Raw genomic sequence first — 57,148 nt, forward strand, 5'->3', positions numbered from 1 at the left:
AATCCCGCTCCGGCACAGCCCGGTCCTGCACGGCACAGCCCGGTCCTGCACGGCACTGCCCGGTCCCTCCGCGGGGGACCGGGCAGTGCCGTGCCGGGCCTGCGGCGGGCCGGGGAAACGTGTTCCGCATGACAGGAAACAAAGCTGCACCCCGCGGCGTTATAAAGTCGATAGAGAAGAAGTCTGTCAGGAAGGGAGCAAGGTGCCCCAGGTCAATCGCGTGGCCATGCTCTCCCTCCATACCTCCCCGCTTGAACAGCCAGGCTCCGGCGACGCCGGGGGCATGAACGTCTACGTGCGCTCCGTGGCACTTGAACTTGCCCGCGCCGGGACCGAGGTTGAGATCTTCACCCGGGCCACGAACCCGCGGCTGACAGGGAACGTGGAACTGGCACCCGGAGTCACCGTCCGCCATGTCACGGCGGGTCCGGTCCGGAAAGTACCCAAGGAACAACTGCCTTATCTGGATCTGGCCCATGCGGTGGCTGACGCGCAGCCGTTCCTGCTGGACGGTGGGTTTGACGTGGTGCACTCGCACTACTGGGTATCCGGTACCGCAGGGCTGTCCGTCGCGCAGCAGTGGGACCTTCCTCTGGTCCACACCATGCACACCATGGCCCGCGTCAAGAACCTCCAGGTCCAGCCCGGCGAAGCCGCGGAGCCGCAGGTCCGGATCGACGGAGAACAGCAGGTGGTCCGCGGGGCCACCCGCCTGATTGCCAATACCAGCACCGAAGCAGCCGAACTGGAAACGCTTTACGGCGCCGATCCTGCCGCCGTGGACGTGGTGGCGCCGGGCGTGGACCTGAATGTGTTTTCCCCCCGGGGCAGGACCGCGGTGCAGGCCGGGACGGGTTTCCCCCGCGGCGTTTTCCACGTGGTCTTCGCCGGGCGGATCCAGCGGCTGAAAGGCCCCCAGGTGCTGGTCGAGGCGGCCGCGGAACTGCGCAGGCGCCGTCCGGACATTCCCCTGCGGGTGAGCATCCTCGGCGCCGGCAGCGGCTCTTCCGTCCTGGACCTTGCCCCGCTGATCCGCAGGCTGGGCCTGCAGGACACTGTGTTCCTGCGCCCGCCCGTGGGGTCCCACCAGCTGGCCGACTGGTTCCGCGCAGCAGACGTTGTTGCCGTGCCGTCCTTCAGCGAATCGTTTGGCCTGGTTGCCCTCGAGGCCCAGGCCTGCGGTACCCCCGTCCTAGCCGCGAATGTGGGCGGGCTGCCCAAGGCCGTGCATCACGGCCGAAGCGGCGTCCTGGTGGACGGACACGCTCCCGGCCGGTGGGCCGCGGAACTGGAGGCACTCTACGAAGGCCCCGAACGCCGTCGGGCGCTGGGGGAAGGTGCGGCTGCGCACGCCCAGGCGTTCGGCTGGCGCCGGACGGCCATGCTGACGGCGGAAAGCTACCGGGAGGCCGCGGACCAGTTCGCCAGCCGCTCCGTCCGCAAATAGGCCAAACCGGCCCCGGCGTCCCGGCACTGCTGATAGCTTGGCTTCCATCCAAAGACCAGCAGCCGTCGAGTGACATCCGTTGACGGCACAGCGGAAGGAACGCAGACCCATGCGTATCAGTGCCGAGATGCCCTCCGACCTGGAAATCTCCCGGGCGGCCCGCCTGCTGCCCATCACCGAGGTTGCCCGAGCCGCGTCGATTCCCGACGCCGCACTGGAATCCTACGGACGGTACAAGGCGAAGATCGACCCGGCCCTCCTCCGGGAGGATTCGGCCCGCGGCCGGGTGGTTCTGGTCACTGCCATGAGTCCCACGCCTGCCGGCGAAGGCAAATCAACTGTCACGGTGGGACTGGCGGACTCCCTGCACCGGGCAGGCCAAAACGTGATGATCGCCCTTCGCGAGCCGTCCATGGGGCCGGTTCTCGGCATGAAGGGCGGCGCCACGGGCGGCGGTTATTCACAGGTGGTGCCCATGGAAGACATCAACCTGCATTTCACCGGCGATTTCCACGCCATTACCTCAGCCAACAACGCGCTTGCCGCGCTGCTGGACAATCACATCTACCAGGGCAACCAACTGGGCCTGGATCCGCGCCGCATCACTATTAAACGTGTCCTGGACATGAATGACCGCGCACTGCGCGACGTCGTCATCGGCCTGGGCGGCCCGGCCCAGGGCGTGCCGCGCCAGGACGGCTTCGACATCACCGTGGCCTCGGAAGTGATGGCGGTTTTCTGCCTGGCCCGGAACCTTACGGACCTCACGGACCGCCTGTCCCGTATCACCGTGGGCTACACCTACGACCGCCGGCCCGTCACCGTAGCCGATCTCGGAGCCCAGGGCGCCATGACGCTGCTGCTGCGTGACGCACTGAAACCGAACCTGGTGCAGACCCTGGCCGGCACCCCGGCGCTGGTCCACGGGGGACCGTTCGCCAATATTGCGCACGGCTGCAATTCGGTGATTGCCACTTCCGCGGCGCTGCGCCTGGCTGATGTGGTGGTGACCGAAGCCGGGTTCGGGGCTGACCTCGGGGCGGAGAAGTATCTGGACATCAAGTCCCGGGTGGCGGATGTTGCCCCGGACGCCGTGGTGGTCGTGGCGACCGTCCGTGCGTTGAAAATGCACGGAGGCGTGTCCAGGAACAGCCTGGCGGCGGAAAACCTTCCGGCGCTGCAGGCCGGCGTCGTCAACCTGCACCGGCATCTGGACAATGTCCGCCGGTTCGGGATCAACCCCGTGGTGGCGGTCAACCGCTTCACCACGGATACGGACGCCGAACTGGGCTGGCTCATGAACTGGTGCGCCGAACAGGGCGTCAGTGCCGCGGTGGCCGAAGTATGGGAGAACGGCGGCGGCGGGCCGGGCGGTGACGACCTGGCGGCGGCCGTGCTCCGGGCCCTGGAACGGCCGGCGGACTTCCGGTTCCTCTACCCGGACGAGATGCCGGTGGCAGAGAAGATCCGTACCGTGGCCCGGCAGATCTACGGTGCCGCAGACGTCGAATTTGCTCCGCCCGCACTGCGCCGCCTGGAGGAGATCGCCGCGCGCGGACTGGAGCACCTGCCGGTCTGCATGGCCAAGACGCCCTATTCCTTCTCCGACGATCCGGCCGTGCCGGGCGCACCGTCGGGCTTCACCCTGCATGTGCGGGATCTGTCCATCAAGACCGGGGCAGGTTTCGTGGTGGCATTGACCGGCGCGGTCATGACCATGCCGGGACTGCCCAAGGAACCGGCGGCGCTGCGCATGGGCGTGGCCGCGGACGGAACGCCGAGCGGCCTCATCTAGGGTTCCATCCGCTGACACGGCAAGGCCCCCGGCTCCGGAACGTTCCGGAGCCGGGGGCCTGATGCTGCCGGGGGTTTAGCGTTCAACCTCGCCGCGGATGAACTGCTCCACTTTTTCCTTGGCGATGTCGTCGTTGTACTGCTCCGGCGGAGACTTCATGAAGTAGCTCGAAGCCGAAAGGATCGGTCCGCCGATGCCCCGGTCCAGGGCAATCTTGGCGGCGCGCACGGCGTCGATGATGACGCCGGCGGAGTTGGGGGAGTCCCAGACCTCCAGCTTGTATTCCAGGGACACCGGAGCGTCGCCGAAGTTGCGGCCCTCGAGGCGCACGAAGGCCCACTTGCGGTCATCCAGCCAGGCAACGTAGTCCGACGGGCCAATGTGGACGTCGTCGGCCTTCAGGTCGGCGGACGTGTTGGAGGTGACGGCCTGGGTCTTGGAGATCTTCTTGGACTCCAGGCGCTCACGCTCAAGCATGTTCTTGAAGTCCATGTTGCCGCCGACGTTCAGCTGGTACGTGCGGTCCAGGACCACGCCGCGGTCCTCGAACAGTTTGGCCATCACGCGGTGGGTAATGGTGGCGCCGATCTGGCTCTTGATGTCATCGCCGATAATCGGGACGCCGGCAGCGGTGAACTTGTCCGCCCACTCCTTGGTGCCGGCAATGAAAACGGGCAGTGCATTCACGAAGGCAACGCCGGCGTCGATGGCGCACTGCGCGTAGAACTTTGCAGCCTGCTCGGAGCCCACGGGCAGGTAGCAGACCATGACGTCCACGGCGTTGTCCCGCAGGGCAGCGACAATGTCCACCGGCGAGGCATCGGATTCGGTGATGGTTTCCCGGTAGTACTTGCCCAGCCCGTCCAGCGTGTGCCCGCGCTGCACCGTGATGCCGGTCTGCGGAACGTCGGCAATCTTGATGGTGTTGTTTTCGCTTGCACCGATTGCGTCAGCCAGGTCGAGGCCGACCTTCTTGCTGTCGACGTCGAAGGCTGCGACGAACTGGACGTCATTGACGTGGTAGTCGCCGAACTTGACGTGCATCAGGCCAGGGACGGTTTCGTTGGGGTCGGCACTGCGGTAGTACTGGACACCCTGCACCAGCGAAGCTGCACAGTTTCCAACACCGACAATTGCCACCCGAATGGGGTTCTCGGACACAGTTCTCCTTTGAAGAAAATGTTGAACGCCCGCCGCGGGCGCAGACAACCCCCACAGTCTACGTGCAACGGATCACATCCGAGGTTTAGCCAGGCCCGGCCGGGTCCCGCAGCCCGCGGCACCCGGCGTCGAAGCCGCGCCGGAGGCCGCGGCCGTCTGATGGATACTTGACCCATGCAGCCCAACTCCCGGCGCGGTCCGCAGCGCATTGCGGCGCCGTCCCGCAATGACCCGTTCCTGCGGAAGTTCTCGGAGGGCATCGGCGGCCCGCTCGGCCGGCATGCCGCCCCGGGCATCGTGTCGCCGGGATTCTTCACCGTGGAACGGGTGCTGATCCTGTTCACCACTGCAGCCGCGCTGCTGGCCGTCCTGGTCAAAACCCCCTGCCGGGCCGGCGGGTGGGGCACCTCCGAGCAGTTTTATGCCGCCTGCTATTCGGACTGGCCGGAGCTCTTCCGCACCCGGGGGCTGGGGGACGGAGTTTTTCCCTTCTTCACGGAGGGCGCGTTTTTTGAGTACCCGGTCCTCCTGGGGCTCCTGGCCGGTGCCGCCGCCCTGTTGGTGCCCGGTGACGGCGCAACGGCGCTGAGGTCCCTGCAGTTCTTCGACGTGAACGCGGTGCTGGCCACGGGCGCGTGGATCGCCACGGTCATCGCCACCATGCGCCTGGCCGGGCGCCGGCCCTGGGATGCCGCCATGGTGGCCGTGGCCCCGGCGGCGGTCCTGTCCATGTTCATCAACTGGGACATCTTTGCCGTGATGCTTGCCACGCTGGGCATGCTGGCGTTCGCCCGGAACCGGCCGGTGGCGGCGGGGGTGCTGATAGGGCTGGGGACCGCGTTGAAGCTCTACCCGGTGTTGATCCTCGGCGCCGTGCTTGTGCTCGCACTGCGGACCCCGCGCCCGCGCCCGGCGGTCCTGGCCTTTGCCGCCGCGGCGGTCACCTGGCTGGCGGTGAACCTTCCCTTCCTGCTCCGGGACTACGAGTCCTGGCGCTTCTTCCTGACCTTCACCGCGGACCGACCGGCCGGCTACTCCTCCGTCTGGTTCGCCTGGAACCTGACGGTGGAACAGGCCGGCGGAACCGGCGTCGGCGCGGAGTTCATCAATGTCTGGGCCTACCTGCTTTTCGCGCTTGCATGCGGAGGAATCGCCGTGCTGGCGCTTCGGGCCCGGCGCCGGCCGCGTATGGCGCAGCTGGTTTTCCTGATCGTGGCGGCGTTCATCCTGACCAACAAGGTGTACTCCCCGCAGTTTGTCCTCTGGCTCCTTCCGCTGGCCGCCCTCGCCCGGCCCAGATGGCTCGACTTCCTGATCTGGCAGTTCTTCGAAGTGATGCACTGGTGGGCCATCTGGCTGTACCTCGCCAAGGAAACGTCCGGCGGCGCGGCGCAGAACAACCTCGATTCGCCCTATTACGTGCTGGCCGTCATGGGCCATGTGCTGGCCACCGGCTACCTGATGGTCCGCGTGGTTTCCGACATCCTGGAGCCCGACGGCGACCCGGTGCGCCGCTCCGGCGTCGATGATCCCCAGGGCGGGCCCTTTGACGGTGCCCCGGACCGCTGGGTGCTGCGCAGGCGAAGGCCGGTATCCTTGGAAACGCATGCGGCCCCGGCGAAAGAAGCACAGTGACCCCCGTTCCATACCGTTCCGAGCAGCTCAGCAACGAGGAGTTCGAGGCGCTCGCCGCCGCGCACCCCGATGTGGTGATTCCGCTGGAGCAGACCCCGTACTGGGCGGATTTTGAGCGGAAACTCGGCCGCAGCCCGTACGGCATCTGGGCCTATTACGACGGCGGCACGCTGGTTGCCACCGCGAGCTACCTCCGCTCCGAACGGCGGCTGCGTCCGTCGCTGGTAGTGGTCAACGGTCCCGTCTGGTTCGCCAAGCGCACGCACAACGCCGAAGCGCGGCTGGTCTCCACGGTGCAGGAACAGTTCCGGGCAGATCCCGCCGTGGACCCCCTGTATATCCGCATGCAGATTGAGCATCCGCAGCCTCCGGTCACCGGGCCGCTGGAACACGGCTGGTACGAACGCGAAATCGTGGTTGACCTCACCCCGGACACGGATCAGATCTTCGCGTCCTTCCGTTCCAATGCGCGGAACCTGATCCGCAAGGCCGAGAAGCTGGGCGTTAAGGTCCAGACCATTGAGCAAAGCCGGTGGGCCGAGGTGTTCCGCACGGAGCTCTTCCCGATCATGCAGGAAACCGCTTCGCGGGACGGCTTCTCCAGCTTCGAATCCACCTTCTACGAAACCCTGCTCACCGAACTCGGCGACCATCTGCGCCTCATGGTGGCGTACATGGACGGGCAGGCCGTGTCCTGGCTGATCACCACCGAGTACCGCGGGTACTCCGTCTACTATTTCGCGGCCAGCTCGCACAGTGCCCGGAAGACCAACGCGCCCTACCTGCTGCTCTGGGAGGCCTTCAAGGTGCTCAAGGAGGCGGGAAACACGGCGTGCGGCCTGACCGGCATTGTCAGTGACAACTATCCGAGCCTGATCAACGTCACCACGTTCAAACGGAACTTCTCCAAGACCGTGGTCAGCATTCCCACCACCTATGACATTCCCCTGCATCCGCTGCGGTACGCTCTGGTGGCAAACGCCCTGAAGGTGCGGCGCGAGGCGCCCGCGAAGCTGCGCAGCCTCCCGGCATCCGCCAAGGGGCTCGCGGGCCGGATCACCGGACGGAAGGGCGGCGGGGAAGCCTAAATGAGTGATGTCAGTGTAGTCGGGGCCGGTCCCAACGGACTCGCGGCCGCGGTCATCATGGCCCGCGCCGGCCTCACTGTCCGGGTGTTCGAAACAGGGTCCACGGTGGGCGGCGGCAGCCGTACCAAGGAACTTCTGGAACCCGGCCACCTGCACGACATCTGCTCCGCGGTACACCCCATGGCCCTGGCCTCCCCGTTCTTTCGGAGCTTTGAACTCCAGAAGCGGATAGACCTGGTTGTTCCGGAGATTTCCTATGCCTCACCGCTCGACGGCGGACGGGCGGCACTGGCGTATCGGGACCTGGACCGGACCGTGGCCGGGCTGGGACGCGACGGTGCTGCCTACCGGCGCCTGATGGAGCCGCTGGTGAAGCGCAGCGAAGCCGTCACCGAACTGCTGATGGGCTCGCTGCTGAGCGTTCCCCGGGATCCGATTGCACTGGCGGGCTTCGGCCTGGCTGCCCTGGACCAGGGCACCCCCCTGTGGAACCGGCGGTTCGTGGAGGACGCCGCTCCGGCCCTGCTCTCCGGAGTCGCGGCACACCCCGTGGGCAGAATGCCCTCGCTGCCTTCCGCGGGCGGCGGCCTGATGCTGGGCACCCTGGCCCACTCGGTCGGCTGGCCCCTCCCGGTGGGCGGTTCGCAGGCGATCGCCGAGGCAATGGCCGATGACCTGCGGGCCCACGGCGGCACGATTTCCACCGGCCACCGGATCACCTCCCTGGACGAGGTGGCGGATTCCCGCGCGGTCATCCTGGACGTCTCCCCGTCGGTACTGCTGGAGCTGGGCGGGGACCGGCTGCCGCCGCGCTACGCCAGGGCCCTGGAACGGTTCCGCTACGGGAACGCTGCATGCAAGGTGGACTTCATCCTCTCCGGCCCGGTGCCGTGGACCAATCCGGAGATGGCGCACACGGGAACCGCCCATCTGGCCGGCACCCGGGCGGAACTGGCGGCGGCCGAGGATGACGTCGCCTCCGGACGGCATCCGCGCCGCCCTTACGTGCTGCTCTCCCAGCCCAGCGGCTTCGACCCCACCCGCGCCCCCGCAGGCCGCCACATCCTCTGGTCCTACTGCCATGTGCCGGCCGGTTCCACGGTGGACATGACCGAAGCGGTCACGGCCCAGATTGAGCGTTTCGCCCCCGGTTTCCGTGACGTGATTGTCCGGTCGCAGGTCACGACGGCGGCGGATCTGGCGCAGTACAACGCCAACTACGTGGGCGGCGACTTCGGCGGCGGAGCCGTAACGCTGGCCCAGATGCTGATCCGGCCGGTCCTGTCGCCGAAACCGTGGCGTACCCGGGTTCCCGGCGTTTACCTCAGTTCCGCCTCCACCCCGCCGGGACCCGGAGTGCACGGGATGGGCGGCCTGCACTCAGCCCGGCTGGCGCTCAAGGATGTGTTCGGCCTGCCGGTGCCCTCACTGGCCCCCTAGGGCGGCGTCCACGCACGCCGGACCCGGTGTGGACGGCCCGGCGGAACCCCTGATCCGCATGGTCGGGGGAGATTGTGGGCCATGCCGCAAAACCTTGTAAGTTATCGGGTACCGGCGCCGCAGCGGTACCGAAACAGGGAAAACGTCATGGGGGACAGACAGATGGACAGGAACGGACCGACAGCTGACGCACAGGGATACCAGGGGACACCGCCGCCCGGCGCCGGTGCCCATGGACCAGCCCGGGAACAGTCGCCCTATGCGGTTCCGCCGGGCTACGGGCAGCACGGCGCTCCGGCGCCGGCGCCGAAAAAGGCAAATCCGAAGCTGCGCAAACGCCTGATCATTGCGGGCAGCATTGTCGCCGGGCTGTTGGTGCTTCTGGTGGTGGGAGGTTTCTTCGGCTACAAGCAGCTGAGCGAGAAATACAACCCCAAGCTGCAGGTGGAGGACTATCTCCAGGCAGTTGTCGACGGAGACATCGAAGGGGCCATGGACATGGTCACGGCCTATGACGAGATGGGCTATTACCAGGCGCAGGACTATTCCCTGATGACCAATGAGATCTATTCGAAGGCCGCCAACCGGATCAGCGGATTCGAGATAACCGATGTGGAGGCCTCCGGGATCTTCGCTGAAGTGACCGCGGACGTCAAACAGGGCGACAAGACCACATCCGTGACCTTTGACCTGACCTCCGCAGGGGATGCGGCGCTGTTCTTCGAGAAATGGGAACTCACCTCGCCGTTGAACGAAACGGAGATTGCGTACCGGGTGGATGCGGGCGCCTCGGAGCTGGCGGTGAACGGTGTCGGCATCGACACGTTCGAGGAATCCAAGTACTTCGCGGTCTTTCCCGGTGACTACACGTTCAATACGCCTACCGGTTCCGACTACATCGGTTACAGCGGCGAAGAGAAGGTGAGCGTGGAGGTGCGCACCGGTGACGAGATCGGGGAGCCGGTGGATGTCACCTACCGGGCAGAACTCACCGATGCGGCCCGCGAGGAGATCAAGGCCCAGACGAAGGCCCACCTTGCCGCGTGCGTGAAGGCAACGGAACTGCAGCCTCAGGGCTGCCCCAATAAGGCGGACGGTGAGGACCCCAAGAACTTCCGCAACATCAAGTGGAGCATGACCAAGGAGCCTACGTACGAGTCGATCGAAGGCAGCCCGGCCTCTCCGTTCCCGCTCACCGCGAAGAACGGACAATTCACCCTGGAAGCAGAGGAGAAGCAGGGCGACTCCTGGGGGCCGATCAAGGGAACGGTTGAGCTCTACTCGATGCCGGCCATGGTGGATGTCCAGCCGGACAAGATCAACATCGCGTTCGGGGACTAGCCGCAGGCCGAACGCCGGGGTCTCACGAACAGGCGCCGGTCATGGGGAACCGGATATCAGCAGGTTTCCCATGACCGGGCACCGGAACATAGTCCTACTCGACGGTGAGTTCACCCATCCGGGACCACTCTTCGCCGTCAATGACGGTATTGATGATCTTCGGGGTTTCCACCAGTGCCTGGACCATGTCCTTCATGGCCTGCTGGAAGTGCTCGCTCTGGACGTGGGCCGCCGCGGCGTCGTCCTTGAAGGCTTCGACGAGCACAAACTCGTTCGGGTTTTCCAGGCTGCGGGACCAGTCGAACCAGAGGTTGCCCGGCTCCGCCCGGGTGGCTGCGGTGAAATCGGCGGTCAGCTCCGGGAAGCGTTCGGTCCATTCGGGCTTGACGAGGAATTTGACGGTAATAAAAATCATGGATTCATCGTATGCCCCGGACGGGCGCCCCTGAACGGCGGAGGGCGCGCCGGGGCGGGTTCGGTGGAGATGCGAGTATGGATACGTGGCGCATCTCGACGTATCCAACATTGACTATTTCCTCTCCGACGGCCGGCAGCTGCTCAACGGTGTCAGCTTCAAGGTCGGCGACGGGCATAAAACCGCCCTGATCGGCCCCAACGGCACCGGGAAAACCACACTCCTGCGCATTATTGCCGGTGACCTGCAGCCGGACGAGGGCACGGTTTCACGGTCCGGCAACATGGGCATCATGCGCCAGTTCGTCGGCCAGGTCCGCGATGACAGCACCGTCCGTGACCTGCTGGTCTCCGCCGCCCCGCCGGCCCTCGCCGCTGCGGCCCGGGAAGTGGACGCCGCCGAGCTGGCCATGATGGAGCACGACGACGAACCCACCCAGATGCGGTACGCCATCGCCATCACCGACTGGGGCGACGTCGGCGGCTACGAGCAGGAGACCGTCTGGGACGAGGTGACCATGGCCGCGCTGGGCCTGCCCTTTGACCGGGCCCAGTACCGCAGGGCCGCTTCCCTCTCCGGCGGTGAACAGAAGCGCCTGGTCCTGGAGGCGCTCTTCGCCGGGCCGGATGAGCTGCTGCTGCTGGACGAACCGGACAACTACCTGGACGTTCCGGGCAAGCGCTGGCTGGAGGACAAGCTGGCGCAGTCCAAAAAGTCCGTGCTGTTCGTCAGCCACGACCGGGAGCTGCTGGACAACGCCGCCACCCGCATCGTGACCCTGGAGCCGGGGATCAACGGTGCCTCCGCCTGGATCCACGGCGGCGCCTTCAGCAGCTACGTCAAGGCACGCGAAGACCGCAATGCCCGGTTCGAGGAACTGCGCCGGCGCTGGGACGAGGAGCACCTCAAGCTCAAGGAACTCGTCAACATGTACAAGAACAAGGCGGCGTTCCGTTCCGATATGGCCAACCGCTACCAGGCGGCGCAGACGCGGCTGGCGAAGTTCCTCGAGGCCGGACCGCCCGAAGCGCTGCCGATCGAGCAGAACGTCAAGATGCGGCTGCGCGGCGGGCGTACCGCCAAGCGTGCCGTGGTGGCGCAGAAGCTGGAGCTGACGGGGCTGATGAAGCCCTTCAGCACCGAGATCTGGTTCGGGGACCGGGTGGGGGTGCTGGGCTCCAACGGCTCCGGAAAGTCCCACTTCCTGCGCCTGCTGGCCCTGGGCGGCAGCGACCCGGACCGGGAACACCAGCCCGTTTCGGAAGTGGAGATCGCGGCGGTGCCGCACGAGGGTTCCGTGAAGCTCGGTGCGCGCATCCGGCCGGGGTTTTTTGCACAGACCATGATGCGCCCCGACCTGGCGGACCGGACGCTGCTGGACATCCTGCACCGCGGTGACGAGCACCGGTCCGGGCTCGGCCGCGAAGCCGCGGCCGGCGCGCTGGACCGCTACGGTCTGGCGTCCTCCTCGGAGCAGAAGTTCGAGTCCCTGTCCGGCGGCCAGCAGGCGCGGATGCAGATCCTGCTCCTGGAGCTCTCCGGCGCCACCCTGCTGCTGCTGGACGAGCCCACCGACAACCTGGACCTGCACTCGGCCGAAGCCCTGGAGAAAGCCATCGATGCCTTCGAAGGGACGGTCCTGGCGGTCACCCACGACCGCTGGTTTGCCCGCAGCTTCGACCGGTTCCTCGTCTTCGGCTCCGACGGCCGGGTCTATGAGTCCGAGGCGCCGGTCTGGGACGAGAAACGGGTGGACCGCGTCCGGTAGGGGAGAATACTTGCGTGAACTCCGTCAGTGATACCGCCCTGAACAAAGCCCTCATCGCCGTCTTCACGGTTTTTGGCCTCAACGGCCTGGTTTTCGCCAGCTGGGCGGCGCGCATTCCCGCCGCCGCTGAGGACCTTGGAGTGGGCGCGGCCGGCGTGGGTCTGCTGCTGCTGTTCTCGGCAATCGGCTCCGTGGCGGCGCTGCCGCTGGCCGGTTCCGTGGCGCAGCGCATCGGAACCGCCGGCACGGTAAGGGCCGGCGGCATCACGACGTCGGCCGCCTCCCTGGTTATTGCCGCCGGACTGCATCTGGGTTCGATTCCGCTGGCCGGTGCCGGCCTGCTGGTGTTCGGGGTGGGCATTGCCGGCTGGGACGTGGCCATGAACCTCGAGGGCGCCGACGTCGAACGCCGGCTGGGGCGGAACATCATGCCGCGGTTCCATGCCGCGTTCAGCGCCGGATCGTTCATCGGCGCCCTCATCGGCGCGGCGCTCTCCTTCGCGGGAGTCCCGCTGTCCCTGCATTTGTTGGGGATCCTGACCGTGGTCTGCGTTGTGGTGCTGATCGTGCCGCGGAATTTCCTGCAGCTGCCGCACCCCGCCCAGGCACCGGCGGAAGGGGACGCTCCTGCCGCAGTGTCCAGGTTCGGGGCCTGGCGCGAGGGACGCACGCTGCTGATCGGCGTCGTCGTCCTGGGCGCTGCCCTGACCGAAGGGGCGGCCAATGACTGGGTCGCCAAAGCCACCGTGGACGGCCTGGGCACCAGCGAGTCCGCGGGCGCCATGATGTTCGCTGTGTTTGTAGCGGCCATGACCCTGACCCGATGGTTCGGTGCCAAGCTGATCGACCGGATGGGACGGGTGCCCGCCCTGCGGATATGCATGTCTGCCTCCCTGGCCGGACTGCTGCTCTTTGTGTTCGCCCCGAACGTCGGACTCGCCGCCGCGGGTGCCGTGCTCTGGGGGATCGGCGCGGCCCTGGGGTTCCCGATGGGCATGTCCGCCGCCGGAGAGGACCCGGTGCATGCAGCCGGACGGGTATCGGTGGTCTCCACCATCGGGTACATGGCCTTCTTTGTCGGTCCGCCGGTCCTGGGATTCCTCGGCGAGCACTGGGGTGTGCGTAATGCCCTGCTGGTGGTGGGTGCGGCCATGCTGGTCTCGGTGGTGTTCGCCCCCGCAGCCGCTGAACAGAAAGCCGTACCGAAACCGGCCTGAGTCTGCGGACCGATCCTGTCCGCATTACCCGGGCGCGCCGGGGCCGTCCGGCCCTACCCTCGACGCATGTCCTTTTCCCCAGAGTCCGCGCCGTTGATCTCGGCCGAGGGGCTGACCAAGGTCTATTCCTCCAAATCCGGCCCGGTCCATGCCCTGGACGGCCTGGATATCGCAGTTCCCGAAGGGACGGTCACCGCCCTGCTGGGCCCTAACGGGGCCGGGAAAACCACCGCCGTCAAGGTGCTCACCACCCTGATCAGGCCGGACGCCGGCACCGCCGTCATTGACGGCATCGACGTGGCCGGCGATCCCAAGGCCGTGCGCCGCGTCATCGGTGTGTCCGGCCAGTATTCGGCCGTGGATGAGAACCTCACCGGGCTGGAGAACCTGGTGATGGTGGGACGCCTGTACCACCTGTCCGGCCCGCGGGCGAAGGAACGGGCGGCCGAGCTGATCGACATGTTTGAACTTACCGACGCGGGAAACCGGCCGGTGAAGGGTTACTCCGGCGGCATGCGCCGCCGGCTGGACCTCGCGGGGGCACTGGTCAACCAGCCCCGGGTGCTGTTCCTCGACGAACCCACCACGGGCCTGGATCCGCGGTCCAGGATTGCGCTCTGGGGCGTCATCACCGATCTTGTGTCCCGGGGCACCACCCTGCTGCTGACCACCCAGTACCTGGAGGAAGCAGACCAGCTGGCAGACAAGGTGGCGGTCATCGACGAGGGGAAAATCATTGCCGAGGGCACCTCGGATGAGCTGAAGGCGCAGATCGGGGGACACCGGGTGGCCGTGGCGCTGCTTCGCCCGTCCGATGCCGAGGCGTCCATGTCCATCCTCGGCCGGCACGGCTCCGGCGAGCCGCACGTGTCCGGCGACGGCCGGACGCTGGAGGTCGCCGTCGTCGACGGGCCCGCAGCCCTGCAGCGCATCCTGTCCGAACTGGAGGCCGGCGGCATCGAACTGCACGACGCCGGCATCCGCCGCCCCACCCTGGATGACGTGTTCCTGCAGCTCACGGGCAAACCGGCCGAAGAGGAAGAGGAACTGAAAGAGGAGGCACGCCGATGAGCGCGGCAGTGCCGGCAACCGGGGTCCGGACCGGCGCCTCCAGTCTTCCGGCCCGCTGGGCCGGTGACGGCTGGACCGTGACCAAGCGGAACCTGATCAAAATCAAGCGCTCGCCGGACATGATTATTTTCGCCGTCCTGCAGCCGATCATGTTCGTCCTGCTGTTCAGCCAGGTCTACGGAGGGTCCATCGCCGTGGCCGGCACCGACTACACCCAGTTCCTCATGGCCGGCATCTTCGCCCAGACGGTGGTGTTCGGGTCCACGTTCTCCGGCTCCGCCATGGCGCAGGACCTGAAGGAGGGCATCATTGACCGGTTCCGGACCCTGCCCATGAGTCCGTCCGCGGTGCTGATCGGCAGGACCAACGCAGACCTGGTGCTCAATGCCATTTCCATGCTCATCATGATGGGGACGGGCCTGCTGGTCGGCTGGCGGGTAAACACCACACCTAGCCGGTTCCTGGCCGCCATCGCCCTGCTGCTGCTGTTCTCCTACGCGTTCAGCTGGGTCATGGCCCTGCTCGGAATGTCCGTACGCTCGCCGGAGACAATCAACAACGCGTCCTTCATGATCCTCTTTCCCATCACCTTCATTTCCAATGCGTTTGTCCAGAGTTCCAACCTCCCCGGACCGCTGCAGACGTTCGCGGACTGGAATCCGGTCTCGGCGCTGGTGCAGGCTGTTCGGGAGCTGTTCGGAAACCTCGGCAGCACTCCCGTACCGGACACCTGGCCGATGCAGAACGCGGTGGTCACCGTGCTGATCGGCGCGGCCGTGATGCTCGTGGTCTTTGTTCCGCTGGCCGTGCGCAAGTTCGAATCAATCAGCTCCCGGTAAAGGGCTCCGAAGAGGGAACGAGGTACCAGCGTGATTGAAGCCCGGGGCTTAGCGAAGCGCTACGGCGCCAAAACCGCCGTCGACGGCATCACCTTCGATGTGCAGCCGGGCAAGGTCACCGGCTTCCTCGGACCCAACGGCGCCGGCAAATCCACGACCATGCGGATGATCCTGGGACTGGACCGCCCCACCGCGGGGTCCGTGACAGTCAACGGTGCTCCGTATGCCAACCACAAGGCGCCGCTGCGCGAAGTGGGCGCCCTGCTGGAGGCCAAGGCCTTCCATCCCCGCCGGACTGCCTACAACCACCTGCGGGCGCTCGCCGCCACGCACAGCATCCCCAAGGCGCGCATCAACGAAGTCATCGAGCTGACGGGACTCGGACCCGTAGCCCGGAAACGCGTGGGCGGCTTCTCCATGGGCATGGGCCAGCGGTTCGGGATTGCCGCGGCCTTGTTGGGAAATCCGCAGACCCTGATCCTGGATGAACCGGTCAACGGCCTGGACCCCGAAGGCGTGCAGTGGGTCCGGCATCTGGCCAGGGGACTCGCCGCGGAGGGGCGCACGGTGTTCATCTCCTCGCATCTGATGAGCGAGATGGCGCTGACCGCCGACCACCTGATCGTGATCGGCAGGGGCAGGATCCTGGCGGACGCGCCGATGGATGAGGTCCTTGCCGGCAGCAGCCGGGAACGCACCCTGGTGCGCACCGATGATGCTGAGGCCCTGGCAGCTGCACTGGGCTCCGGCTCCGGTCCGGTGGAGGTGCGCCGGCCGGCTCCGGGCCGGCTGGAAGTCCTCGGAGTGTCTGCGCGGGGCATAGCCGAGGCCGCGCTTTCGCGGCGGATCCTGATCACTGAACTGACACCGCAGCAGGCATCCCTGGAGGACGCCTATATGGACCTGACCCGGGGTGAGGCCGAATATCAGTCCCTGACCACGGACCACCGGGAAACCCCTGGTCATCCCTAAGGGGGACCCCTGAATCATCCCTTGGACCGGTCCCGTTGCGGTGCTGGACGCCTATGGTGGAGGTAGACCCCCCAGCTTTAGCTTCCCAACGTGAGGATCACCCATGATCGAGGCATCCGGCCTCTCTAAGCGTTACGGCGACAAAACCGCCGTCAACAACATTTCCTTTACTGTCCAGCCCGGCAAGGTCACCGGTTTCCTAGGTCCCAACGGGGCCGGTAAATCGACCACCATGCGCATGATTGTGGGTCTGGACCGTCCGACCTCGGGGCGGGTGCTGGTCAACGGCAAACCCTATGCCCGGCACAAGGCACCGCTGCGCGAGGTCGGTGCCCTGCTCGACGCGAAAGCCGTCCACACCAAGCGCAGCGCATACAACCACCTGCGGGCCATGGCGGCTACCCACGGCATTTCCGCCAAGCGGGTCAACGAAGTCATTGAGCTCACCGGCCTGGGCCCGGTGGCCAAGAAGCGGGTAGGCGGCTTCTCCCTGGGTATGGGGCAGCGGCTTGGTATCGCCTCCGCACTGCTGGGAGACCCGCACACGGTCATCCTGGACGAGCCGGTCAACGGACTCGATCCGGAAGGCGTCCTCTGGGTCCGCCACCTGGCCCGGGGGCTGGCCGCGGAAGGCCGCACCGTGTTCCTCTCCTCCCACCTGATGAGCGAAATGGCGCAGACGGCGGACCACTTGATTGTGATTGGCCGCGGCCAGATCATTGCCGACGCGCCCATCGCCGAGATCATTGCCGGCCAGAACAAGGTACGCGTCCTCGTCCGTACGGACAGCCCGCGCGAACTGCTGGAAGCGCTGACCGGACCGGGGGTCTCCGGCGTGGAGAAGGAATCCGGGCTGCTGGAGGTCACGGGGGCGGAACCGCGTACCATCGCCGAGGCCGCACTGGACCGCCGGATCCTGGTGTACGAACTGACGCCCCTGCAGGTTTCCCTTGAGGACGCCTACATGGAGCTGACCCGAGATGACGTTGAATACCGGTCCCAGGACCTGCCGCCGGAGCTAACCGCCGCGGGAACTGCCTCCGGGAAGGGGAAATAGAACCGTGAGTACCGCTACAACATCCAAGAATCCCGCGTCATCGCCGGCGTCCTCCTCCGGTTCCGGGCTGAGCTTCCTCCGGGTCCTGAAATCCGAGTGGATCAAGATCACCACGGTCCCTTCCACGGTGATCCTCCTGGCCATCACCGTGGTGGTGATGGTCGGCCTGGCAGCTCTCGCTGCCTGGGGCACAGCCCAGATTGTCACTGAATTCGGCGGCGGTGCCGGCAGCCCGGAAGCAGCGCAGGCCGGGCCGCCTGCGGCCGACAGCCTGGTTCCGGAGATCCCCGCCAGCGGACTCTTCTTCGGCCAGTTGCTCATCGCTTCCCTCGCGGTGGTGCTCATCGCCTCGGAATGGGGCACCGGAATGATCCGCTCCACCTTCAGCGCTGTTCCGAAGCGCATTCCGGCGCTGCTGGCAAAGAACCTGCTTATCGCCCTGATTTCCTTCGTGGTCGGTGCCGGTGCCGCCTTCATTTCCTTCCTGGTGGCCCAGCCGATCCTGGGCAGCGCGGACCTCACCCTGTCCCTGGACGATGACGGCGTGCTTGCCAGCATCCTCAACACCGGAACGTGCCTGGCGCTGATCGCCGTGTTTGCCATGGCCATCGGAACCCTGCTTCGGAACACCGCCGGAGGCGTGGTGACCGCCATCGGCATCATCTTCGTCCTGCCCCTGGTAGTGGCCATCGTGGAGAACCTGGCGGACTGGATTCCGGACGCCGCACGGTTCCTGCCGAGCAACGCGGGAACCCAGCTGGTGACGGCCGGCCCGATTGCGGACGGAGCCCTCACCCAGCTGCAGGGCGGCCTGGTCCTCGCAGCCTGGGCAGCCGTACTGCTGATCGCTTCCCTGATCGTCACCAAGAAACGGGACGTCTAGGGCTTCCATGCTTCGGTGGGGCCGGCGGCGGAAGAACGGCCGCTTCCGGCTCCACCGGATACCCATCTGCTTCACAGCTCCTCCACAACCCCCGGCGTCGGCGACGCCGGGGGTTCTTTACGCCCGGAACGGCCCGCGGTTACGCCGGGACCGGGCGCTCTGGTTGAATCAGAGCATGTCTGACGCATTGGCCCACGTAAATGACCTCGGCGCGTTTGTCAGCGCCTCCCCCTCCAGCTTCCACGCAGCCCGCGAAGGTGCACGCCGCCTCACGGAGGCAGGATTCACCGAAGTGCTGGAGACCGGGGATTTCCCCCGCTCGGCCGGAAAATTCTTTGTGGTGCGTGACGGTGCCTTCATCGCTTGGGTCACCCCGGACGCCGCCGGTCCCGCCACCGGTTTCTCGATCCTGGGCACCCACACGGACTCCCCGTCCTTCAAGCTCAAGCCGCGGCCCACCACGGGACGGTTGGGCTGGCTGCAGGCCGGCGTCGAGGTGTACGGCGGCCCGCTGCTGAACTCCTGGCTGGACCGGGAGCTGCAGCTTGCCGGGCGCATGGTCACCCTGGACGGCGAGGAGCGGCTCGTGGAGACCGGCCCGCTGATGCGCTTCCCGCAGCTGGCCATCCACCTGGACCGGGCCGTGAACGAGGGCCTCAAACTGGACAAGCAGCAGCACATGAACCCGGTCTGGGGGCTGGGGGACCCCTCCACCTCGGACCTCATGGAGCTGCTGGCCGCGAAGGCCGGCCTGGCGCCGGAGCAGATCGGCGGATACGACATTGTTGCCGCCGACACCCAGGCGCCGCAGGTCTTCGGCGCCCAGGGCGAGTTCTTCGCCTCGGGGCGGCTGGATAACCTCTCCTCCGTCCACGCCGGTGTGGTCGCACTTATTGCCGCCGACGTCGCACCCACCGCACCGGTAGCCGTGCTCGCGGCCTTCGACCATGAAGAGGTGGGCAGCGGCAGCCGGTCCGGAGCCGCCGGGCCGTTCCTCGAAGACGTGCTGATGCGGATCAGTGACGGATTGGGTGCCACGACGTCGGAGCGCGCCCGGGCGCTGGCGGCATCCTTCTGCATTTCCGCCGACGTAGGCCATGCGGTCCACCCCAACTACGCGGAACGCCACGATCCCGCCAACCACCCGGTGCTCAACGGCGGGCCCCTGCTGAAGATCAACGCAAACCAGCGCTACACCACCGATGCGCCCGGCACGGCCCGCTGGGCGGCACTCTGCGCCGCCGCGGGGGTGCCGTACCAGGAATTCGTGTCCCACAACTCCGTTCCCTGCGGTTCCACCATCGGCCCCCTGACCGCCACGCGGCTGGGGATCCGCACGGTTGACGTGGGGATTCCCGTGCTGTCCATGCACTCGGCCCGGGAAATGGCCGGGGTGGAGGATCCCCTGCGCCTGGCGGCCGTCGCTGAGCTGTTCTTCGCCAACGGTGCCGCCTGAACCCTGCTGCGGAGTCCTTCACAGCCGGCACGGATGCCGGCGTGTCAATCCGGGCTTCGGAAATCGGATAGGATAAGAAAGTCTGTGCTGTCGGCTTAGGTCGGCAGATTCCCCCCGCTGCGGATCAGCTGCATGCCGAGGGGAGACAACGCAAAAGAACCTCCTGTTACGGAAATACCGTGACCGTACAGCCCAAAGGAGGTGGGTTCACAAATGCGTGCTTATGAACTGATGGTAATCATCGACCCCGAGGTCGAAGAGCGTACCGTCGAGCCTTCGCTCGACAAGTTCCTCAATGTTGTCCGCAACGATGGTGGAACCATCGACAAGGTAGACATCTGGGGCCGTCGTCGACTGGCCTACGAAATCCAGAAAAAGACTGAAGGCATCTACGCGGTGGTTAACTTCACCGGTACGCCTGCAGCAGCAGCTGAGCTTGATCGCCAGCTGAGCCTCAATGAGACCATCATGCGCACCAAGATCATCCGCCCTGAAGAGCAGAAGATCTCGAAGAAGGATGCCAAGAAGGCCGCCAAGAAGGACGCCGCTGCAAAGGTTTCCGCAGAGTAATTTCGGACAACCCGTACTGATATCAGGAGGCTTTCATGGCAGGCGAGACAACAATCACCGTCGTCGGTAACCTAACCAACGACCCGGAACTGCGGTTCACTCCGTCCGGTTCGGCAGTGGCGAACTTCACCATTGCTTCAACCCCCCGGACCTTCGACCGTCAGTCCAACGAGTGGAAGGACGGCGAAACGCTGTTCCTCCGCGCGTCTGTCTGGCGTGAAGCTGCTGAAAACGTCGCCGAGTCCCTCACCAAGGGAACCCGCGTAGTTTGCCAGGGCCGCCTGAAGTCGCGTTCGTACGAAACCAAAGAGGGCGAAAAGCGCACCGTCATGGAGCTTGAGGTCGACGAAATCGGCCCCTCGCTCCGTTATGCCTCTGCCAAGGTCACCCGCACCCAGCGCTCCGGCGGTGGCGGCGGCGGCTTCGGCGGTAACAACGGCGGCGGTGGCGGCGGCTTCGGCGGCAATTCCAACTCCGGTTGGGGCGGCGGCCAGCAGCAGCAGACGCAGTCCGCACCGGCTGACGATCCCTGGGGCGCCCCTGCGGGCGGCAACTCCGGTGGATGGGGCAGCGGCCCGGATTCCAACGATCCGCCCTTCTAAACCTCTTCATTCGAGGAGCGGCTACCTCCTTTACGGAGCAGCGGCCCTTCACCCGGCGTCTTCGGACGCCATCCTCAGACGGCAACCGCCGTCGAGCCCATCCCGTGGAAAATGTATCCACGGGCTCCACTAGACATAAGGAGCTCCACGATGGCTAAGGCTGAACTTCGCAAGCCCAAACCAAAGTCCAATCCCTTGAAGGCCGCTGACATCACTGTCATCGACTACAAGGACGTAGCATTGCTGCGCAAGTTCATTTCCGACCGCGGAAAGATCCGCGCCCGTCGCGTAACTGGCGTATCCGTGCAGGAACAGCGCAAGATCGCCCAGGCAATCAAGAATGCCCGCGAAGTTGCTCTCCTGCCGTACTCCGGCGCTGGCCGCGGCTAAAGGAAAGGAACCTAATTCATGGCAAAGCTCATTCTGACCCACGAAGTAACCGGTCTCGGCGCTGCCGGCGACGTCATCGAGGTTAAGGACGGTTACGCACGTAACTACCTCCTGCCCCGCGGCTTCGCTCTGACCTGGACCAAGGGTGGCGAGAAGCAGGTTGAGTCCATCAAGGCTGCCCGCGCTGCCCGCGAGCACGCTTCCTTGGAAGATGCTCAGAAGCAGGCTGCTGCTCTCTCCGCCAAGCCGGTCAAGCTGACCGTCAAGGCCGGCGAGTCCGGACGCCTCTTCGGTACCGTCAAGCCCGGCGACGTTGCCGCTGCTGTCGAAGCCGCCGGTCTCGGCGCCATCGACAAGCGCAAGGTTGAACTGCCGACACACATCAAGTCGGTTGGTTCCTTCCAGGCCAACGTCCGCCTGCACAACGACGTTGCAGCCGTCATCGACCTCGAGGTCGTTGCAGGCTAACGTCTGACGCAGACACGCAACAGCACCTTCCGGCCTTCGGTCCGGGGGGTGCTTTTGTGTGTCCCGTGCATGTTCCGGCGGCTGCAGCGTCGGCCCCGGACACGCAATCCACAGACTCGGGACCGGGATTGTGGATATCCGGAGGGCCAGGTGTGGATTTCGCCACCCTTAGGCGTGTTTTTGCCGCCTGTCAACACGGCGCCAAGGGCCGGGCGTGGCGGAAAAATACTTTGTTTGCACAGGTGTGGACAAGCATTTGCCCTAGTCAGAGCCGTATTTGTGGAAAAACCCAAGATTTATCCACATGCTTATACCCAGCCTGTGCACAAGACACGCCGCGTTATCCACATACTGTCCACAGGAGCTGTGGATAACGCGTTTGTCGGCAGGGCGCGGGGGGCATACGGTTGCGGTGAATCCCTTCTTCAGACGCATGCCAGCCGGTAGAGGATCCGTCAGCACCGCCGCCGCCGATCCGGCCGAAAGTCAGTGCGGGCTGATAGAGATAGACCAGCCCTCCGGCAGGGCAGGGATCGAAACGTCTTAGCCTTTATGGAAAGGGTCACAGTGTCGCTCACGCATACGGACTCCCCGGCATCAACATCAGGTCCGGACTTCGCGAGGACACCGCCCCAGGACCTGGTGGCCGAACAATCGGTATTGGGCGGCATGATGCTGTCCAAGGATGCCATCGCGGACTGCGTGGAGGTCCTGCGCGGCATCGACTTCTACCGTCCGGCCCATGAGGCCATCTACGAGGCGATCATTGACCTCTACGGCCGCGGTGAACCGGCCGACGCCGTCACCGTGTCGGATGAGCTCACCAAGCGCGGCGAGATCGGCCGCATCGGCGGCCCGGCGTACCTGCACACCCTGATCCAGTCGGTACCCACCGCGGCCAATGCCGGATTCTATGCCGAGATTGTGCGCGAACGGGCCGTCCTGCGCCGCCTGGTCGGTGCCGGAACGAAGATCGTCCAGCTGGGCTACTCCAATGAAGGCATGGAGGTGGATGACATTGTCAACGCCGCCCAGGCCGAGATCTATGCGGTGGCCGAGCGCCGGACGGCGGAAGACTACGTTCCGCTGAAGGACATCATCGAGGGCACCGTGGATGAGATCGAATCCGCAGGCCACCGCGGGGAAGGAATGACCGGCGTTCCCACCGGCTTCTACGAACTCGACGAGCTCACCCAGGGCCTGCACCCCGGCCAGATGATTGTTATCGCCGCCCGTCCCGCCGTCGGTAAGTCCACCTTTGCCCTGGACTTCGCCCGCTCGGCCGCCATCAAGAACAACATGACCACCGTCTTCTTCTCGCTGGAAATGGGCCGCAACGAAATTGCGATGCGCCTGCTCTCCGCGGAGGCGACCATCGGCCTCCAGGACCTGCGCAAGGGCACCATCAAGGATGAACAGTGGGGCAAGATCGCCACCACCATGGGCCGGATGAACGACGCACCGCTGTTTATCGATGACAGCCCCAATATGTCCCTGATGGAAATCCGCGCCAAGTGCCGGCGTCTGAAGCAGCGTCATGACCTCAAGCTCGTGGTGCTGGACTACCTGCAGCTGATGTCCTCGGGCAAGCGCGTGGAATCCCGCCAGCAGGAAGTGTCCGAGTTCTCGCGTGCCCTGAAGCTGCTGGCGAAGGAACTCGAAGTGCCCGTCATCGCGTTGTCTCAGCTGAACCGTGGCTCCGAGCAGCGTACGGACAAGAAGCCGATGGTTTCGGATCTGCGTGAATCCGGCTCGATCGAGCAGGACGCGGACATGGTGATCCTGCTGCACCGCGAGGACATCTATGACAAGGAGTCCCCGCGCGCCGGCGAGGCCGACGTGATTGTGGCCAAGCACCGTAACGGTCCCACCAAGACCATCGTGGTGGGTTTCCAGGGCCATTACTCGCGCTTCTCGAACATGGCTGTCGAAGGCGGCAGCGGCTTCTAGCCGTCTCCCGCTGCGCCGCCTACCCTTTTCAGTTCCACCACCACAGCAGGAGATCCGCCGTGCCCAAGTCCAAGCCCCGCAAGAAGGCCGTTTCCAAGAAAAAGCAGGCCCGCCGGGCCGAGCATGAGATCAACGCCATGCTGAGCGGAGAGACCGCCTATTTCAGTGATGAGGCCGAGGCGCTGCTGACTTCGCGCGGCTGGATCAGCGAGCGGGACCAGCCCGGCGGACCTGACCAGGGCGACGCCTGGTACTGGATGCCCTCCCAGCTGCCTGCCTACCTGGAGGAAGGCGAGCCGGTTCCCACGTCCATCTATCCGTCCTCCGACAGCACCTTCGTCAGCCAGCTGGCGACGCCGGACGGTTCCGTTCCCCCGGAGGCGCAGACGGAGTACGACTCCCTGGACGGACTCGAGGCGGATCTCGACCGGCTGGAGGCCTACCGGGTCCCCGATGGCGCCTGGACGGTCCTCAACGGCGGGCCGTCGGACGAGGAAACGCCGGAGGACCTCATCAACTCCGTGGCGGAGGAGTGGGAGCTCATTGCCGAGCTCATCCACTTCCCGTACAGCGATGAGGGTCCGCGCTCCTTTGCCGCCGTGGAACAGGCCGTGCAGGACGGCCGGCTCACCGAGTATGCCTACCGTTCGGTCCTGGCCGGCCGCAGCGGCCGGTAACGGCGCGGCGCTAGGAAACTACGGCGCATCCGGAGCGGGATACCCCGTTCCGGATGCGCCGAGCTGTATCTAGCCCCGGGTGTTCGCGCCGGGGCCGCCTGCGGGCTCCCCGTTGGCGTCATGGCTGGAGACAAGCTGCCACGGCACGCTGGCAACCATGGTTGCCGGCTCGAAGTGCAGCCGGGCCTTGATCCGCAGGGCTGTCTGGTTGTGCAGCAGCTGCTCCCACCATCGCCCCACCACATACTCGGGGATGTACACCACGAACAGCTCGCGCGGGGCGTTGCGGCGGGCCTCGCGCAGGTATGCCAGCACCGGGGAGATGGTTTCGCGGTAGGGCGAGGACAGGACCGTCAGGGGCACCGGGATCTCCAGGCGGTCCCATTCGGCCAGCGTGCGCCGGGTCTCCTCCGGGTCGATGTCCACGGTGATGGCATTGAGGCTGGACGGACGGGAAGCGCGGGCGTAGGCGATGGCCCGCAGCGCCGGCTTGTGGATCTGGGAAATCAGGATCACGGCGTTGACCCGGGAGGGCAGGGCCAGGCCGTGCTCGTCCGCCTTGAGCGCCAGCTCCCGCGCGACGGTGTCATAGTGGACGCGGATGCTGTACATGATCACGTAGAGGACGGCCATGGCAAGCAGGGCAATCCAGGCGCCGTGCAGGAACTTGGTGATGATCACGATCAACAGCACCAGGGCCGTCATTCCGAACCCGAGGGCGTTGATGGCCCGTGAGCGCTGCATCCGGCGTCGTGCGTCCTTGTCCCGCTCGATGCGCAGCTTGCCCGTCCAGTGCCGGATCATGCCCAGCTGGCTGGCAGTGAAGGAGACGAACACTCCCACGATGTAGAGCTGGATCAGCCGGGTGACGTCCGCATCGAAGGCCGCAATCAACACCAGGGCGCCCAGGCCCAGGGAGATAATGCCGTTGCTGAAGGCCAGCCGGTCCCCGCGGGTGCGCATCTGGCGCGGCAGGTATCCGTCCTTGGCCAGGATGGAGCCGAGCACCGGGAAGCCGTTGAATGCGGTGTTGGAGGCGAAGACCAGGATGAGTCCGGTGGAAGCCACCACAATGTAGAAGAAAATGCTGCCGCCGCCGAAGATGGTCTCGGCCAGCTGGCTGATGACCGGGTGCTGGATATAGTCCTCGCCCAACGGGGTGCCGTTGAGGGTGAGCTGGGTGGCCGGGTCCTGCGCCACATGCACCTTGGTGAGGTTGGCCATAGCGAGGATGCCGCCGATCATGGCGGTGGCGATGACGCCCAGCAGCAGCAGCGTGGTGGCGGCATTGGCGCTCTTGGGCTTGCGGAAGGTGGGCACGCCGTTGCTGATGGCCTCGACGCCGGTGAGTGCCGCTGCACCGGAGGAGAAGGCCCGCAGCAGCAGGAATGCTCCGGCCAGCCCCACCAGACCGCCGTCCAGTCCCGCTTCAGGTACCAGCCCGAAGTCGGCGGAGGGTGCCTGCCGGAGGTTGCCGGTGAGGAACTGGATCAGCCCGGTCAGGCACATGCCGACCACGGAGGCCATAAATATATAGGCGGGCACGGCGAACACTGCACCGGCCTCGCGGATGCCGCGCAGGTTCACGAGGACCAGCACGGCCACGCCGACGACGGCGATGGTGGCCTGGGCGCCGTGCAGTGCCGGAACGGCGGTTACCAGATAGGTCGCTGCCGAGGACATGGACACCGCTACCGTGAGCACATAGTCCACCAGCAGGGCCGCGGCCACGGTCAGGCCGGCGGGTTTGCCGAGGTTGGTACTGGCAATCTCGTAGTCGCCGCCGCCGGAGGGGTAGGCATGCACGTTCTGCCGGTAGGAGGCCACCACCGTGAGCAGCACAACAATCACCGCGAGGCCCACCCAGGGTGAAACGGTTACGGCGGCGACGCCGGCCAGCGCCAGCGTCAGCAGAATCTCGTCCGGCGCATAGGCGGCCGAGGAGAGGGCATCCGAGGCGAAAACGGGAAGCGCGATGCGCTTTGGAAGGAGGGTGTGCGCGAGGCGTTCGTTGCCGTACGGACGCCCGACCAGAATGCGCTTGAGCGCATTGAAGAATGTGAGCACGAGGACCAACGTTAGACCGGCCCGCATCCACTGTCCAGAAGCCCCAAGTCCGCCGGCGCAGTGCCCTCCGCCGGCGCACGGCGGGGGCACCGTGGTGGAGTACCGTTCTGATTATGAGCAATGAGGGCATGACGAGCCCCGCATCCCGTCGGCGCGCCCCTAATATCCGCGACGTTGCCGCCGCAGCCGGAGTTTCCCACCAGACGGTGTCCCGGGTGATTAACGGGCACTCGAACCTGCGCGAGACCACCCGCCAGCGCGTGCTTGATGCCATGGAGGAGCTGCAGTTCCGCCCCAACCGTGCCGCCCGGGCACTGGTCACCAGGGAATCCCGGATCATCGGCGCCCTGGTCGCCTCGGGTGCGGAGTACGGACTGACGGCAAGCCTGCAGGCGGTGCAGACGGCGGCCAGCGAGGCGGGCTACGTCGTGGACGCAGCCCACATTGACAGTGCCGACCGCGGGTCCATCGAAGCGGCGCTGGACCGGCTGATGAGCCACGCAGTGGAGGGCCTGGTGCTGCTGGCTCCGCAGTCCCGGACCCTCGAAGTAATCGAAGAACTGTCCATCCGCATCCCCTTTGTGACGGTGCACTCCCTGCACAGCGAGGACCACCGCATGTCCGTGGACCAGGTGGCCGGGGCGCGGCTGGCCACCCGGCACCTCCTGGAGCTTGGACACCGGCGCGTGGTGCACGTGCCCGGCCCGGCGGAATGGGTGGAAACCGAAGGCCGCCGGCAGGGTTACCTGGAGGAAATGGCTGCCTGGGACCTGGCGCCGGCGATCCTGCCGGCCGGGGAATGGACAGCGGACTCCGGCTACCGGGTGGGGCTTGAACTGCGGCGCCTGGACCGGTTCACCGCTGTGGTGTGCGGCAATGACCACATTGCCCTGGGCCTGGTGCATGCCTACGCGGACGCCGGCCTAAAGGTGCCCGGGGACCTCAGCGTAGTGGGGTTCGACGATGTTCCCGAATCCGCGCATTTCCTGCCTCCGCTGACCACCATCCGGCAGGATTTCCCCGAGCTCGGCCGCCGCTGTGTTGCCGTGCTGCTGGCGGAACTGCGCGGAGAGGATCCGGTGAGCGTGGGCAACGTGGTGCCGCGCCTGATCCTGCGGGCTTCCACGGCGGCCGAACGGGTGCCCGCAGTTTCCTAAGCCCGCGGTGTCCCCTGCGGTGTCCCCTGCGGTGTCCCCTGCGGTGTCCCCCCGTGGTGCGCGGCTCCGGATCCCCGGTTCCCGCCGAGGCCCTTAAAAAACGTTACCCAGAGGTGTTGCCTGCGCGGACGCTGTGCGGTACGTTAGCCCGAACAAAATGTGACCGTTCACATTCGGGTGAACCGCCCGGTCGACGGTCCAGATGACAACGAGGTCACCGTGAGCCAGACCAGCTCTGCACCCGCCTACGTGGTGGGTATTGACTACGGCACTCTCTCCGGGCGCGCCGTCGTGATCCGGGTGGAGGACGGCGAGGAAATGGGATCCGCCGTCTGTACCTACCGGCACGGCGTCATGGACACGGTGCTGGCCGCTACATCGGAACCGCTGCCGCCGGACTGGGCGCTGCAGGTGCCTGCCGACTACATCGAGGTCCTGCGGCAGGCCGTTCCGGCAGCCGTGCAGGCCGCCGGCGTTGCTCCGGAATCCATCATCGGGGTCGGGACCGACTTCACGGCCTGCACCATGGTCCCGGTGACTGCCGACGGAACGCCGCTGAATGAACTGCCCGGGCTCCGGGACCGTCCCCACGCCTACGTCAAACTCTGGCGCCACCATGCCGCCCAGGCCCAGGCGGACCGCATCAACCGGCTGGCCGAAGAACGCAGGGAAACCTGGCTGCCCCGCTACGGCGGCCTGATCTCCAGTGAATGGGAATTCGCCAAGGCGCTGCAGGTGCTGGAGGAGGATCCCGCCCTCTACGGACTCATGGACCACTGGGTGGAGGCCGCGGACTGGATTGTCTGGCAGCTGACCGGCAGCTACGTGCGCAACGCGTGCTCGGCCGGTTATAAGGGCATCCTGCAGGACGGTGCCTATCCGGACCGCAGCTTCCTGGCCGCGCTGAACCCCGGCTTCGCTGGCTTCGTCGAAGAGAAGCTGGAACACCGGATCGGTGCCCTGGGCTCCGCCGCAGGAACACTCAGCGCCGAAGCCGCCGCCTGGACCGGTCTGCCGGCCAGCATCCCCGTGGCCGTGGGCAATGTGGACGCCCATGTCACGGCTCCCGCCGCCGGCGCTGCGTCGCCCGGCCAGATGGTGGCCATCATGGGCACCTCCACCTGCCATGTGATGAGCTCCGGTGAGCTGCGGGAGGTGCCGGGCATGTGCGGAGTGGTCGACGGCGGAATTGTGGACGGGCTATACGGCTACGAAGCCGGGCAGTCGGGCGTCGGAGACATTTTTGCCTGGTTCACCGCCCACTTTGTTCCCCCGGACCTGGTGGATGAGGCCGCCGGACGCGGATTCAGCGTGCATGAGCTGCTGACCGAGCAGGCGAGCCTCGAAGACGTGGGGGCGCACGGGCTTTTGGCCCTGGACTGGCAGTCCGGGAACCGGTCGGTGCTCGTGGACCACGAACTGTCCGGGCTGCTGGTGGGACTGACGCTCGCCACCGCACCGCATGAGGTTTACCGGGCACTGCTGGAAGCAACGGCGTTCGGCACCCGCACCATTGTGGAAACCTTCGCGGCCGCCGGCATCCCCGTCGAGCAGTTCATTGCCGCCGGCGGGCTGGTGAAGAACCGGTTCCTGATGCAGATTTACGCCGATGTGCTGAACCTGCCGATCTCCGTCATCCGCAGCGGCCAGGGCCCGGCCCTCGGCTCGGCGATCCACGCGGCTGTAGCGGCCGGCGCGTATCCGCACGTACGTGCGGCCGCGGCAGCGATGGGAGGAGTCCAGCAGGAGGCATATCTTCCGGACCCGGACCGCGCGGAGAGCTACTCCCGGCTGTATGCAGAGTATGTGGCACTGCATGACTACTTCGGCCGCGGCGGAAACGACGTCATGCGGCGGTTGAAGGAGCTGCGCCGCTCGGCGCGCAGGATCCCGAAGGTCCTGGCATGACCGGCGCGGCATATGGGGAACAGGTGGCCCGGGTCCGGTCCGAGGTAGCTGCCCTGCACCACGAACTGGTCCGGTACGGGCTGGTGGCCTGGACCGCAGGCAACATTTCCGAACGCGTGCCGGGTACGGATTTCTTCATCATCAAGCCCAGCGGTGTGGGCTACGGGGAGCTCACCCCGGCCAGCCTGATCCTGTGTGACCTCGCCGGCCGGCCGGTACCGGGCACGTCCGGAACGGGCCTCGCACCCTCCAGCGACACCGCCGCGCATGCATACGTCTACCGGCATATGTCCGGCGTCGGGGGAGTGGTCCACACGCATTCGCCGTATGCGACGGCGTGGGCGGCCCGCGGGGAACCCGTGCCGTGCGTCCTCACGGCCATGGCCGATGAATTCGGCGGGGACATCCCCGTGGGGCCCTTTGCCGTCATCGGGGATGACTCCATTGGGCGCGGCATTGTTTCCACCCTCGCCGGCCACCGCTCCCGTGCCGTGCTGATGCGCAACCACGGCCCGTTTACGATCGGCCGGAATGCCCGCGACGCCGTCAAGGCCGCGGTGATGCTCGAAGACGTTGCCCGCACCGTCCACCTCTCCCGCCAGCTCGGGGAACCGGCGCCAATCGATCCCGGAGCCATCGACACCTTGTTCCACCGGTACCAGAACGTCTACGGCCAGCCGGGGGCTCCTGCTGCATCCCCCGCCGCTGCATCCCCGGCCCCTTCACCGCTAACTCCCGCCACCGGGACACCTTCGACTCCAGGAGTGCAATAACGTGAGCCCATTGACCACCACCCTGGACGAATACGAGGTCTGGTTCCTGACCGGCAGCCAGGATCTGTACGGCGAGGAGACGCTCCGCCAGGTTGCCGAGCAGTCCCGGGCCATCGTCGACCTGCTGGAAGCCGCCGGCCTGCCGGTGCGGATCCTCTGGCAACCGGCCCTGACCGATGCCGATTCCATCCGCGCCGCGGCCCTGGCGGCCAACGCTGAGGACTCCGTGATCGGAGTCATTGCCTGGATGCACACATTCAGCCCGGCCAAAATGTGGATCAGCGGGCTGGACGCCCTGCGCAAGCCCCTGCTCCACCTGCACACCCAGATCAACGTTGAACTGCCCTGGGCAGAGATCGACTTCGACTTCATGAACCTGAACCAGGCGGCACACGGAGACCGGGAATTCGGCTACATCACCAGCCGGCTGGAGCTCCCCCGCAAAATTGTGGTCGGGCATGCCTCCTCTCCGGAGGTCACCGGGCAGATTACGTCCTGGCAGCGGGCCTGCGCGGGGCGTGCGGCGGTTGCGGACCTGCGGATTGCCCGCTTCGGGGACAACATGCGCAATGTCGCGGTGACCGAAGGGGATAAGACCGAGGCCCAGATCCGGTTCGGCGTCTCGGTCAACACGTGGGGGGTGAATGACCTCGTGGACGCCGTTCAGGACCAGTCCGAGGATGCCGTGGACAAACTCTCCGCGGAGTATGAGGAGCTGTACGACGTCGCGCCCGAACTGCGGTCCGGAGGGGCACGGCATGAATCGCTGCGCTACGGTGCCCGCCAGGAACTGGGCCTGCTGCAGTTCCTCGAAAGCGGCGGATTCGGGGCCTTCACCACGAACTTCGAAGACCTGGGCGGGCTGCGGCAGCTGCCCGGGCTGGCCGTGCAGCGGCTGATGGGGCACGGTTACGGTTTCGGCGCCGAAGGGGACTGGAAAACCGCCATGCTGGTCCGCGCCGCGAAGGTCATGGGGGCGGGCCTGCCCGGCGGGGCGTCCCTGATGGAGGATTACACGTACCACCTGGTTCCGGGGGAGGAGAAGATCCTCGGCGCGCACATGCTGGAAATCTGCCCGAGCCTCACCTCGCATAAACCCTCCCTCGAGATCCATCCTCTGGGCATCGGCGGACGGGAGGACCCGGTTCGGCTCGTTTTCGACACGGACCCGGGCCCCGGCGTCGTCGTCGCCATGTCCGACATGCGGGACCGGTTCCGGCTTACCGCCAACACCGTGGACGTGGTGCCCCCGGACGCCCCGCTTCCGCACCTGCCGGTGGCGCGGGCGGTATGGCGCCCGCACCCGGACCTCGCGACGTCGGCCGCGGCCTGGCTCACTGCCGGTGCTGCGCACCACACGGTCCTCAGCACGGCGATCGGCGCGGACGTGGTGACGGACTTTGCCGCGATGACCGGCGTTGAACTGCTGCTGATCGACTCCTCCACCACCCTGCGCAGCTTCCAGCACGAAGTCCGCTGGAACAGCGCCTACTACCGGCTCGCATCGAAGCTCTGACCTGCATTTTCCCCCACCCAGGCACGGCCCACGAAAGGCAGACAGATGGCACTGACACTGAAACAAGCCCTCATCGGAGGTGCGTCGCTGACCCTGGCGCTGAGCATGACCGCGTGCTCCGGCAGCCGCGGCGGCGGCGACGGGGCCGGGGACTCCAACGAAGGGGCCAAAATCGGGGTGGCAATGCCCACCCAGCAGTCCGAACGCTGGATTGCCGACGGCGAGAACGTCAAGTCGCAGCTGGAGGATCTCGGGTACGAAGTGGACCTGCAGTACGCCAACGACGACATCCCCACCCAGGTTTCGCAGATCGAGAACATGATCAACGGCGGAGCAAAGGCGCTGGTCATCGCCTCGATCGACGGCACCACGCTGACCAGCGTGCTCGATACGGCGGAGTCCCAGGACATTCCCGTCATCGCCTACGACCGGCTCATCAACGAGTCGGACACCGTGGATTACTACACCACCTTCGATAACTACGAAGTGGGCGTCCAGCAGGGGACTTCCCTGCTGACCGGCCTGGGCGTCCTGGACGCCGAGGGAAAGGAGACCGGGGAGAAGGGCCCGTTCAACGTGGAGCTGTTTGCGGGCAGTCCGGATGACAACAACGCCACATTCTTCTGGAACGGCGCCATGGACACCCTGAAGCCCTACCTGGACAGCGGCACCCTGAAGGTGCCCAGCGGACAGACCGATTTCCAGCAGGCGGCCATCCTGCGCTGGCTTCCGGACACGGCCCAGGACCGCATGGAAGACCTCCTGACGGTGGGCGGCGGCCAGCAGATCGACGGCGTGCTGTCCCCTTACGACGGACTGTCCATCGGCATCATCTCCGCCCTGCGTTCCGGCGGCTACTCAGGAGACACGCTCCCGGTGATCACCGGACAGGACGCGGAAGTGGGGTCGGTGCAGTCCATCATGAGCGACGAGCAGTACTCGACGATTTTCAAGGACGTGCGCGAATTGGGGAAGCGCGCCGTGCTGATGGTTGATGACCTGATGACTGGTGAGGATCCGGAAACCAATGACACCGAAACGTATGACAACGGGGTGAAGGTGGTTCCGTCCTATCTGCTCGAATCGCAGATCGTCACCAAGGACAACTACGAGGAGGTTCTGGTGGACAGCGGCTACTACGAGGCTTCGGACCTCGACTAGGTGAAGGGCGGGGGGGGCATGGGCCGCCCGCCCTTCGTTCCGGCCTATCAGGCACTTCGGCACAGGGAGGTCCGCGTGAGCGATCACATTCTGGAAATGACGGGTATCACCAAGACGTTCCCCGGGGTCAAGGCCCTGCAGGATGTGACCCTTGCCGTGTCCCGCGGCGAGGTCCGCGCCGTATGCGGGGAGAACGGGGCAGGCAAGTCCACACTGATGAAAGTCCTGTCCGGCGTATACCCGCACGGCAGCTACGAGGGGGACATCCGGCTGGACGGAGCCGACGTGACCTTCCGCGACATCAAGGACAGCGAACGCAGCGGCATCGTGATCATCCACCAGGAGCTGGCCCTCTCGCCCTACCTGTCCGTGGCGGAAAACATTTTCCTGGGGAACGAACGGTCCGCACGGGGGTTCATCAACTGGAACGAGACCAACGTGCGTGCTGCCGAGCTGCTCCGGCGGGTGGGACTGGACATTAATCCGGTGACCCCCGCCGGCGACATCGGAGTCGGCAAGCAGCAGCTGGTGGAGATTGCCAAGGCGCTGTCCAAGGACGTCAAGCTGCTGATCCTCGACGAACCGACGGCCGCCCTGAATGACGAGGACTCCGCGCACCTGCTGGGCCTCGTCCGGGGACTGCGCGCGGACGGCATCACCTGCATCCTCATCAGCCACAAGCTCAACGAGATTCGGGCGATCGCGGACTCCGTGACCATCCTGCGGGACGGGCGGACCATTGAAACCCTCAGCCTGCATGAGGACACGGTGACCGAGGAACGCATCATCAAGGGCATGGTGGGCCGGGAGCTGACAAACCGCTATCCGAACCGGACCCCGGAGATCGGGGCGGAGGTGCTGCGCGTGGAGGACTGGACGGTCCACCATCCCCGGGAGCATGCGCGCAAAGTAATCCACGGTGCGCACCTGTCCGTACACGCCGGGGAAATTGTCGGGATTGCCGGCCTTATGGGGGCGGGCCGCACCGAGCTGGCCATGAGTATCTTCGGACGCAGCTACGGATCCAATATCAGCGGAAAGCTGTACAAGAACGGCAGGGAAATCACGGTCCGGACGGTTCAGGAGGCCATCCGGCACGGCATCGCCTACACCACTGAGGACCGCAAACGGTTCGGACTGAACCTCATTGAAGACATCAAGCGGAACATCTCGGCATCGGCGCTGGACCGGCTGGCCGTTCGGGGCTGGGTCGACGGCGGCCGGGAAACCGTGGTGGCACAGGAGTACCGGAGCAGCATGAACATCAAGGCCCCGTCCGTCGCGGCCATCGCCGGCAAGCTCTCCGGCGGCAACCAGCAGAAAGTGGTCCTGTCCAAGTGGATGTTCGCTGATCCGGACGTGCTGATCCTTGACGAACCCACCCGCGGTATCGACGTCGGCGCGAAGTACGAGATCTACACGATCATCAACCGGCTCGCCGCGCAGGGTAAGGCAGTGGTGGTCATCTCCTCCGAACTGCCGGAGCTCCTCGGAATCTGTGACCGTATCTACACACTGGCCCAGGGCCGGATCACCGCTGAGGTTCCCATCGCCGAGGCCACCCCGGAACGACTCATGCAGTACATGACCCAGGAGAAGGAATAACCATGGTTTCCACACTTGCCGGCGGGGATCCGGCTCTCGGCACCACGAGCCCGAAAACCTCCCGTCTGTCGGATGCGGGGCGGTTCCTGACCAGCAGGCTGCGCCAGATCGGCATTTTCGTGGCCCTCCTGGTCATCGTGACCCTCTTCCAGGTGCTGACGGGCGGCGCGCTGCTCCAGCCGGACAACGTGGCCAACATCATTGTGCAGAACAGCTACATCCTGATCCTCGCCATCGGGATGGTCATGATTATCGTGGCCGGGCACATCGACCTATCGGTCGGCTCGGTGGCTGCCTTCGTCGGCGCCATGTCCGGGATCATGATCCGCGACTGGGGCATGCCCTGGTGGGCCGCGCTCGCCGCATCCCTGGTGGTGGGTGCCGTGGTGGGGGCCTGGCAGGGGTACTGGGTGGCTTATGTCGGCATTCCTGCCTTCATCGTGACCCTGGCGGGCATGCTGGTCTTCCGCGGACTGACCCAGATCCTGCTGGGCAACCAGCGGATTACCGGTTTTCCGGAGGAGTACCGCCAGCTGGGCGGCGGTTCCCTGTTTCCGGGGCTTTTCCCGCCTGAAAGCAATCTGCTGGACTGGACCACGGTGGGTCTGGGAGTGCTGGCCACTGCGATGCTGGTGATCAGCCAGCTGCGCGGGCGGGCCGCCAGGATGAAGCTGAACCTGGAGGATGAACCCCGGGCCTGGTTCATCACCCGACTGGTTTTCAGCGCCGTCATCATGCTCGGACTGACCTATCTGCTGGCCAGCTCCCGCGGCGGCACACCGATCGTGTTGATCGTGCTGGGCATCCTGGTGGTGGCCTACAGCGCCGTGATGAACCGTTCCGTGTTCGGCCGGCATGTCTACGCCCGGGGAGGAAATCTCCAGGCCGCCCATCTCTCGGGCGTGAACACCAAACGGGTGGATTTCCTGCTGTTCGTCAATATGGGCGTTCTGGCGGCACTGGCCGGACTCATTTTCACCGGACGGCTGAATTCCGCCGGTCCCGGGGCCGGAAACCTCTTCGAACTCGATGCCATAGCCGCGGCCTTCATTGGCGGGGCGGCCGTGACCGGCGGTGTCGGAACAATTGTGGGAGCCATCACCGGCGGCCTGATTATGGGCGTGCTAAACAACGGCATGTCGCTTTTGGGTGTGGGTATTGATTACCAGCAGTTCATTAAGGGTCTGGTTCTGCTGCTGGCGGTGGGCTTTGACGTCTTCAACAAGCGGAAAGCATCCAACGCACTGAAGTAGCCTCCTGAGACCCCTGCCACCGACCCGCGGCCGGCTTCCGCCGCCGCTGTGGCGTGATGTGCCGCACAAAAGCGGTGTAACGGGCTGAACATTCACCGGTGGCCGACGCCACCTTATCCGGTGTGTGATCGATTCTACAAATCGGGGTGTCGATTGTACTGCTTCCGCTTGAATTAGCGGATCTGCGACTCGTAACGATTTGTGCAGACTTGATATCGATTTGATATCGACGCAAAGCTCCCCTAGGTTGTTATTAGCCCCGATCGAGGGCGGGACCGCAGACATAATCGAAGTCCGCGGCGGCCGGCACGAATAATGTGCGGCCTTAAACCAGAAAGCCGGATGTCACGCGACCACTGTACGTCGCCGCTGCGTGCCATCAATAAAGACCTCCATCTTTTATGGGGAAGGCGACGGCGTGAAGAAGCCCGGGGACGGGACGAGCGCAGGTGGGCCCCTTGGGAGCAAAAGACTTATGAAGAACCAGAAAATCCGTCGTATTGTCCGTCGTGGCCTGGCTACTGTCGCCATCACCGGTGCTGGTGCTGCCGGCCTCGCAGGCATGGCCGCCCCGGCCAACGCTGCCTCCATGGATTGGGACGCGCTGGCACAGTGCGAAAGCGGTGGAAACTGGGCTATCAACACCGGCAACGGTTTCTCGGGCGGGCTGCAGTTCACGCCCAGCACCTGGGCTGCCTTCGGCGGCGTGGGTGACCCCTCCAACGCCAGCCGGGAACAGCAGATTGCCGTAGCCGAGCGTGTTCTGGCTGAGCAGGGCCCCGGCGCCTGGCCGGCCTGCACCGCCAAGCTGGGACTGACCGGCGCTACTGCGAACCCGCAGGCTGCCCAGGCGGCTCCGGCTCCGGCCGCTGAGCCCGCTCCGGTTCAGACCTACACTGCGCCTGCTCCGGTTGAGACCTACGTCGAGCCTGCTCCGGTAGCTGAGCCGGCACCCGTGGTGGAGTCCGCCCCGGTTGCTGAGCCCGCTCCGGTTCAGACCTACGTCGAGCCTGCTCCGGTAGCCGAGCCGGCACCGACCAACATCCAGGTCGAGGCCGTCGCTCCGGTTCAGACCCCGGCCCCGGCCCTGTCCGGCGAAACCTACGTGATCCAGGCCGGTGACACCCTCTCCGAGATCGCCGAGAAGCTTGGCATCGAAGGTGGCTGGCAGGCACTGCACAACGCGAACCTGGACACCGTTATCGACGAGGATCTGATCTTCGCCGGCCAGACCCTCCAGCTGCCTGCCTAAGCTAAGGCAGAGCAAGCCCACAGTCACCGACCCGCCATGAGCGGGAGGTACTGAAAGCAAACGGGTGCTTTACGCAGATGCGTAAAGCACCCGTTTTGCGTTTAACGCGGGCGTCCTAGCCCCCGGCGATCGACTGCAGTACCAGCAGCTCCGCACCGCCGGGCAGGATTGTGGAGGCACCGGCCAGATCCCGGATGTCCCGGCCGTTCACATACAGGTTCACATGGCGGCGGACATCCCCCGTCTCGTCGCAGAGCCGCCGGTACACCCCCGGGAAATCCATCTGCAGGAGGGCCAGGACGTCTGCAACCGCGGGTCCGGGCTCCGCGTCATGTCCGGGACGGGGCTCCTTGCCGGGACGCAGGAGCAGCAGGTGCCGGCCGCCCGCGGCGTCGGTCAGTGCAGCGGGCAGCACCAGGACGACGTCGGTGGGTTCGGGTGCCTCAGACCGAGACAGCGCGGACACAGAGCACATCCGGGAGATTGGCCGCCACGAGGCGGAAGGACTCGCCCTCATCGGAACTGGCATAAACCTCGCCCCCGCGGGTGCCGAAGTACACGCCCGCGGGCTCGGCAGCGTCCACGCAGGCGGCATCACGCAGGACGGCATTGAAATCGTAGGCCGGCAGGCCGGCGTCGAACCGCTCCCAGGTTCCGCCGGCGTCGGTGCTGCGGAATACCGCGGGACGGCCCTGCGGCGGATTGCGTTCACCGGCAGAGCCTAGGGGAATGGTCCAGATGGTGCCGGGCCGGGTGAAATGGGCAAGCATCACAAAACCGAAATCCGCAGGCAGGCCGTCCGCAATGGAGGTCCACTGCCCGCCGCCGTCGTCACTGCGGTACACCCCGCCATGGTTCTGCGCATAGAGCCGCTGCGGATTGCCCGCATCCCGGGCAACCTTGTGTACGCACTGGCCGAATTCGGGATACTTCTCCGGCATAAAATCCGCTCTGATGCCGGAGTTGAACGCGTCCCAGCTGTCCCCCCGGTTATCGGAGCGGTACACGCCGCCGCTGCTGATCGCCACGTGGACGGAATCGTCGCTCGGGCTCGGGAGGACGGTATGCGCCGCCGGGCCCCCGTATCCGGCGCCCCACTGGGTGCGGTGCGGGTGGTCCCACAGGCCCCGCACCAGCTCGAAGTGCTTCCCGCCGTCCTCGGACCGGAACACGGAGATGGGCTCGCAGCCGGCCCACACCACTCCCGGCCTGTCCGCAGTGTCCGGTGCCAGCTGCCAGATACGTTCCAGCGAGGCGCCGGTGTCCTCCGGAAAGGCAATGGCCGCCTGATCGGGTTCCTGCCAGGTCTGTCCCAGATCATCGGACAGGGCAACGTTGCTGCCCCACCATTCGGAGCGCACCCCGGCCAGCAGGCGGGGCGGTCCGGTCCGGGAATCGAAGGCCAGCGCCGGTATTTCGGTCATGGCGAATTCGGGTCCGCGCAGGTCCCAGCTCCTGCGGTCCGAACTGGTTGCCAGCCACAGCCCCTTGCGGGTTCCGATGGCCAGAACAGTCGAACCGGCCGGGGCCGCGGCGGGCCCGGCTTCCGTAACGGCATCAGGCACGGCATCCATGCGGTCATTGGAGCATCTGGGATCGGCCGGGACAAGGGGGGCCCGAAAGACCGCAGGGACGGCCCGCGCAGGGACGGCGCCGCTGCGTGGAAATCGCAGCCCCGGGTGCGGTAGACATACAGCATGCAGTTGTTGTCGCGGCCGGAGCCCCGGAATCCATGATTTACATTGATCCGCCCATGTGGCCGGCGCACAACACCCTTTTCTCCCACCTGATTTCCGATACCGGGCTGGAGGAACTGCATGCGTTCACCCGGGCCGCCGGCATTTCGGACCGGGCGTTCGACGGCGACCATTACGACGTGCCCCGGGAACGCTACGACATCCTGGTTTCCCTGGGCGCCGCGCCGGTGAGCTGCGGGGATCTGGTGCGCATCCTGATTTCCAGCGGGCTCCGGATTCCGGCGCGTGAACGTCCGTCCGCCCTCGCCGGGCCGCTGCTGGACCGCTGGAACCGGCTGCTGCCGGGAGCGCCGGAGCTCGGCGAACGCCTCCTGCTGCGCTGGAACGAACCGCACCGCCGCTATCACGACCGCCGGCATCTGCTGCAGGTCCTGGAAGCCCTGGACCTGCTCACCGGCAGCGACGTGCCCCGCCCTGTGGCCCTCGCCGCATGGTTCCATGACGCCGTCTACACAGGCCGGCCCGGCATGGATGAGGAAGCCTCCGCACGGCTGGCCGGGCAGTTGCTGCCTGCGGCGGGGGTGGCCGCCGCCGTGACCCGGGAGTGTGCCCGGTTGATCGGCCTGACGGTCCACCACAATCCCGCGGCCGCGGACCGCAACGGCGCGCTGATGACGGACGCGGACCTGGCGGTGCTGGCCCGCCCGCCTGCCGGCTATGCCGCCTATGTGCGGGCGGTCCGCGCCGAGTATGCGCACCTTTCCGCTGAGGATTTTGCTGCGGGGCGGCGGCGCGTGGTGGGCCGGCTTGCCGCTGCCGACCCGCTGTACCGCACCCCGGCCGGACGGCAGCTCTGGGAGGACCGGGCCCGCCGCAACCTGGCAGGGGAGCTGGCAGGGGAACGGTTCCGCGGCGAGGAAGCGGACCGGCTGTGACAGTGCCTGACGGCGTCCCGGGCGTCCCCGGCGTCGGCGGCCGGTTCTCCGGCCACCCGCGCGGCAGCCGCGGTTACCGCGGAGTCCTGGTGGGACTGGCGGCTGCCGGGGTGGCGACCTTTGCCCAGCTGTATTCGCTGCAGGGGGTGCTTCCGGAACTCTCCGCAGACCTGGGGATCTCCGCATCCTCAGCGGCCCTCACCGTTTCCGCGGCCACCCTGGGCCTTGCGGTCACCGTGATTCCATGGTCCGCCGCTGCGGACCGTTTCGGCCGGCTGCCGGTCATGCGGACGGCGATCCTGGCCGCGGTGATCCTGGGCCTTGCCGTGCCCTTCAGCCCGGGCCTGCCGGTGCTGCTGGGGCTCCGGTTCCTGGAGGGAGCGGCCCTGGGCGGCATTCCGGCCGTCGCACTGGCCTACCTCAGCGAGGAAGTCAGCCGCCTGCATGCCGCTGTTGCCGCCGGAACCTATGTCTCGGGCACCACCGTCGGCGGTCTCCTGGGCCGGATCCTGGCGGCCCCGCTGGCCGAACTGGTGAACTGGCGCGTGGGCGTGGCTTCCGTCAGCCTCCTGGCTGCGGGAGCCGCAGCCGTGTTCATGCTCACCGCACCGCGTCAGCGCGGGTTCGTCCCCGCACGGGGGATCCCCGGGGACCGTCTGGCCGCACGGCTGGCGGCGAACCTGCGCAGCCGGCGCCTGCTGGCCCTGTATCTGCAGGGTTTCCTGCTCATGGGCGGCTTCGTCGCGGTCTACAACTATCTGGGATTCCGGCTGGGGGAGGCTCCGTTCGGGCTGCCCCAGAGCCTGGCCAGTTCGCTGTTCCTGGCCTATCTGGCCGGTACCTGGTCCTCCCGGGCAGCGGGAACCCTGGCGGCCAGGGCCCGAGGCGGAAGAAAGCCGGTGCTGCTGCTGTCCATTGCCGCTATGGGTGCCGGTCTGGCCCTCACCCTGGCCGAGAACCTGCCGGCCGTCATTGCCGGCCTGCTGGTGTTCACCGCAGGATTCTTCGCCGCGCATTCCATCGCCTCCGGCTGGACACCGCTGCTGGCCGCAAAGGGCCGGGCCCAGGCGTCCTCGCTCTACAACCTCTTTTACTACACCGGCTCCAGCCTGCTCGGCTGGGCCGGCGGGCACTACTTCCAACAGGGCGGCTGGACATCACTGGTGCTGTTTGTAGGCGTGCTGCTGCTCGCATCGGCGCTGATTGCGGCCCTCGTCCTGCGCAGCAACGACGACGGCGGCAGGTAGCCGGGGGTAGGGGGAGCCGGTGCCGCGCGGGAATCCGTTGCCGGGCAGGGCGGGAGGGGCGCACCCGGCGTCGTACTCAAAACGTAGGCTGGAAGGTGTGAAGACCGAAGCCGACCTTTCCTCCCGGCGGCTCAGCCGCCGGATCCTGGCCCTGGCCGTGCCGGCGCTGGGCGCGCTGATCGCCGAACCGCTGTTCCTGCTGGCCGATTCCGCCATTGTGGGCCATCTCGGAGTGCCCCAGCTGGCCGGCGTCGGCCTGGCGTCCACGGTGCTGCAGACCGCCGTCGGCCTGATGGTCTTCCTGGCCTACTCCACCACCGGCACCGTTGCACGCTTCCTCGGCGGCAACCGGCAGGGTGACGCCCTGGCCGCCGGACGGGACGGGATTGCCCTGGCCATCCTCCTGGGCGTGCTGCTTTCCGCCGCCGGGTACCTGTTTGCCCCGCAGCTGTGCACCGCCATGGGCGCCACCGGGGACGTGCACCGGTACGCCGTCGACTATCTGCGCTTTTCCATGCCAGGCCTCACCGCGATGCTGGTGGTCCTGGCCGCCACCGGCGTGCTGCGCGGACTCCAGGACACCCGCACCCCGCTGGTGGTGGCCACGGCAGGCTTCGCCGTGAACATCGGCCTGAACTACCTGCTGGTCTACGGTTTTTCCCTGTCCGTCGCGGGCTCCGCACTGGGCACCAGCATTGCCCAGTGGGGCATGGCGGTTTTCTACCTGATTGCGGTGGCGCGGATGGCACGGGCACAGGGGGTCTCCCTGCGCCCGGCTATCTCCGGCATCCGCGCAACCGCACACGTGGGATCCTGGCTGATGCTGCGCACCCTCAGCCTGCGGGCCGCGGTGCTGGCAACCGTCCTGGTCGCCACCGCGCAGGGGCCCGAATCCCTCGCCGCGCATCAGTTGGTCATGACGGTTTTCACCTTCCTGGCGTTCGCCCTGGATGCCCTGGCGATCGCTGCCCAGGCCATGATCGGCAAGGAACTGGGGGCTGGAGACACCCTGCTGGCCCGGGCCCTGACCCGCCGGATGATCCTGTGGGGCGTCGGCTTCGGCGTGGTCACCGGGGCGCTGCTGGCCCTCGTGGCACCGGTGGCCGGCGTGCTCTTCACGTCCGACGCCGGGGTGCAGCAGGCCATGACCGCCGGACTCTGGGTTCTGGCGCTCTCACAGCCGATCTGCGGCCTGGTGTTTGTGCTGGACGGTGTGCTGATCGGCGCCGGAGATGCCCGGTACCTTGCCCTCACCGGCATGCTGAACCTGGCGGCCTACCTTCCGCTGCTGATCTGGGTGCACGCCGCCGGCCTGTCCGGCCGCGGCGGGATCGCCTGGCTGTGGGCTGCCTTCGCCCTGGGGTACATGAGCGCACGGGCAATCACCCTGTCCTGGCGGACCCGGCGGGATGCCTGGATGGTTACCGGTGCCGCGGCGGGAAGCGGAAGCGACTAAGCTTGACGGTGGCCAACCGGCCACCGATATGACGGCAAAGTGAAAGCGGAGGCCTGCAGTGGGCGCATCCAATCCCGGAGCACCTTGGGGACCCATGCTGGTCCGTTCAGCGGTGGCGGCAGTCTACGGGGTGCTGACCATCTTCTGGCAGGAGCCCACCGAGCCGGTCCTGGTGGTTGCCGGCGGCACGTATCTGCTGCTCACCGGCGTCGCACTCTGGCCCATGCTGGCGGCCGCCCGGGACCACGGCAGGGTCCGCGCGGTGCTGCTGGTGGAAGCGGCTGCCTACGTCCTCGCCGGTGCAGCCACCCTGATCTTCGCCTCGGCCGAGGCTTTCCGCGTGGCTGCAGCCGCCGCCCTCATCCTCGGCGGGGTCCTGGAGATCCTCCTGTGGGTCCGGAACCGCGCGAGCTTCCTGCCGGCCCGGGACTGGCTCATCACCGGCGCCGCCGCATTGACGGCGGGAATCCTGGTGCCGGTTGTCTATGAGCTGGGCGTCCGAGCGCTGCTCGGCGTCACCGGCGGCGCGGCCATCATCACCGCCGTCATTGTGGTCATTTCCGCGCTGGGTGCCAGGCATGATTCGCGTGCGGCCACGGCAGGGCGGGCGTAGGCCGTAAACTAGGAAGCGCGCGTCGTGCATTTACGCACCGATCCGCGCCACCCCAACGCAGCAGGAGGCAAAGATAGTGGCGAACAGCTCAACCGGCGGGCCGCAGAAGCGGAACTCCGTAAAGGCACCGCTGATCTTCTCTGCCGTGCTGGCGCTGATTGCCGGCGTTGCCACCATGATCTTCGCCACTGGCGGAGCGGAGAAGGAACTGCGCTTCGACCTCGGGCTCATCGCCGTCGGCATTGCGTTCATTGCGTCACTGCTGGTCTCCTCGCTGCTGCTGATGACGGAGAAGGCCAACCCGGAGCACCTGAGCCAGGGTTCGGGCGTTCACCGCAGCTCGGCGAAGATTCCGGGCGGAGCCGGAAACGTGGGCAAGCCGACGCCGCCCGCTGCGGATCCTGAGGCCGAGTCTCCCCGCCCGACGGATCCCACCGCCTGAACAGGCCTGTTCCAACGCCCTTCGACGCCGGATAGCCTCCGCCGTTGGGGAGGGTGAACGCAACCTCCTGAAGCCGGCGTGGCCGTCCACCCGGACCGCATGCACGGCGCTCATCTCCAGCATCCCCATGGTTCCGGCGATGACAGCGCCGGAACAGTGGAAACGGTTGAGTGCCGGGCGGTGCGGCGTCAGACTGTTGCCGTCGGGCGTATCCGCCCGCGTGCGCCGCGCCGGCAGACCGGGCGGCCCTGAGGAGACAGGACGGACACCATGGAGCTTGTGCCCAACAACTCGCTGATCTGCGCCACCCCCGAGGAAGGGCGCCAGCTGGCCGTCCACCTGGCCATGCAGACCGCCTTCGCCATCCAGCCGGACGGACAGGTGGAGCACATCATCCGGGACGCCTACGCCAACAATCCGGACAGCATCATCTCCGCCTCGCAGGTGGTGGCCACGGAGTTCGCCACGGTTGCAGCGGCGAACAACTACTGGCGCTAAACCGGGCCGGGCCGGGCCGACTCCGGGCCCGCCCCGGCCGGATCCGGCGGGCTAGGCGTACAGCCGGCTGAGGAACCGGGCAACAACGGCCGGGCGCTCGGAGCCCTCAATTTCGATGGTCAGGTCCGCGACCACGTGCAGGCCGTTGCCCTTGACCTCCTGGACATCGGCAATGGTGGCGGTCATCCGGATCCGGGAGCCGACCTTCACCGGCGAGGTGAAGCGGACCTTGTCCAGGCCGTAGTTGACCTTCGTCTTGACGCCCGTCACGTCGAGCAGCTCGCCCCACATGGGAATCAGCAGCGAGAGGGTCAGGAAGCCGTGGGCAATCGGAGTGCCGAAGGGGCCGTCCTTGGCCCGCTCGGGATCCACGTGAATCCACTGGTGGTCATCGGTGGCGTCGGCGAACGTGTCCACCTGGCCCTGCGTAATCTCGCGGTACGCCGAGGTGCCGAGGTTTTTGCCGATGAGGTCCTTGACCTCTTCGAAGGCGACGACGGTCTGGGCGGCGGCGGGTGCTTCAGTCATGGAAAACTCCTAGATAGTGGGGAGGATACGGCGGAATACGTCAGGCGAAAGCGCTTTTGCCGGTGACTGCGCGGCCTACGACCAGCGCATTGATTTCGTGGGTTCCCTCGTAGGAATACACGGCCTCGGCGTCGGCGTGGAAACGGGCGACGTCGGTGGCCAGGGTGATCCCGTTGCCGCCGACCACTTCGCGGGCCAGGGCAACGGTTTCCCGCATATGCAGGCTGATCCACATCTTGGCCAGGGCGGAATCCTCGTCCCGGAAAATCCCTTCCTGCTGGCGCTCCGCCAACCCGGCCACCAGGTTCAGGGACGCGGTGACGTTGCCCAGCATGCGGGCGAGTTTTTCCTGGACCAGCTGGAAGCTGCCCAGCGACCGGCCGAACTGTTCGCGGCTGCGCACGTACCGCAGGGCAGCTTCGTATGCTCCGGCCTGGATCCCGGTGGCGATCCAGGCCACGTCGGACCGCATGGCCCGCAGCATCGCCGCAACATCCTTGAAGGAGTTCACGTTGCCGAGCCGTTGGGCTTCCGGAACGCGGACACCGTCGAGGTAAATGTCGGCGTTCTGCATCATCCGCAGCGACGTTTTGCCGCGGATCTTTTCGAGCCGCACCCCGGGGGCCTCGCGGTCCACGAGGAACCCCTTGACCTGGCCGTCGGCGACGTCCCGGGCGAAGACCGCCAGGTAGTCGGCGGTGAACGCCCCGCCGATCCACCGCTTGGCACCGTCCAGGATCCATTCGTCGCCGTCCCGGCGTGCCGACGTCGAGAGCCCGCCGGCAATGTCCGAACCGTGCTCGGGCTCGGTCAGGCAGAACACGCCGGTCATGTCGAAGGTGGTGATCAACGGATCCCACTGCGCGAACTGCTCCGGTGTGCCGCCCACCCGGCAGGCGGTGCGGAACAGTCCTGCCTGCGCGGTGTAGTAGGTGGCCACCGAGGCGTCGGTGCGGGCCAGTTCGAAGATCCGGAAGCCGTGGTAGAGCGCCCGCGGTTCGGCGCCGTCGGCAGTCAGCTCCGGCGGAACCATCAGGTTCAGCTCCCGCAGCGGGCCGTCCAGCTGGTACGGGAACTCCCCGGCCTCCCAGTAGTCCGCCAGCAGCGGCCGGGCGGTGTCGTCCAGGACCCGGCGCAGGCGCCGAAGCGGTGCCTTTTCTGCGTCGGTCAGCCGCCCCTCGACGTTGAATGGATCGCAGTCGGGGTACAGGCGCGGCTCGGTCAGCACCCCGGTCATGCGCTTTCTCCTGCGCGGGCGGCGCCGGCAGCAGCACCGGCAGCGGTATCCAGTCCGAGCAGGCGCACCGCGTTGTCCTTGAGGATTTTCGGGCGTACTTCATCCTTGAAGCTCTGCTGTTCAAAGGCGCCCAGCCACTTCCGCGGGGAGATCAGCGGATAGTCGGTGCCGAACAGCACCTTGTCCGCCAGCATGGTGTTCGACGCCCGCACCAGGGACTCCGGGAAGTACTTCGGCGACCAGCCGGACAAGTCAATCCAGACATTGGACTTGTGCGTGGCAATGGAGTTGGCCTCGTCCTGCCACGGCACGGACGGGTGGGCCATGATGACCTGCAGTTCCGGGAAATCCGCGGCGACGGCGTCCAGCAGCATCGGGTTGGAGTACGCAAGCTTGATGCCGTACCCCCCGGGCAGCCCGGCCCCCATGCCGTTCTGCCCGGTGTGGAACAGTGCCGGGACGCCCAGGGCGGAGATGGCCTCGTAGATCGGATAAAACTGCTGGTCCGACGGGTCGAAACCCTGCAGGGAAGGATGGAACTTGAAGCCCTTGACCCCGTAGTCCTCCACCAGCATCCGCGCCCGGTCGACCGCCCGGCTGCCCTGCAGCGGATCCACGGAGCCGAAGGGGATCAGCACGTCATTGTTGCGTGCCGCGCCTTCGGCGATCTCCTCGATGGAGTTCGGTTCGTGGCCCAGTGCGGTGGTGGCATCCACGGTGAAGACGACGGCGGCCATCCGCCACTCGCGGTAGCGTTCGGCGATGGTGTCCAGGGAGGGGCTGCGGTCCTCGGATTTGAAGTACTTGGCGGAGGCCTCGGTGAGGGCCGGCGGCAGCGAGGCATGGCCGTGGTCCGAGCACTCGATGTGCACGTGCATGTCGATGGCGTCCAGGGACGCCAGGTCCAGGCCGTATTCGTATCGCATCTCGATTCCCCTTACGATGCCTGCGGTGCGAGTTCCTCAGGCAGCGGCGGCATTTTCTCGCCGACCGGCTGCAGGTTGCCCTCCAGGAGCGCGGGGAACTGCTCGCGCAGCGCCTCAAACGTCCAGCCGCCCGCGCGGTATTCGGTGACCACGGGTACGGGGTGGGAGAAGATCTGCAGCCGGTCACCGCCGGCACCGATTACCTGCCCGGTGATCCCCGCGGCGTCGTCGGAGGCCAGATAGGCGACCAGCCCGGCGACGTCGGCGGAGGTTCCGAACCCCAGGTCCTTGCGGAAGAAGTCCGGCATCGGCTCGCCGCGGCGTTCGGCCTCGACGGCGGCGCGGAAGTAGGGGACGGTCTCGGTCATGGCGGTGGCGGCCACGGGAATGACGGCGTTGGCGGTGACGCCGGCCTTGCGCATTTCCAGCGCCCAGGTGCGGACCATGCCGACAATGCCGGCCTTGGCGGCGGCGTAGTTGGTCTGGCCGAAGTTGCCGTACTGGCCGGTGGGGGAGCCGATGGTGATGATCCGGCCAGCTACGTTGTTTTCCTTGAAGTACCGGTAGGCCTCGCGGGCGCAGGTGAACGTGCCGCGCAGATGCACCTGGATGACAAGGTCAAAATCCTCGTCCGTCATCTTCAGCAGCGACTTGTCCCGCAGCACACCCGCGTTGGTGACCAGGATGTCCAGGCGGCCGAAGGCGGCCACGGCACCCTCCACCAGGGCTACGGCGGCTTCGGTGGTGCCCACCGGGGCGACGACGGCGACGGCCCGGCCTCCGGCGGAAGTAATCATTTCGACGGCCCGGTCCGCGGTTTCCTGGACCACGTCGTTGATGACGACGGCGGCACCCTGGCGGGCGAGTTCGGAGGCGTAGGCCAACCCGAGGCCCTGGCCGGAGCCGGTGACGACGGCGACCTTCCCGGCGAGTGCACCAGTGGATTCAGCGGTCATTCGAAGCTCCTTTGCTCAGGCCGGCCGCATGTGACTGCGGCCACGTTGCGGCATTGGAACCATTCCACGGCATACCGTTGAAAATGTCAACAGTTATGATCCTCATTGATTAGGAGCTGCATCCGTCTTCTAGGATGGGGTCCTACCGTGTCCCTGCCGAAGGATCCAACACCCCATGAGCACCTCCCCTGACGGCGTTGCCGACGCAGAGCGCTTCGCCGCTACCAATCTCGGTGCCGAACCCATGTTCCTGATGGCGCGCGCCGCATCCATCGGATCGGCGGAGGCCAACCGCCGGCTGGCCGATTTCGGGCTGAAGGTACGCCACTACTCCGTACTGTCCCTGGCCTGCAGTGGAAGCGCGCCTACTCAGCGGGAGCTGAGCCAGTTCCTGGTGCTGGACCCCAGCCAGATCGTGGCCATCGTGGACGAGCTGGAGCGCCGCGGCGCCGTCGAGCGCCGGACCGATCCACGGGACCGCCGGTCCAAGGTCATCGTGCCCACCCGCGAGGGCGGCACCCTGTATGCGCAGGCCCGCAAAGTAGTGGACGGGGCCACCGAAACCTCCATGGCACAGCTCAATGCCGCCGAGCAGCGCGAGCTTCTCCGGCTGCTGCAGCAGGTGGCGTTCTAGCCTTCCGTTCAGCACCGTACGGCGTGTTGTCTACGTAAACGGTCATGCCACCGCCGCCCCGCTGCCCAAAAGTGCGGGACCAGTGACTCCGGGAGGGATGCCGCCCGCGTCTCCGAACCGCCACCTGCGCAGGCTAGCTGGCCCTGACGCCGTAGGTAAGCAGGGAACGCATAACGAAGAATCCCACATCGTAATGTCCGTTGGAAAAGTCCCCGTTGGGAAGCTTTGTAAAACCGGCGTCCAAGAGCAATTGCGCCGCCAGTTCCTTGTTCAGTTCTTCATCAGTCTCCGTGGACCGCATGCTGACGATCCACTGTGTCTCCGAGTACTTGTGAGTTAGATCGGTCCCTATGGATTCCGGAGCCACCTGCCCAAGAAGCGGGACCTCAGAGGGAAAGTCGGGGGGAAGGTTCTCCAGGGCCAGCTCGGCTGCGGCCGTGGCCTCCACGGAGGCGTCAGTGTGACTAGGACTCGGAACCGGAGCAGAGGTGCCTGCATTTTCGGACGGTGTCGACGCGGGAGTTTTCGGCGAAGGGACCGGAGGCGCTGATGCCTCGCTTCGCTGGGCGGGTGAGGCATCCGCGCTTGAAGTGCCCGCACTCCCGCACCCCGTCAGAACCAGCCCTGATGCGACGATCAGGGTGCAGACTGATGCCCGCATGTAATTCCCCTTCCTCAGAGCCGGATGAATGAAACCTGGCGGCTACGTTAACCCCTGCGGTGCCGAAAACCCTACGGGTGGCCGTGACCGCCGAGCAGGTAAATTCCGCATCGGGCCTGGGTACGCCCCCTAAACCCGGGCGGCGCGGCCCGAATATACACCGAAACGTATATATCCCGGAGCCGCCGGTTCAGGTGCGGAACCCTCACCCCGCGGCTGTGCTCGGTCCTATACTTTCCGGATGGAGGACCAACCGCGGATCCTTGTGGTGGAGGATGACCGCCGGCTGGCCGGCATGCTGGCGGAAATCCTGGAATCCGAGGGGTATGCGGTGACGCTGGCCTATGACGGACAAAGGGCACTGCATGAAGGTCTCACCCGCAGCTTTGACGTCCTGCTGCTGGACCGCGGCCTGCCCGGGCTGGAAGGGCTGGATGTCCTGGCCCGGCTCCGCAGCCGCGGCGTGCTGACCCCGGTGCTGGTGCTCTCCGCGCTGGGCAATCCCTCGGACCGGGTCGAGGGCCTGGATCGGGGGGCGGAGGATTACCTGGCGAAGCCTTTCGACATGTCCGAACTGCTGGCCCGGCTGCGGGCACTCCGGCGCCGGAGCATTGAACAGGTTCCGCTGCTTGCGGTGCCCGGAGGCTCCTTTGACCCGGCCGGCCGGACCGTAACGGCACCGTCCGGAGCGGTGGTGGAGCTGTCCGACCGGGAGGCGGCTCTGCTCGAGGTTCTGGCGCGCCGGCCGGGCCAGGTGTTCCCCCGCGCCGAACTCGTGGATCTGGTGTTTCCGGAGGCCGACGAAGGTGTGGTGGACACCTATGTCCATTACCTGCGGCGCAAGCTAGGGCGCAACGCGGTGCTGACTGTCCGCGGGATCGGCTACCGGTTGGGACGCCCGGCATGAGCCGCCGGCCCCGCGTCGATCAGTGGGACAGCACCGAACTGCGCCGGGCCACCACCAGGCTTTCCCTCCAGTTCACCGGGCTGATGGTGGTGCTGCTTTCCGTGGTGGGAGTGCTGGTGTTCGGCTTTGCTGCCGCAGGCAGTGCCACGGCAGCGCGGCAAACGCTAGATGAGGCCGTGGATCTCGGCAATGCGCGGGACGCTCCGCTGGATGTATTCCTTGCGGTGTATGACCGCGGGCGGGTGGCGGTGTCGCGGGACATGCCCAGCGGCCTGCCCGTGGAGGAAGCCCTGGCGGAAGTTGCTGCGGACGGGGGACGCCGGGAGGAAACGGTCACAGTGGGCAAAACAAGCTACCGGGTCCTTACCGTGAGCCGCGGCGACGCGGTGGTGCAGGCCGCCCTGGATACACGGGATTCCCGCCAGGAGCTGCAGCGGCTGGCCCTGGTGCTGCTGGCGACCATCGTCGGAGCAGCCCTCATTGCGGCGGTGTTCTCGGTGATGGCGGCCCGTGCCGCCATGCAGCCGCTGGTCCGGGCGCTGGCGCTGCAGCGCAGGTTTGTCTCCGATGCGGGCCACGAATTGCGCACTCCGCTCACGTTGCTCAGTACCCGCGCCCAGATCCTTCACCGGCGCCTGGCCGCGCGGGAGGAACGCGCCGCCGCGGAGGGCGGCGAAGCCCCGGAAGGATGGCTGAGCGACGGGCTGACCGAAATTGTGTCCGATGCGTCCGTGCTCACCGGAATCCTGGAGGACCTTTTGGTCACGGCGGATCCCCGCCGGAACGAAGCCACGGAGGACGTGGACCTGGCTGCCGTCGCCGCCGAGACAGCGGCGGCGTTCCGGGCCAAAGCTGAAGAGAGCGGCCTGGACCTGCGGGTGCAGGCCCCCGGCGACGCCGTGTACGTGCGCGGGGTCCGGGCTGCCTTTTCTCGGCTATTGACCGCCCTGCTGTCCAACGCCGTCGACTATGCCCGCACCTGCGTGGTGCTGAGCGTGGCCGGCAGCGGCCGGGAGGCAGTTCTCACGGTGTCCGACGACGGTCCGGGCCTCCCGCCGGAACTGGAAGGCCGGCTGTTTGAACGGTTTTCCTCGGTCCGTTCAGCCGGCGCCGGGGCCGGGGAAGCACCGGGACGCCAGCGCCACTACGGTCTGGGGCTGGCGTTGGCGGCGGAAGTTGCGGCCCGTTTCGGCGGCTCCATCCGGGCTGATTCGCAGCCCGGCGCCGGCACCTCCCTGGTGGTCCGCCTCCCGCTGGCCGGCCGCGGCTTCTAAGAATCCTCAAAGAATCCGGCTCGAAGATGGAACTGTAAGCGAACCACTTTATCTGGAAGGTGAAACACCACTATGGCTATGGGGAGCGGAGCCAGGAAGGCCATCGTCTGGGGCGGCGGCGCCCTCGCCGGTGTTGGCCTGCTGGTTGCCAGTTTCTTCGCAGGCACCGCTGTGGCGGAGAATGACGTTTTTGAGCAGGCCGGCGCCACCACCCAGGAACAGGACGCCGGGACCGGCGAGGGCCGCGACTCGTTCGATGAGCAGGACAGCCACGACGAGCAGGACCAGCAGGACGAGCAGGACTCCGGGGATGCCCAGGACCAGCAGGATAGGCAGGACAAGCAGGACCGGAAGGGTGACGGTGACGGCCCGGATCGGAAGGACGGCGGCCGTGACGCTGAAGACCGGGAGGTGAACGGTCAGGACGCCCAGGGCCAGGAGGCCGAGGGCCAGGACGCCGCGCGGCCGGGGGAAGGCCAGGGCCGTCATGACCGCGGACCCGACGGCCACCGCGGCCACCACGGGCACGACGGCGACGGCGGCCCGGAGGAGGCTCCTGAGGAAACTCCGGACGCCGGCAGCGGAAACCAGGGCGGATCGGATCAGGCGTAACTGTTTAAGCGGGCTGCAGCGGGAGGGCCGGGCGCAAGGCGCCCGGCCCTTCACGCTTTACTCCCGGCGCGGCTCGGGAACGAGGTCCAGCAGGTGGGTTTCCACGTAGTCCAGGGCCAGGCGCACCGCGCCGGTGGGCACCAGCATTGTGCCCAGGGCTGAGACGGCGACGCGGGGTGGTTTGACTACATACCGGTCCAGTTCCCGCGTCATGGCTGGCAGGAGGGCGGTGGCCGATGCTGCCACCGCGCCGCCGATCACGATTAACCGGGGATCAAAGAAGGAGGAGACCAGGGCAAGCACCCGGGCCATGCGCCGGGCAATCCGGTCCAGGATCTCCGCGGCCACCGGGTCCCCGGCGTCGGCCGCCTCGAACACCAGCCGCGCGGAGGCCCGGTTGGTTCCCGGACCCACAAGTTCACGGATCCGGCCGTTGTGCCCTTCCTTCAGGGCGGCGCTGCCCCAGAGGCGGGCCAGCTTGGCAATGCCGTCTTCATTGCCCACGCCTTCCACCAGGTCCAGCGCACCCATGGCGCCGGTGCCGCCGGAAGCGCCGTGCAGCAGGTGCCCGGACTCGATGATGCCGCTGCCCAGGCGCTCGCCGGCCAGAATGACCGCAAGGTTGTCCTCGCCCGCACCGACCCCGCGCCAGCGTTCGGCCAGTGCCGCCAGCTTGGCATCGTTTTCCACCAGCAGCGGCCAGCCCCGGGAGTCGCTGAAGATGGAGCTCAATCCCAGATCGAACATCGGCGCCACATCCTGCCCCGGGGCAACTTCGCCGGCCCCGGTGACCTGGGCGGCAATGCCCATGCCGGCGCACAGCACCGCCGCGGAGGAAATCCCGGCATCCTCCAGCGCAGCGTCCACGGCTTGGGTGACTACCCGGCGTCGTTGCTCCGGCTCCCCGCCGTGGCGCGGGAACCGGGCCTCCGATTCACCGACGACGGCGCCCGCGAGATCGGCAACCAGGACGCGGACGGTGGCAATGCCGACGTCGAGCCCCAGGACGTAGCCGGCGCTTTCGTTGAATTCGAACCGCCGGGCGGGCCGGCCTTTCTGCCGGTCGATGCGCGGGGAGTCCGTTTCCCGGGCCCAGCCCCGGGCGATCAGGTCATCGCAGACCGCAATCACGGTGGCCCGGGTCAGGCCGGTGGCATTGATCAGGTCGGTGCCCGTGACGGACGGGGCAGCACGGAGCACCTCCAGCACGGCGCGCAGGTTGGTGCGGCGCAGCAGCTGCGGGGTGTTTGCGGAGGCGTCCATGGAAGTGGCCTTTGACGTGTGGCGGTAATAACAGCATAATTATAGGAGACAATAAATTTAGTTCCTAAATTTAGGTTCGGCATCAAGGAGGCCCTCATGACGGTACGCGTCGGAATCAACGGTTTTGGTCGGATTGGCCGCAATTACCTGCGGGCAGCACTGCAGCACGGCGAAGGGTTCGAGGTTGTCGCAGTCAACGACCTCGGCGATCCCGCGCAGCTGGCCCACCTGCTCAAGTACGACTCGGTAGCCGGACGCCTGGCCGAGAAGGTCACCGTCGAAGACGGCAACCTCGTGGTCGGCGGCCACACCATCAAGGTCTTCGCTGAGCGGGACCCGGCAAACCTGCCCTGGGCTGACCTCAACGTGGACATCGTCATTGAATCCACCGGTTTCTTCACCAACGCCGAGGACGCCCGCAAGCACATCACCGCCGGCGCCAAGAAGGTCCTGGTTTCCGCACCGGCCAAGGGCGACGCGTTCACCGTGGTCATGGGCGTGAACGACGGCGACTACGACGCCGAGAACCACGACATCATCTCGAACGCCTCCTGCACCACCAACTGCCTCGGCCCGCTGGCCAAGGTCCTCAATGACGCCTTCGGCATCGAAAAGGGCCTGATGACCACGGTCCACGCCTACACCGCAGATCAGAACCTGCAGGACGGCCCGCACAAGGACCTGCGCCGCGCCCGCGCCGCAGCCCTGAACATGGTGCCCACCTCCACCGGTGCCGCCAAGGCCATCGGCCTGGTCCTGCCGGAGCTGAAGGGCAAGCTGGACGGCTTCGCCGTCCGCGTCCCCGTCCCCACCGGCTCCCTCACGGACCTGACGGTCACGCTGGAAAAGGAAGCCACGGTCGAGGAGATCAACGCCGCCTACGCCAAGGCTGCACAGGACCCGCGCTGGGCCGGCATCCTCACCTACACGGAGGATCCGATCGTGTCCTCCGACATTGTGGGCGATCCGTCCTCGAGCATCTTCGACTCCGGCCTGACCCGCGTCATGGGCAACGAGGTCAAGGTTGTTGCCTGGTACGACAACGAGTGGGGCTACTCCAACCGCCTGGTTGACCTGACCGGCCTGGTTGCCTCCAAGCTGTAGTCAGCACCTTTAACGTCCGACGGCGCTGCCCCGGTCCGCTTTCGGCGGTCCGGGGCGGCGCCGTCGGTGTTTTAACGGACATAACGCCGGCCGGCGAGCCGTGACCCGATCGTCTGCGGGTCCGGTACCGACGGCGGCCGCGGGCGCTGTGCCTCAGTTGCTCCGGCTCCGGAGTTCCCACGCTCTGATGCCTCAGTGGCTCCGGCTCCGGAGTTCCCACGCTCTGATGCCCCTGTTGCCTGTGGGGCCCCATCCGTCACAGCAGACCCACAGCGTGGGAATTCCTGCGCGGTCTTTCCGTGGCCCCTTGTGGGATCTATCGAATGTCGATAACTATGGGCTGTTAATCGATCATTGCTGGGATCCGTAGGGAGGGCGTGATGGGAAAACCAACGATTCTTGCGTTGCGTATGGTGCTGGTCCTGGTCCTGCTGGGCACCGTGTTTGTGCAGGCGGTGATGGTGCCGCTGTTCGGCGCGGACCTGGCCGAAGCCGGCGCGGAGGCCGTCCGCGTGCCGGTGCTCCTCATCGCGGTGTTCGGCATCCTGTCGTTCCAGGTCTGTCTTGTCTGCGTCTGGCGGCTGCTGACCATGGTCCGCCGGGGAACGGTTTTCAGTTCTGCCGCCTTCCGCTATGTGGATGTGGTTATCGGCGCCATATCCGCCGCGGCCCTGCTGCTGTTTGCCCTGGGTGCGGTACTGGCCCCCGGCGAGGGAGTGGCGCCGGGCATCGTCCTGCTGATCGGGGGACTTGGCGTCACCGTGGCAGCCGGAGCACTCCTCGTTCTCGTGATGCGGGCACTGCTCGCCTCAGCCGTGGCGACGGCTGCCGAGGCCGCGCATCTGCGCACCGAACTTGGCGAGGTCATCTGATGCCGATCATTGTGGACATCGACGTGATGCTGGCCCGGCGGAAAATGGCCGTCGGAACCCTGGCGGAACGCGTGGGGATCACTCCGGCCAATCTCGCGGTCTTGAAGAACGGGCGGGCCAAGGCGGTCCGTTTCACCACTCTGTCTGCGCTGTGCGAGGTCCTGGAGTGCCAGCCGGGGGACCTGCTGCACTGGGAGCCCGGGGAGGGAGGCGCTGATGCCGCGCCGGACGGAACAGGTGCCGGCACGTGGCAGGACCCGGGTTCCCGGGATTCCGCGGCGGCGGACACCCGCACCGGGCAATAGCGGCCCGGGTGTGCGGCCCGTCCCGCTGGACGTTAGCGCCTCTTGAACTGTCGTTGGAGCAGGAGGTGCAAGCGCTCCGAGCCGTGCGGCTCCTCCGGAGCATCAGCGCCGGCGGAACCGGAATCCTGTAACTCGCCGCGGCGGTGGTCCGCCCGGTGCAGAACGAGGGCGCCGACGGCGGCCGCCGCTACAGGTGTGCTGCCCAGGGCGACCATGATGCTGAGATACATCCACAGGAACATGAGGGCGGGCGGAGTACCCAGGGGTGCCTCCAGGAATCCGGCGGCCAGGACCAGCCAGAACACCGCGCAGACGGCGAGCAGAATCCACGCGGTGCGGCGGCTAAGGAGGGCGAGCAGCTTTTGCTCCATGGCATAGTCCCAAGCTTGAGAGAAGAGGCGCCGGCTGCTTGACCCATCAACCCTAGGCCCCTCAGTCCCTTCACCGCCGGTTCCGCCGGGCTTGTCCCTACTTTGTGGGCAGCGGTCTTGCCATTCCTGCCGATTCCTCCACAATGACGGGTATTTTTCCTGCGGGCGACTGCTCGTCTGCTGCGGCCTGAAGGGCGGGCACCTGTTCCGGGGGTACCGTAACCGTCACCGCACCGGCCCGGCCGCTGGCGCTGATCGAGTGGAACTCCACCCCTGGAACAGGCTTCCCGGCCAGCCAGGTCTGGACCTGGGTGCGGGCCTGGCCCAGCTCCCCGGCGTTGAACGGCACGGTCACCGGCACAGCACCGGCGTCGCGCACCGTGGCCTCGGCAGACGCGTCGGTGACGCCTATATGGAGGACGCCGCCCTCAATCCAGGCATCCGCGTACCGATCTCCCAGGTCAGTCCGGAGTTGATCATGCAGCTGCAGGAGTTCAGTGGTGAATTCGTCCGGGGCCATGATGGGAACCGATCCAGGTGTGGCTTCCACCGGAGTGGAGGCAGTGGACGGGACCGCGGGCGGTGCAGCGGCGGTACCGGTGGAAACAGCGGGGGAGGGGGCGGCAGCCCCGTCGTCGGCGGATTGTGCTCCGCAGCCGCTGACGGCGGCGGCGATGACGGCAGCCAGGGCAACTCCCGCCAAGGGCCGGGGAGAAGGCTGGTGGAGCGTGTGCAGTGTCCGGTTCCGGATCATCATTCCTCCTGGTGCGTGACTGTAGCTTAAGCCAGAGCGGGTCCCGGCCGTCGGCAGGGACCCGCTTTTACCGCTTGTACTGTCAGTCGGTTAGGCGTCGACAGCAACCCGGCGGCGCTTGTTGTACATCAGTGCTGCGGCACCCGCGGCAAGCAGGCCCGCCCCGCCGCCGGCCAGCAGGCCGAGGTTGGCGGCGCCGGTCTGCGGCAGTCCGCCCGTGCCCGTGCCCGTGCCCGTGCCCGTGCCCGTGCCGGGGCCGGGATTAGCCACCGGTGCGGGATTCACTACCACCGGAGCCGGGGTAACGGTGATGCTGGCAAAGGCGTCTGCGGAGGCGGCTTCGTTGATCACCTGGAAGGCCTGAACGCGGTGGTCGCCCGCGGCCAGATCGCCCATCGGAACGGACCACTTGCCGTCTTCGTTCACGGTGACGGCCGTCAGCGCTTGGTCATTGACTGCCACGGTCACCTTGGAGCCGGCGGTGCCGGTGCCCGTGATGTCCTTGGGAAGGGAGCCTTCCACGAATTCCTGGCCGTCAGTGGGGGAGGTGATGGCCGGTGCATCGGGTGCGACGGTCAGGGACAGCTGTGCTGCTGCGGATTCGCGCTTTCCCTCCACGCCGTCCTGAGTGGCGGACAGTGCATAAACACCGTAGGTCAGCGGCTCGTCGAGGGTGACGGACCAGTTGCCGTTATCGTTGACTTCAGCTTCGGTGGCAGCCATCGTCGAGGTTTCCTTGCCGGTGGTATCACCCGGCAGGGTCAGCGTTACGGTGGCACCGGCTGCGCCCGTGCCTTCGATAACCCCAACGGAGCGCAGCACAGTGGCGGGCGTGGTGAAGGCCGGAGCCGCCAGCGGAGCTTCCGTGACCGTCAGCTCGAACTTGCTGACCGTGGACTTATTGAACCCGTTGACCGCCTGC

At 66.6% G+C, this 57,148-nt stretch carries 56 protein-coding genes (2 of these 56 running past the window's edge); 42 read left to right on the forward strand and 14 right to left on the reverse strand.

What is annotated here, in order from left to right; translation table 11 throughout:
* From GD627_RS01135 to GD627_RS01145, 3 genes are all read left to right on the forward strand, one after another.
* Positions 1–2 carry a 2-nt sliver of a hypothetical protein gene (locus tag GD627_RS01135; RefSeq protein ID WP_152271009.1) on the forward strand. Its footprint begins 319 nt before the window's first position, so just 2 of its 321 coding nucleotides fall inside the window; the start codon falls outside the window, past its left edge; only part of the stop codon is in view: it crosses the left edge, with 2 bases visible at positions 1–2.
* A gap of 200 nt (positions 3–202) precedes the next feature.
* The gene (gene mshA, locus GD627_RS01140) at positions 203–1,447 is read left to right on the forward strand and encodes a D-inositol-3-phosphate glycosyltransferase (RefSeq protein WP_152271010.1); all 1,245 of its coding nucleotides are present in this window, start codon (positions 203–205) and stop codon (positions 1,445–1,447) included.
* A gap of 109 nt (positions 1,448–1,556) precedes the next feature.
* The gene (locus tag GD627_RS01145; protein WP_152271011.1) at positions 1,557–3,242 is read left to right on the forward strand and encodes a formate--tetrahydrofolate ligase; all 1,686 of its coding nucleotides are present in this window, start codon (positions 1,557–1,559) and stop codon (positions 3,240–3,242) included.
* Positions 3,243–3,317: 75 nt separating this feature from the next.
* On the opposite strand, the gene GD627_RS01150 is transcribed toward GD627_RS01145, so the two are convergent.
* Entirely contained in the window at positions 3,318–4,403 is a 1,086-nt protein-coding gene (locus GD627_RS01150; RefSeq protein ID WP_146359852.1) for an inositol-3-phosphate synthase, read from the reverse strand.
* Positions 4,404–4,577: 174 nt separating this feature from the next.
* On the opposite strand from GD627_RS01150, the gene GD627_RS01155 reads away from it, so the two are divergent.
* The 4 genes from GD627_RS01155 (at position 4,578) to GD627_RS01170 (ending at position 9,907) form a co-directional block, all read left to right on the forward strand.
* Complete coding sequence (locus GD627_RS01155; protein ID WP_152271012.1) at positions 4,578–6,038, forward strand: glycosyltransferase family 87 protein; 1,461 nt, start codon at positions 4,578–4,580, stop codon at positions 6,036–6,038.
* Positions 6,035–7,126, forward strand: a complete 1,092-nt coding sequence (locus tag GD627_RS01160; RefSeq protein WP_152271013.1) for a lipid II:glycine glycyltransferase FemX — start codon at positions 6,035–6,037, stop codon at positions 7,124–7,126. The genes GD627_RS01155 and GD627_RS01160 overlap by 4 nt, the downstream gene beginning before the upstream one ends.
* Positions 7,127–8,566 (forward strand): phytoene desaturase family protein, encoded by a 1,440-nt coding sequence (locus GD627_RS01165; protein ID WP_152271014.1) that lies wholly within the window; start codon positions 7,127–7,129, stop codon positions 8,564–8,566. It abuts the gene before it with no gap.
* Positions 8,567–8,713: 147 nt separating this feature from the next.
* The gene (locus GD627_RS01170; RefSeq protein ID WP_152271015.1) at positions 8,714–9,907 is read left to right on the forward strand and encodes a zinc ribbon domain-containing protein; all 1,194 of its coding nucleotides are present in this window, start codon (positions 8,714–8,716) and stop codon (positions 9,905–9,907) included.
* A gap of 94 nt (positions 9,908–10,001) precedes the next feature.
* Here the strand turns inward: GD627_RS01170 and GD627_RS01175 are convergent, their stop codons facing one another.
* Positions 10,002–10,322 carry a putative quinol monooxygenase gene (locus GD627_RS01175; RefSeq protein WP_146359868.1) on the reverse strand — a complete coding sequence of 107 codons (321 nt, stop codon included), beginning with the start codon at positions 10,320–10,322 and terminating at the stop codon, positions 10,002–10,004.
* Between the two features lie 85 nt (positions 10,323–10,407).
* Here GD627_RS01175 and GD627_RS01180 point away from each other — a divergent pair, with 85 nt between their 5' ends.
* The 14 genes from GD627_RS01180 to GD627_RS01245 all read left to right on the forward strand — a co-directional run bounded on the left by GD627_RS01180 (position 10,408) and on the right by GD627_RS01245 (position 24,242).
* The gene (locus GD627_RS01180) at positions 10,408–12,090 is read left to right on the forward strand and encodes an ABC-F family ATP-binding cassette domain-containing protein (protein ID WP_152271016.1); all 1,683 of its coding nucleotides are present in this window, start codon (positions 10,408–10,410) and stop codon (positions 12,088–12,090) included.
* A 14-nt stretch (positions 12,091–12,104) separates the two neighbouring features.
* On the forward strand, positions 12,105–13,307 hold the full coding sequence (locus GD627_RS01185) for an MFS transporter (protein WP_152271017.1): 1,203 nt from the start codon (positions 12,105–12,107) through the stop codon (positions 13,305–13,307).
* A gap of 66 nt (positions 13,308–13,373) precedes the next feature.
* Positions 13,374–14,378, forward strand: a complete 1,005-nt coding sequence (locus GD627_RS01190; protein WP_152271018.1) for an ATP-binding cassette domain-containing protein — start codon at positions 13,374–13,376, stop codon at positions 14,376–14,378.
* Positions 14,375–15,217, forward strand: coding sequence for an ABC transporter permease (locus GD627_RS01195; protein ID WP_152271019.1), 843 nt, complete (start codon positions 14,375–14,377; stop codon positions 15,215–15,217). Before GD627_RS01190 ends, GD627_RS01195 begins: the two co-directional genes overlap by 4 nt.
* Positions 15,218–15,247: 30 nt before the next feature.
* On the forward strand, positions 15,248–16,189 hold the full coding sequence (locus GD627_RS01200; RefSeq protein ID WP_152271020.1) for an ABC transporter ATP-binding protein: 942 nt from the start codon (positions 15,248–15,250) through the stop codon (positions 16,187–16,189).
* A 103-nt stretch (positions 16,190–16,292) separates the two neighbouring features.
* A complete protein-coding gene (locus tag GD627_RS01205) occupies positions 16,293–17,246 on the forward strand; it encodes an ABC transporter ATP-binding protein (protein ID WP_152271021.1) in 954 nt (317 codons plus the stop codon).
* A gap of 4 nt (positions 17,247–17,250) precedes the next feature.
* The gene (locus GD627_RS01210; RefSeq protein ID WP_152271022.1) at positions 17,251–18,129 is read left to right on the forward strand and encodes an ABC transporter permease; all 879 of its coding nucleotides are present in this window, start codon (positions 17,251–17,253) and stop codon (positions 18,127–18,129) included.
* Positions 18,130–18,304: 175 nt separating this feature from the next.
* Positions 18,305–19,585 (forward strand): M18 family aminopeptidase, encoded by a 1,281-nt coding sequence (locus tag GD627_RS01215; RefSeq protein ID WP_152271023.1) that lies wholly within the window; start codon positions 18,305–18,307, stop codon positions 19,583–19,585.
* Positions 19,586–19,798: 213 nt separating this feature from the next.
* A complete protein-coding gene (rpsF, locus tag GD627_RS01220; RefSeq protein ID WP_146359895.1) occupies positions 19,799–20,155 on the forward strand; it encodes a 30S ribosomal protein S6 in 357 nt (118 codons plus the stop codon).
* A gap of 35 nt (positions 20,156–20,190) precedes the next feature.
* Positions 20,191–20,757: a single-stranded DNA-binding protein gene (locus GD627_RS01225; RefSeq protein WP_146359898.1), complete on the forward strand. Its 567-nt coding sequence runs from the start codon at positions 20,191–20,193 to the stop codon at positions 20,755–20,757.
* A 150-nt stretch (positions 20,758–20,907) separates the two neighbouring features.
* Positions 20,908–21,147, forward strand: a complete 240-nt coding sequence (rpsR, locus tag GD627_RS01230; protein ID WP_007269381.1) for a 30S ribosomal protein S18 — start codon at positions 20,908–20,910, stop codon at positions 21,145–21,147.
* A gap of 18 nt (positions 21,148–21,165) precedes the next feature.
* Complete coding sequence (rplI, locus tag GD627_RS01235) at positions 21,166–21,615, forward strand: 50S ribosomal protein L9 (RefSeq protein ID WP_146359901.1); 450 nt, start codon at positions 21,166–21,168, stop codon at positions 21,613–21,615.
* Positions 21,616–22,182: 567 nt separating this feature from the next.
* A complete protein-coding gene (dnaB, locus tag GD627_RS01240) occupies positions 22,183–23,565 on the forward strand; it encodes a replicative DNA helicase (protein WP_146361614.1) in 1,383 nt (460 codons plus the stop codon).
* 59 nt (positions 23,566–23,624) lie between these two features.
* Entirely contained in the window at positions 23,625–24,242 is a 618-nt protein-coding gene (locus GD627_RS01245) for a hypothetical protein (RefSeq protein ID WP_152271024.1), read from the forward strand.
* A 69-nt stretch (positions 24,243–24,311) separates the two neighbouring features.
* Here the strand turns inward: GD627_RS01245 and GD627_RS01250 are convergent, their stop codons facing one another.
* Positions 24,312–26,336 carry an APC family permease gene (locus GD627_RS01250; protein ID WP_146359907.1) on the reverse strand — a complete coding sequence of 675 codons (2,025 nt, stop codon included), beginning with the start codon at positions 26,334–26,336 and terminating at the stop codon, positions 24,312–24,314.
* Between the two features lie 86 nt (positions 26,337–26,422).
* Here GD627_RS01250 and GD627_RS01255 point away from each other — a divergent pair, with 86 nt between their 5' ends.
* From GD627_RS01255 to GD627_RS01290, 8 genes are all read left to right on the forward strand, one after another.
* The gene (locus tag GD627_RS01255) at positions 26,423–27,466 is read left to right on the forward strand and encodes a LacI family DNA-binding transcriptional regulator (protein ID WP_246165230.1); all 1,044 of its coding nucleotides are present in this window, start codon (positions 26,423–26,425) and stop codon (positions 27,464–27,466) included.
* 219 nt (positions 27,467–27,685) lie between these two features.
* A complete protein-coding gene (gene araB, locus GD627_RS01260) occupies positions 27,686–29,374 on the forward strand; it encodes a ribulokinase (RefSeq protein ID WP_152271705.1) in 1,689 nt (562 codons plus the stop codon).
* Positions 29,371–30,147, forward strand: coding sequence for an L-ribulose-5-phosphate 4-epimerase (locus GD627_RS01265; protein ID WP_152271025.1), 777 nt, complete (start codon positions 29,371–29,373; stop codon positions 30,145–30,147). The genes araB and GD627_RS01265 overlap by 4 nt, the downstream gene beginning before the upstream one ends.
* A gap of 1 nt (position 30,148) precedes the next feature.
* Entirely contained in the window at positions 30,149–31,663 is a 1,515-nt protein-coding gene (gene araA / locus GD627_RS01270; protein ID WP_152271026.1) for an L-arabinose isomerase, read from the forward strand.
* A gap of 45 nt (positions 31,664–31,708) precedes the next feature.
* Positions 31,709–32,824, forward strand: a complete 1,116-nt coding sequence (gene chvE, locus GD627_RS01275; protein WP_152271027.1) for a multiple monosaccharide ABC transporter substrate-binding protein — start codon at positions 31,709–31,711, stop codon at positions 32,822–32,824.
* 75 nt (positions 32,825–32,899) lie between these two features.
* A complete protein-coding gene (gene mmsA / locus GD627_RS01280; protein WP_152271028.1) occupies positions 32,900–34,429 on the forward strand; it encodes a multiple monosaccharide ABC transporter ATP-binding protein in 1,530 nt (509 codons plus the stop codon).
* A 2-nt stretch (positions 34,430–34,431) separates the two neighbouring features.
* Complete coding sequence (gene mmsB / locus GD627_RS01285) at positions 34,432–35,682, forward strand: multiple monosaccharide ABC transporter permease (RefSeq protein WP_152271029.1); 1,251 nt, start codon at positions 34,432–34,434, stop codon at positions 35,680–35,682.
* A 475-nt stretch (positions 35,683–36,157) separates the two neighbouring features.
* Positions 36,158–36,934 carry a transglycosylase family protein gene (locus GD627_RS01290; protein WP_152271030.1) on the forward strand — a complete coding sequence of 259 codons (777 nt, stop codon included), beginning with the start codon at positions 36,158–36,160 and terminating at the stop codon, positions 36,932–36,934.
* A 115-nt stretch (positions 36,935–37,049) separates the two neighbouring features.
* Here the strand turns inward: GD627_RS01290 and GD627_RS01295 are convergent, their stop codons facing one another.
* Together GD627_RS01295 and GD627_RS01300 are read right to left on the reverse strand one after the other, a co-directional pair.
* Positions 37,050–37,400, reverse strand: coding sequence for a MoaD/ThiS family protein (locus GD627_RS01295; protein WP_210250434.1), 351 nt, complete (start codon positions 37,398–37,400; stop codon positions 37,050–37,052).
* Positions 37,378–38,508, reverse strand: coding sequence for a WD40/YVTN/BNR-like repeat-containing protein (locus tag GD627_RS01300; RefSeq protein ID WP_152271032.1), 1,131 nt, complete (start codon positions 38,506–38,508; stop codon positions 37,378–37,380). Before GD627_RS01300 ends, GD627_RS01295 begins: the two co-directional genes overlap by 23 nt.
* 158 nt (positions 38,509–38,666) lie before the next feature.
* On the opposite strand from GD627_RS01300, the gene GD627_RS01305 reads away from it, so the two are divergent.
* From GD627_RS01305 to GD627_RS01330, 6 genes are all read left to right on the forward strand, one after another.
* Entirely contained in the window at positions 38,667–39,566 is a 900-nt protein-coding gene (locus GD627_RS01305) for a DUF4031 domain-containing protein (RefSeq protein ID WP_152271706.1), read from the forward strand.
* Complete coding sequence (locus GD627_RS01310; RefSeq protein ID WP_246165232.1) at positions 39,563–40,813, forward strand: MFS transporter; 1,251 nt, start codon at positions 39,563–39,565, stop codon at positions 40,811–40,813. Before GD627_RS01305 ends, GD627_RS01310 begins: the two co-directional genes overlap by 4 nt.
* A 97-nt stretch (positions 40,814–40,910) precedes the next feature.
* Entirely contained in the window at positions 40,911–42,269 is a 1,359-nt protein-coding gene (locus tag GD627_RS01315; protein WP_246165235.1) for an MATE family efflux transporter, read from the forward strand.
* Positions 42,270–42,327: 58 nt separating this feature from the next.
* Positions 42,328–42,882, forward strand: a complete 555-nt coding sequence (locus GD627_RS01320) for a DUF308 domain-containing protein (protein WP_152271033.1) — start codon at positions 42,328–42,330, stop codon at positions 42,880–42,882.
* 76 nt (positions 42,883–42,958) lie between these two features.
* Positions 42,959–43,324, forward strand: coding sequence for a hypothetical protein (locus tag GD627_RS01325; RefSeq protein ID WP_246165237.1), 366 nt, complete (start codon positions 42,959–42,961; stop codon positions 43,322–43,324).
* 270 nt (positions 43,325–43,594) lie between these two features.
* Entirely contained in the window at positions 43,595–43,822 is a 228-nt protein-coding gene (locus tag GD627_RS01330) for a hexameric tyrosine-coordinated heme protein (protein ID WP_152271035.1), read from the forward strand.
* Between the two features lie 51 nt (positions 43,823–43,873).
* Here GD627_RS01330 and GD627_RS01335 read toward each other — a convergent pair whose 3' ends face one another.
* The 4 genes from GD627_RS01335 to GD627_RS01350 are packed head-to-tail and all read right to left on the reverse strand — an operon-like array spanning position 43,874 to position 47,469.
* Entirely contained in the window at positions 43,874–44,350 is a 477-nt protein-coding gene (locus GD627_RS01335) for a MaoC family dehydratase (RefSeq protein ID WP_152271036.1), read from the reverse strand.
* A 40-nt stretch (positions 44,351–44,390) separates the two neighbouring features.
* Complete coding sequence (locus tag GD627_RS01340; RefSeq protein ID WP_152271037.1) at positions 44,391–45,587, reverse strand: acyl-CoA dehydrogenase family protein; 1,197 nt, start codon at positions 45,585–45,587, stop codon at positions 44,391–44,393.
* Positions 45,584–46,513 carry an amidohydrolase family protein gene (locus GD627_RS01345; RefSeq protein ID WP_194265921.1) on the reverse strand — a complete coding sequence of 310 codons (930 nt, stop codon included), beginning with the start codon at positions 46,511–46,513 and terminating at the stop codon, positions 45,584–45,586. The genes GD627_RS01340 and GD627_RS01345 overlap by 4 nt, the downstream gene beginning before the upstream one ends.
* 11 nt (positions 46,514–46,524) lie before the next feature.
* Positions 46,525–47,469 (reverse strand): SDR family NAD(P)-dependent oxidoreductase, encoded by a 945-nt coding sequence (locus tag GD627_RS01350; RefSeq protein ID WP_146359947.1) that lies wholly within the window; start codon positions 47,467–47,469, stop codon positions 46,525–46,527.
* 175 nt (positions 47,470–47,644) lie between these two features.
* On the opposite strand from GD627_RS01350, the gene GD627_RS01355 reads away from it, so the two are divergent.
* Positions 47,645–48,103: a MarR family winged helix-turn-helix transcriptional regulator gene (locus GD627_RS01355; protein ID WP_146359949.1), complete on the forward strand. Its 459-nt coding sequence runs from the start codon at positions 47,645–47,647 to the stop codon at positions 48,101–48,103.
* Between the two features lie 133 nt (positions 48,104–48,236).
* Here GD627_RS01355 and GD627_RS16430 read toward each other — a convergent pair whose 3' ends face one another.
* On the reverse strand, positions 48,237–48,404 hold the full coding sequence (locus GD627_RS16430; protein ID WP_153297115.1) for a hypothetical protein: 168 nt from the start codon (positions 48,402–48,404) through the stop codon (positions 48,237–48,239).
* A gap of 601 nt (positions 48,405–49,005) precedes the next feature.
* Here GD627_RS16430 and GD627_RS01360 point away from each other — a divergent pair.
* From GD627_RS01360 to GD627_RS01370, 3 genes are all read left to right on the forward strand, one after another.
* Positions 49,006–49,671, forward strand: a complete 666-nt coding sequence (locus GD627_RS01360; RefSeq protein ID WP_186764148.1) for a response regulator transcription factor — start codon at positions 49,006–49,008, stop codon at positions 49,669–49,671.
* Entirely contained in the window at positions 49,668–50,945 is a 1,278-nt protein-coding gene (locus tag GD627_RS01365; RefSeq protein WP_152271039.1) for a sensor histidine kinase, read from the forward strand. Before GD627_RS01360 ends, GD627_RS01365 begins: the two co-directional genes overlap by 4 nt.
* Positions 50,946–51,017: 72 nt before the next feature.
* Positions 51,018–51,557 carry a hypothetical protein gene (locus GD627_RS01370; RefSeq protein ID WP_152271040.1) on the forward strand — a complete coding sequence of 180 codons (540 nt, stop codon included), beginning with the start codon at positions 51,018–51,020 and terminating at the stop codon, positions 51,555–51,557.
* 57 nt (positions 51,558–51,614) lie between these two features.
* On the opposite strand, the gene GD627_RS01375 is transcribed toward GD627_RS01370, so the two are convergent.
* Positions 51,615–52,820 (reverse strand): ROK family protein, encoded by a 1,206-nt coding sequence (locus GD627_RS01375; RefSeq protein WP_152271041.1) that lies wholly within the window; start codon positions 52,818–52,820, stop codon positions 51,615–51,617.
* A 96-nt stretch (positions 52,821–52,916) separates the two neighbouring features.
* Here GD627_RS01375 and gap point away from each other — a divergent pair, with 96 nt between their 5' ends.
* From gap to GD627_RS01390, 3 genes are all read left to right on the forward strand, one after another.
* Positions 52,917–53,924: a type I glyceraldehyde-3-phosphate dehydrogenase gene (gene gap / locus GD627_RS01380; RefSeq protein WP_152271042.1), complete on the forward strand. Its 1,008-nt coding sequence runs from the start codon at positions 52,917–52,919 to the stop codon at positions 53,922–53,924.
* 380 nt (positions 53,925–54,304) lie between these two features.
* Positions 54,305–54,796, forward strand: coding sequence for a DUF2975 domain-containing protein (locus GD627_RS01385; protein WP_152271043.1), 492 nt, complete (start codon positions 54,305–54,307; stop codon positions 54,794–54,796).
* Complete coding sequence (locus GD627_RS01390; protein WP_246165239.1) at positions 54,796–55,101, forward strand: helix-turn-helix domain-containing protein; 306 nt, start codon at positions 54,796–54,798, stop codon at positions 55,099–55,101. Before GD627_RS01385 ends, GD627_RS01390 begins: the two co-directional genes overlap by 1 nt.
* A 32-nt stretch (positions 55,102–55,133) precedes the next feature.
* On the opposite strand, the gene GD627_RS01395 is transcribed toward GD627_RS01390, so the two are convergent.
* The 3 genes from GD627_RS01395 to GD627_RS01405 form a co-directional block, all read right to left on the reverse strand.
* Complete coding sequence (locus GD627_RS01395) at positions 55,134–55,472, reverse strand: hypothetical protein (protein ID WP_152271044.1); 339 nt, start codon at positions 55,470–55,472, stop codon at positions 55,134–55,136.
* 97 nt (positions 55,473–55,569) lie between these two features.
* Positions 55,570–56,229, reverse strand: coding sequence for a hypothetical protein (locus tag GD627_RS01400; protein WP_152271045.1), 660 nt, complete (start codon positions 56,227–56,229; stop codon positions 55,570–55,572).
* 87 nt (positions 56,230–56,316) lie between these two features.
* Positions 56,317–57,148, reverse strand: partial view of a S1 family peptidase gene (locus GD627_RS01405; RefSeq protein ID WP_152271046.1) — the end only. Its footprint extends 1,640 nt past the window's final position; only the last 832 of its 2,472 coding nucleotides appear in the window; its start codon lies off the right edge, out of view — the gene reads right to left on this strand; it ends in the stop codon at positions 56,317–56,319.

The organism is Arthrobacter yangruifuii (assembly GCF_009192775.1).
Lineage (GTDB): Bacteria > Actinomycetota > Actinomycetes > Actinomycetales > Micrococcaceae > Arthrobacter_B > Arthrobacter_B yangruifuii.

Bases quoted from the DNA above. Each gene is read 5' to 3' on its own strand.
- GD627_RS01145 (WP_152271011.1), top strand. From the start codon at position 1,557: ATGCGTATCAGTGCCGAGATGCCCTCCGACCTGGAAATCTCCCGGGCG.
- GD627_RS01155 (WP_152271012.1), top strand. From the start codon at position 4,578: ATGCAGCCCAACTCCCGGCGCGGTCCGCAGCGCATTGCGGCGCCGTCC.
- GD627_RS01165 (WP_152271014.1), top strand. From the start codon at position 7,127: ATGAGTGATGTCAGTGTAGTCGGGGCCGGTCCCAACGGACTCGCGGCC.
- GD627_RS01170 (WP_152271015.1), top strand. From the start codon at position 8,714: ATGGGGGACAGACAGATGGACAGGAACGGACCGACAGCTGACGCACAG.
- GD627_RS01175 (WP_146359868.1), bottom strand. From the start codon at position 10,322: ATGATTTTTATTACCGTCAAATTCCTCGTCAAGCCCGAATGGACCGAA.
- GD627_RS01190 (WP_152271018.1), top strand. From the start codon at position 13,374: ATGTCCTTTTCCCCAGAGTCCGCGCCGTTGATCTCGGCCGAGGGGCTG.
- GD627_RS01195 (WP_152271019.1), top strand. From the start codon at position 14,375: ATGAGCGCGGCAGTGCCGGCAACCGGGGTCCGGACCGGCGCCTCCAGT.
- GD627_RS01205 (WP_152271021.1), top strand. From the start codon at position 16,293: ATGATCGAGGCATCCGGCCTCTCTAAGCGTTACGGCGACAAAACCGCC.
- GD627_RS01215 (WP_152271023.1), top strand. From the start codon at position 18,305: ATGTCTGACGCATTGGCCCACGTAAATGACCTCGGCGCGTTTGTCAGC.
- rpsF (WP_146359895.1), top strand. From the start codon at position 19,799: ATGCGTGCTTATGAACTGATGGTAATCATCGACCCCGAGGTCGAAGAG.
- GD627_RS01225 (WP_146359898.1), top strand. From the start codon at position 20,191: ATGGCAGGCGAGACAACAATCACCGTCGTCGGTAACCTAACCAACGAC.
- rpsR (WP_007269381.1), top strand. From the start codon at position 20,908: ATGGCTAAGGCTGAACTTCGCAAGCCCAAACCAAAGTCCAATCCCTTG.
- rplI (WP_146359901.1), top strand. From the start codon at position 21,166: ATGGCAAAGCTCATTCTGACCCACGAAGTAACCGGTCTCGGCGCTGCC.
- GD627_RS01250 (WP_146359907.1), bottom strand. From the start codon at position 26,336: ATGCGGGCCGGTCTAACGTTGGTCCTCGTGCTCACATTCTTCAATGCG.
- GD627_RS01255 (WP_246165230.1), top strand. From the start codon at position 26,423: ATGAGCAATGAGGGCATGACGAGCCCCGCATCCCGTCGGCGCGCCCCT.
- GD627_RS01265 (WP_152271025.1), top strand. From the start codon at position 29,371: ATGACCGGCGCGGCATATGGGGAACAGGTGGCCCGGGTCCGGTCCGAG.
- chvE (WP_152271027.1), top strand. From the start codon at position 31,709: ATGGCACTGACACTGAAACAAGCCCTCATCGGAGGTGCGTCGCTGACC.
- mmsB (WP_152271029.1), top strand. From the start codon at position 34,432: ATGGTTTCCACACTTGCCGGCGGGGATCCGGCTCTCGGCACCACGAGC.
- GD627_RS01290 (WP_152271030.1), top strand. From the start codon at position 36,158: ATGAAGAACCAGAAAATCCGTCGTATTGTCCGTCGTGGCCTGGCTACT.
- GD627_RS01300 (WP_152271032.1), bottom strand. From the start codon at position 38,508: ATGGATGCCGTGCCTGATGCCGTTACGGAAGCCGGGCCCGCCGCGGCC.
- GD627_RS01305 (WP_152271706.1), top strand. From the start codon at position 38,667: ATGATTTACATTGATCCGCCCATGTGGCCGGCGCACAACACCCTTTTC.
- GD627_RS01330 (WP_152271035.1), top strand. From the start codon at position 43,595: ATGGAGCTTGTGCCCAACAACTCGCTGATCTGCGCCACCCCCGAGGAA.
- GD627_RS01335 (WP_152271036.1), bottom strand. From the start codon at position 44,350: ATGACTGAAGCACCCGCCGCCGCCCAGACCGTCGTCGCCTTCGAAGAG.
- GD627_RS01340 (WP_152271037.1), bottom strand. From the start codon at position 45,587: ATGACCGGGGTGCTGACCGAGCCGCGCCTGTACCCCGACTGCGATCCA.
- GD627_RS01345 (WP_194265921.1), bottom strand. From the start codon at position 46,513: ATGCGATACGAATACGGCCTGGACCTGGCGTCCCTGGACGCCATCGAC.
- GD627_RS01350 (WP_146359947.1), bottom strand. From the start codon at position 47,469: ATGACCGCTGAATCCACTGGTGCACTCGCCGGGAAGGTCGCCGTCGTC.
- GD627_RS01355 (WP_146359949.1), top strand. From the start codon at position 47,645: ATGAGCACCTCCCCTGACGGCGTTGCCGACGCAGAGCGCTTCGCCGCT.
- GD627_RS16430 (WP_153297115.1), bottom strand. From the start codon at position 48,404: ATGCGGTCCACGGAGACTGATGAAGAACTGAACAAGGAACTGGCGGCG.
- GD627_RS01360 (WP_186764148.1), top strand. From the start codon at position 49,006: ATGGAGGACCAACCGCGGATCCTTGTGGTGGAGGATGACCGCCGGCTG.
- GD627_RS01365 (WP_152271039.1), top strand. From the start codon at position 49,668: ATGAGCCGCCGGCCCCGCGTCGATCAGTGGGACAGCACCGAACTGCGC.
- GD627_RS01370 (WP_152271040.1), top strand. From the start codon at position 51,018: ATGGCTATGGGGAGCGGAGCCAGGAAGGCCATCGTCTGGGGCGGCGGC.
- GD627_RS01375 (WP_152271041.1), bottom strand. From the start codon at position 52,820: ATGGACGCCTCCGCAAACACCCCGCAGCTGCTGCGCCGCACCAACCTG.
- gap (WP_152271042.1), top strand. From the start codon at position 52,917: ATGACGGTACGCGTCGGAATCAACGGTTTTGGTCGGATTGGCCGCAAT.
- GD627_RS01385 (WP_152271043.1), top strand. From the start codon at position 54,305: ATGGGAAAACCAACGATTCTTGCGTTGCGTATGGTGCTGGTCCTGGTC.
- GD627_RS01390 (WP_246165239.1), top strand. From the start codon at position 54,796: ATGCCGATCATTGTGGACATCGACGTGATGCTGGCCCGGCGGAAAATG.
- GD627_RS01395 (WP_152271044.1), bottom strand. From the start codon at position 55,472: ATGGAGCAAAAGCTGCTCGCCCTCCTTAGCCGCCGCACCGCGTGGATT.
- GD627_RS01400 (WP_152271045.1), bottom strand. From the start codon at position 56,229: ATGATGATCCGGAACCGGACACTGCACACGCTCCACCAGCCTTCTCCC.